General features: G+C 68.3%; 54 protein-coding genes (1 of these 54 only partly in view). 28 read left to right on the top strand and 26 right to left on the bottom strand.

Annotated features, from left to right (window positions below; genetic code table 11):
* The 6 genes from ACFXIV_RS09955 to ACFXIV_RS09930 form a co-directional block, all read left to right on the top strand.
* Positions 1 to 244, top strand: the 3' portion of a protein-coding gene (locus ACFXIV_RS09955; protein WP_379387401.1) for a GyrI-like domain-containing protein. Its footprint begins 200 nt before the window's first position; the window shows 244 of its 444 coding nt (coding positions 201-444); its start codon lies beyond the left edge, outside the window; it ends in the stop codon at positions 242 to 244.
* Positions 241 to 675, top strand: coding sequence for an effector binding domain-containing protein (locus tag ACFXIV_RS09950; protein WP_379387402.1), 435 nt, complete (start codon positions 241 to 243; stop codon positions 673 to 675). The genes ACFXIV_RS09955 and ACFXIV_RS09950 overlap by 4 nt, the downstream gene beginning before the upstream one ends.
* Positions 676 to 923: 248 nt before the next feature.
* Positions 924 to 1,673, top strand: coding sequence for a hypothetical protein (locus ACFXIV_RS09945; RefSeq protein ID WP_379397461.1), 750 nt, complete (start codon positions 924 to 926; stop codon positions 1,671 to 1,673).
* 2 nt (positions 1,674 to 1,675) lie between these two features.
* Complete coding sequence (locus tag ACFXIV_RS09940) at positions 1,676 to 3,820, top strand: Rv1355c family protein (protein WP_379397463.1); 2,145 nt, start codon at positions 1,676 to 1,678, stop codon at positions 3,818 to 3,820.
* A gap of 64 nt (positions 3,821 to 3,884) precedes the next feature.
* Positions 3,885 to 5,708 (top strand): putative bifunctional diguanylate cyclase/phosphodiesterase, encoded by a 1,824-nt coding sequence (locus tag ACFXIV_RS09935; protein ID WP_379397741.1) that lies wholly within the window; start codon positions 3,885 to 3,887, stop codon positions 5,706 to 5,708.
* Between the two features lie 208 nt (positions 5,709 to 5,916).
* Positions 5,917 to 6,765, top strand: a complete 849-nt coding sequence (locus tag ACFXIV_RS09930) for an SDR family oxidoreductase (protein ID WP_379397465.1) — start codon at positions 5,917 to 5,919, stop codon at positions 6,763 to 6,765.
* Here the strand turns inward: ACFXIV_RS09930 and soxR are convergent, their stop codons facing one another.
* Positions 6,766 to 7,272 carry a redox-sensitive transcriptional activator SoxR gene (soxR, locus tag ACFXIV_RS09925; RefSeq protein ID WP_379397467.1) on the bottom strand — a complete coding sequence of 169 codons (507 nt, stop codon included), beginning with the start codon at positions 7,270 to 7,272 and terminating at the stop codon, positions 6,766 to 6,768.
* A gap of 111 nt (positions 7,273 to 7,383) precedes the next feature.
* On the opposite strand from soxR, the gene arcA reads away from it, so the two are divergent.
* Positions 7,384 to 8,613: an arginine deiminase gene (gene arcA / locus ACFXIV_RS09920; RefSeq protein WP_379397469.1), complete on the top strand. Its 1,230-nt coding sequence runs from the start codon at positions 7,384 to 7,386 to the stop codon at positions 8,611 to 8,613.
* Between the two features lie 7 nt (positions 8,614 to 8,620).
* Positions 8,621 to 8,995, top strand: a complete 375-nt coding sequence (locus tag ACFXIV_RS09915) for a GntR family transcriptional regulator (RefSeq protein ID WP_379397471.1) — start codon at positions 8,621 to 8,623, stop codon at positions 8,993 to 8,995.
* A gap of 12 nt (positions 8,996 to 9,007) precedes the next feature.
* On the opposite strand, the gene ACFXIV_RS09910 is transcribed toward ACFXIV_RS09915, so the two are convergent.
* Positions 9,008 to 10,615: a dolichyl-phosphate-mannose--protein mannosyltransferase gene (locus ACFXIV_RS09910; RefSeq protein ID WP_379397473.1), complete on the bottom strand. Its 1,608-nt coding sequence runs from the start codon at positions 10,613 to 10,615 to the stop codon at positions 9,008 to 9,010.
* 127 nt (positions 10,616 to 10,742) lie between these two features.
* Here ACFXIV_RS09910 and rsmI point away from each other — a divergent pair, with 127 nt between their 5' ends.
* The 4 genes from rsmI to ACFXIV_RS09890 all read left to right on the top strand — a co-directional run bounded on the left by rsmI (position 10,743) and on the right by ACFXIV_RS09890 (position 13,816).
* The gene (gene rsmI / locus ACFXIV_RS09905; RefSeq protein WP_354836128.1) at positions 10,743 to 11,597 is read left to right on the top strand and encodes a 16S rRNA (cytidine(1402)-2'-O)-methyltransferase; all 855 of its coding nucleotides are present in this window, start codon (positions 10,743 to 10,745) and stop codon (positions 11,595 to 11,597) included.
* 100 nt (positions 11,598 to 11,697) lie between these two features.
* Positions 11,698 to 11,985, top strand: coding sequence for a hypothetical protein (locus tag ACFXIV_RS09900; RefSeq protein WP_379397475.1), 288 nt, complete (start codon positions 11,698 to 11,700; stop codon positions 11,983 to 11,985).
* Complete coding sequence (locus ACFXIV_RS09895) at positions 11,964 to 12,470, top strand: CPBP family intramembrane glutamic endopeptidase (RefSeq protein ID WP_379397477.1); 507 nt, start codon at positions 11,964 to 11,966, stop codon at positions 12,468 to 12,470. The genes ACFXIV_RS09900 and ACFXIV_RS09895 overlap by 22 nt, the downstream gene beginning before the upstream one ends.
* A gap of 101 nt (positions 12,471 to 12,571) precedes the next feature.
* A complete protein-coding gene (locus tag ACFXIV_RS09890; RefSeq protein ID WP_379397479.1) occupies positions 12,572 to 13,816 on the top strand; it encodes a cytochrome P450 in 1,245 nt (414 codons plus the stop codon).
* Positions 13,817 to 13,930: 114 nt separating this feature from the next.
* On the opposite strand, the gene ACFXIV_RS09885 is transcribed toward ACFXIV_RS09890, so the two are convergent.
* Positions 13,931 to 15,079 carry an alpha/beta hydrolase fold domain-containing protein gene (locus ACFXIV_RS09885; protein ID WP_379397481.1) on the bottom strand — a complete coding sequence of 383 codons (1,149 nt, stop codon included), beginning with the start codon at positions 15,077 to 15,079 and terminating at the stop codon, positions 13,931 to 13,933.
* 99 nt (positions 15,080 to 15,178) lie between these two features.
* Between ACFXIV_RS09885 and ACFXIV_RS09880 the strand changes: the two genes are divergently transcribed.
* The 3 genes from ACFXIV_RS09880 to ACFXIV_RS09870 are packed head-to-tail and all read left to right on the top strand — an operon-like array spanning position 15,179 to position 17,114.
* Complete coding sequence (locus ACFXIV_RS09880) at positions 15,179 to 15,763, top strand: dihydrofolate reductase family protein (RefSeq protein ID WP_379397483.1); 585 nt, start codon at positions 15,179 to 15,181, stop codon at positions 15,761 to 15,763.
* Positions 15,760 to 16,305 (top strand): dihydrofolate reductase family protein, encoded by a 546-nt coding sequence (locus ACFXIV_RS09875; RefSeq protein ID WP_379397485.1) that lies wholly within the window; start codon positions 15,760 to 15,762, stop codon positions 16,303 to 16,305. Before ACFXIV_RS09880 ends, ACFXIV_RS09875 begins: the two co-directional genes overlap by 4 nt.
* Positions 16,305 to 17,114, top strand: coding sequence for an alpha/beta fold hydrolase (locus tag ACFXIV_RS09870; protein ID WP_379397487.1), 810 nt, complete (start codon positions 16,305 to 16,307; stop codon positions 17,112 to 17,114). The genes ACFXIV_RS09875 and ACFXIV_RS09870 overlap by 1 nt, the downstream gene beginning before the upstream one ends.
* Here ACFXIV_RS09870 and ACFXIV_RS09865 read toward each other — a convergent pair.
* The 8 genes from ACFXIV_RS09865 to ACFXIV_RS09830 form a co-directional block, all read right to left on the bottom strand.
* Positions 17,060 to 19,198, bottom strand: a complete 2,139-nt coding sequence (locus ACFXIV_RS09865) for an MMPL family transporter (protein ID WP_379397743.1) — start codon at positions 19,196 to 19,198, stop codon at positions 17,060 to 17,062. The two genes, ACFXIV_RS09870 and ACFXIV_RS09865, sit on opposite strands and share 55 nt — an antisense overlap.
* Positions 19,199 to 19,320: 122 nt before the next feature.
* A complete protein-coding gene (locus tag ACFXIV_RS09860) occupies positions 19,321 to 20,526 on the bottom strand; it encodes a peptide synthetase (RefSeq protein WP_379397489.1) in 1,206 nt (401 codons plus the stop codon).
* A gap of 14 nt (positions 20,527 to 20,540) precedes the next feature.
* Positions 20,541 to 21,581, bottom strand: coding sequence for an NAD-dependent epimerase/dehydratase family protein (locus ACFXIV_RS09855; protein ID WP_379397491.1), 1,041 nt, complete (start codon positions 21,579 to 21,581; stop codon positions 20,541 to 20,543).
* Between the two features lie 88 nt (positions 21,582 to 21,669).
* The gene (locus ACFXIV_RS09850; protein ID WP_379397493.1) at positions 21,670 to 21,939 is read right to left on the bottom strand and encodes a hypothetical protein; all 270 of its coding nucleotides are present in this window, start codon (positions 21,937 to 21,939) and stop codon (positions 21,670 to 21,672) included.
* Positions 21,936 to 23,756, bottom strand: coding sequence for a fatty acid CoA ligase family protein (locus ACFXIV_RS09845; RefSeq protein ID WP_379397495.1), 1,821 nt, complete (start codon positions 23,754 to 23,756; stop codon positions 21,936 to 21,938). Before ACFXIV_RS09845 ends, ACFXIV_RS09850 begins: the two co-directional genes overlap by 4 nt.
* Positions 23,753 to 24,664, bottom strand: coding sequence for a hypothetical protein (locus ACFXIV_RS09840; RefSeq protein WP_379397496.1), 912 nt, complete (start codon positions 24,662 to 24,664; stop codon positions 23,753 to 23,755). The genes ACFXIV_RS09845 and ACFXIV_RS09840 overlap by 4 nt, the downstream gene beginning before the upstream one ends.
* 9 nt (positions 24,665 to 24,673) lie before the next feature.
* The gene (locus ACFXIV_RS09835; RefSeq protein WP_354836108.1) at positions 24,674 to 25,726 is read right to left on the bottom strand and encodes a 3-oxoacyl-[acyl-carrier-protein] synthase III C-terminal domain-containing protein; all 1,053 of its coding nucleotides are present in this window, start codon (positions 25,724 to 25,726) and stop codon (positions 24,674 to 24,676) included.
* A gap of 417 nt (positions 25,727 to 26,143) precedes the next feature.
* A complete protein-coding gene (locus tag ACFXIV_RS09830) occupies positions 26,144 to 26,833 on the bottom strand; it encodes a TetR/AcrR family transcriptional regulator (RefSeq protein ID WP_379397497.1) in 690 nt (229 codons plus the stop codon).
* Between the two features lie 88 nt (positions 26,834 to 26,921).
* Here ACFXIV_RS09830 and ACFXIV_RS09825 point away from each other — a divergent pair, with 88 nt between their 5' ends.
* Both ACFXIV_RS09825 and ACFXIV_RS09820 read left to right on the top strand, forming a co-directional pair.
* Positions 26,922 to 27,353, top strand: a complete 432-nt coding sequence (locus ACFXIV_RS09825; RefSeq protein WP_379397499.1) for a hypothetical protein — start codon at positions 26,922 to 26,924, stop codon at positions 27,351 to 27,353.
* Positions 27,354 to 27,361: 8 nt separating this feature from the next.
* Entirely contained in the window at positions 27,362 to 28,168 is an 807-nt protein-coding gene (locus tag ACFXIV_RS09820; protein WP_379397501.1) for a helix-turn-helix domain-containing protein, read from the top strand.
* 265 nt (positions 28,169 to 28,433) lie between these two features.
* Here ACFXIV_RS09820 and metG read toward each other — a convergent pair whose 3' ends face one another.
* On the bottom strand, positions 28,434 to 29,990 hold the full coding sequence (gene metG / locus ACFXIV_RS09815; protein ID WP_379397503.1) for a methionine--tRNA ligase: 1,557 nt from the start codon (positions 29,988 to 29,990) through the stop codon (positions 28,434 to 28,436).
* 88 nt (positions 29,991 to 30,078) lie between these two features.
* On the opposite strand from metG, the gene ACFXIV_RS09810 reads away from it, so the two are divergent.
* On the top strand, positions 30,079 to 30,906 hold the full coding sequence (locus ACFXIV_RS09810) for a TatD family hydrolase (RefSeq protein ID WP_379397505.1): 828 nt from the start codon (positions 30,079 to 30,081) through the stop codon (positions 30,904 to 30,906).
* A 325-nt stretch (positions 30,907 to 31,231) separates the two neighbouring features.
* Positions 31,232 to 32,359 carry a transglycosylase family protein gene (locus ACFXIV_RS09805; protein ID WP_379397507.1) on the top strand — a complete coding sequence of 376 codons (1,128 nt, stop codon included), beginning with the start codon at positions 31,232 to 31,234 and terminating at the stop codon, positions 32,357 to 32,359.
* Here the strand turns inward: ACFXIV_RS09805 and ACFXIV_RS09800 are convergent.
* The 4 genes from ACFXIV_RS09800 to ACFXIV_RS09785 all read right to left on the bottom strand — a co-directional run bounded on the left by ACFXIV_RS09800 (position 32,356) and on the right by ACFXIV_RS09785 (position 36,386).
* Positions 32,356 to 32,496, bottom strand: a complete 141-nt coding sequence (locus tag ACFXIV_RS09800) for a hypothetical protein (RefSeq protein WP_354836094.1) — start codon at positions 32,494 to 32,496, stop codon at positions 32,356 to 32,358. The genes ACFXIV_RS09805 and ACFXIV_RS09800 overlap by 4 nt on opposite strands.
* Before the next feature lie 120 nt (positions 32,497 to 32,616).
* Positions 32,617 to 34,236 (bottom strand): FAD-dependent monooxygenase, encoded by a 1,620-nt coding sequence (locus tag ACFXIV_RS09795; RefSeq protein WP_379397509.1) that lies wholly within the window; start codon positions 34,234 to 34,236, stop codon positions 32,617 to 32,619.
* Complete coding sequence (locus ACFXIV_RS09790; protein ID WP_379397511.1) at positions 34,218 to 35,492, bottom strand: serine hydrolase domain-containing protein; 1,275 nt, start codon at positions 35,490 to 35,492, stop codon at positions 34,218 to 34,220. The genes ACFXIV_RS09795 and ACFXIV_RS09790 overlap by 19 nt, the downstream gene beginning before the upstream one ends.
* Positions 35,493 to 35,618: 126 nt before the next feature.
* The gene (locus ACFXIV_RS09785; protein WP_379397513.1) at positions 35,619 to 36,386 is read right to left on the bottom strand and encodes an SDR family NAD(P)-dependent oxidoreductase; all 768 of its coding nucleotides are present in this window, start codon (positions 36,384 to 36,386) and stop codon (positions 35,619 to 35,621) included.
* A gap of 158 nt (positions 36,387 to 36,544) precedes the next feature.
* On the opposite strand from ACFXIV_RS09785, the gene ACFXIV_RS09780 reads away from it, so the two are divergent.
* Complete coding sequence (locus ACFXIV_RS09780) at positions 36,545 to 37,705, top strand: alpha/beta fold hydrolase (protein ID WP_379397515.1); 1,161 nt, start codon at positions 36,545 to 36,547, stop codon at positions 37,703 to 37,705.
* 24 nt (positions 37,706 to 37,729) lie between these two features.
* Here ACFXIV_RS09780 and ACFXIV_RS09775 read toward each other — a convergent pair whose 3' ends face one another.
* Positions 37,730 to 39,238 (bottom strand): alpha/beta fold hydrolase, encoded by a 1,509-nt coding sequence (locus ACFXIV_RS09775; protein ID WP_379397517.1) that lies wholly within the window; start codon positions 39,236 to 39,238, stop codon positions 37,730 to 37,732.
* A 221-nt stretch (positions 39,239 to 39,459) separates the two neighbouring features.
* Between ACFXIV_RS09775 and rsmA the strand changes: the two genes are divergently transcribed.
* Positions 39,460 to 40,365 carry a 16S rRNA (adenine(1518)-N(6)/adenine(1519)-N(6))-dimethyltransferase RsmA gene (rsmA, locus tag ACFXIV_RS09770; protein WP_379397519.1) on the top strand — a complete coding sequence of 302 codons (906 nt, stop codon included), beginning with the start codon at positions 39,460 to 39,462 and terminating at the stop codon, positions 40,363 to 40,365.
* A 200-nt stretch (positions 40,366 to 40,565) separates the two neighbouring features.
* On the opposite strand, the gene ACFXIV_RS09765 is transcribed toward rsmA, so the two are convergent.
* Positions 40,566 to 40,949 (bottom strand): hypothetical protein, encoded by a 384-nt coding sequence (locus tag ACFXIV_RS09765; protein ID WP_379397521.1) that lies wholly within the window; start codon positions 40,947 to 40,949, stop codon positions 40,566 to 40,568.
* 212 nt (positions 40,950 to 41,161) lie between these two features.
* Between ACFXIV_RS09765 and ACFXIV_RS09760 the strand changes: the two genes are divergently transcribed.
* Complete coding sequence (locus tag ACFXIV_RS09760; RefSeq protein ID WP_379397523.1) at positions 41,162 to 41,761, top strand: DUF4126 domain-containing protein; 600 nt, start codon at positions 41,162 to 41,164, stop codon at positions 41,759 to 41,761.
* Between the two features lie 8 nt (positions 41,762 to 41,769).
* Here the strand turns inward: ACFXIV_RS09760 and ACFXIV_RS09755 are convergent, their stop codons facing one another.
* From ACFXIV_RS09755 to ACFXIV_RS09740, 4 genes are all read right to left on the bottom strand, one after another.
* The gene (locus tag ACFXIV_RS09755) at positions 41,770 to 42,270 is read right to left on the bottom strand and encodes an LpqN/LpqT family lipoprotein (RefSeq protein ID WP_379397525.1); all 501 of its coding nucleotides are present in this window, start codon (positions 42,268 to 42,270) and stop codon (positions 41,770 to 41,772) included.
* 121 nt (positions 42,271 to 42,391) lie between these two features.
* The gene (locus ACFXIV_RS09750; RefSeq protein ID WP_379397527.1) at positions 42,392 to 44,635 is read right to left on the bottom strand and encodes a heavy metal translocating P-type ATPase; all 2,244 of its coding nucleotides are present in this window, start codon (positions 44,633 to 44,635) and stop codon (positions 42,392 to 42,394) included.
* Entirely contained in the window at positions 44,632 to 45,531 is a 900-nt protein-coding gene (locus ACFXIV_RS09745; protein ID WP_379397529.1) for a hypothetical protein, read from the bottom strand. The genes ACFXIV_RS09750 and ACFXIV_RS09745 overlap by 4 nt, the downstream gene beginning before the upstream one ends.
* Positions 45,528 to 45,734, bottom strand: a complete 207-nt coding sequence (locus ACFXIV_RS09740) for a heavy-metal-associated domain-containing protein (protein ID WP_379397531.1) — start codon at positions 45,732 to 45,734, stop codon at positions 45,528 to 45,530. Before ACFXIV_RS09740 ends, ACFXIV_RS09745 begins: the two co-directional genes overlap by 4 nt.
* A gap of 121 nt (positions 45,735 to 45,855) precedes the next feature.
* Here ACFXIV_RS09740 and ACFXIV_RS09735 point away from each other — a divergent pair, with 121 nt between their 5' ends.
* Together ACFXIV_RS09735 and ACFXIV_RS09730 are read left to right on the top strand one after the other, a co-directional pair.
* A complete protein-coding gene (locus ACFXIV_RS09735; RefSeq protein WP_379397533.1) occupies positions 45,856 to 46,779 on the top strand; it encodes a 4-(cytidine 5'-diphospho)-2-C-methyl-D-erythritol kinase in 924 nt (307 codons plus the stop codon).
* A 126-nt stretch (positions 46,780 to 46,905) separates the two neighbouring features.
* Positions 46,906 to 48,714: an ABC-F family ATP-binding cassette domain-containing protein gene (locus tag ACFXIV_RS09730; RefSeq protein WP_379397535.1), complete on the top strand. Its 1,809-nt coding sequence runs from the start codon at positions 46,906 to 46,908 to the stop codon at positions 48,712 to 48,714.
* A gap of 206 nt (positions 48,715 to 48,920) precedes the next feature.
* On the opposite strand, the gene ACFXIV_RS09725 is transcribed toward ACFXIV_RS09730, so the two are convergent.
* Positions 48,921 to 49,823, bottom strand: coding sequence for an Abi-alpha family protein (locus ACFXIV_RS09725; protein ID WP_379397537.1), 903 nt, complete (start codon positions 49,821 to 49,823; stop codon positions 48,921 to 48,923).
* Positions 49,814 to 51,325 carry a hypothetical protein gene (locus ACFXIV_RS09720; RefSeq protein WP_379397539.1) on the bottom strand — a complete coding sequence of 504 codons (1,512 nt, stop codon included), beginning with the start codon at positions 51,323 to 51,325 and terminating at the stop codon, positions 49,814 to 49,816. Before ACFXIV_RS09720 ends, ACFXIV_RS09725 begins: the two co-directional genes overlap by 10 nt.
* Positions 51,326 to 51,482: 157 nt before the next feature.
* Here ACFXIV_RS09720 and ACFXIV_RS09715 point away from each other — a divergent pair, with 157 nt between their 5' ends.
* Positions 51,483 to 52,364: a DUF4393 domain-containing protein gene (locus ACFXIV_RS09715; RefSeq protein ID WP_379397541.1), complete on the top strand. Its 882-nt coding sequence runs from the start codon at positions 51,483 to 51,485 to the stop codon at positions 52,362 to 52,364.
* 83 nt (positions 52,365 to 52,447) lie between these two features.
* Entirely contained in the window at positions 52,448 to 52,969 is a 522-nt protein-coding gene (locus ACFXIV_RS09710) for a nuclear transport factor 2 family protein (protein WP_379397543.1), read from the top strand.
* Positions 52,970 to 53,036: 67 nt separating this feature from the next.
* Here ACFXIV_RS09710 and pth read toward each other — a convergent pair whose 3' ends face one another.
* Both pth and ACFXIV_RS09700 read right to left on the bottom strand, forming a co-directional pair.
* Positions 53,037 to 53,618: an aminoacyl-tRNA hydrolase gene (gene pth / locus ACFXIV_RS09705; protein WP_354836056.1), complete on the bottom strand. Its 582-nt coding sequence runs from the start codon at positions 53,616 to 53,618 to the stop codon at positions 53,037 to 53,039.
* Positions 53,619 to 53,643: 25 nt separating this feature from the next.
* On the bottom strand, positions 53,644 to 54,243 hold the full coding sequence (locus ACFXIV_RS09700; protein ID WP_379397545.1) for a 50S ribosomal protein L25/general stress protein Ctc: 600 nt from the start codon (positions 54,241 to 54,243) through the stop codon (positions 53,644 to 53,646).
* Between the two features lie 426 nt (positions 54,244 to 54,669).
* On the opposite strand from ACFXIV_RS09700, the gene ACFXIV_RS09695 reads away from it, so the two are divergent.
* Both ACFXIV_RS09695 and ACFXIV_RS09690 read left to right on the top strand, forming a co-directional pair.
* Positions 54,670 to 54,921: a hypothetical protein gene (locus tag ACFXIV_RS09695; RefSeq protein ID WP_379387449.1), complete on the top strand. Its 252-nt coding sequence runs from the start codon at positions 54,670 to 54,672 to the stop codon at positions 54,919 to 54,921.
* A 179-nt stretch (positions 54,922 to 55,100) separates the two neighbouring features.
* Positions 55,101 to 55,598, top strand: a complete 498-nt coding sequence (locus tag ACFXIV_RS09690) for a hypothetical protein (protein WP_379397547.1) — start codon at positions 55,101 to 55,103, stop codon at positions 55,596 to 55,598.
* The last annotated feature ends 55 nt before the right edge of the window (positions 55,599 to 55,653 follow it).

The following is a 55,653-nucleotide window of genomic DNA, read 5'->3' as shown; positions in this document are numbered from 1 at the left end:
CGTCGGCTACCAGTGCGGCTCGCTCGACGAGGTGACCCGCGGCCACGTGGTGGCCCGCCTGCCGCGCGGCACCTACGCCCGCTTCTCCTCGGTCGGCAACTTCCCCCAGGTGATGACCGATCTGTGGACGCAGATCGCCTACGCGGAGGAACACAAGCAGATCAAGCGCATTCACACCGGTGACTTCGAGACCTACCCGCACGCGTACAAGATCGATTTGTACCTGGCGGTCGAGCCGTCATGACCTATTCGATCGTGGTCCGGCCCGGTGGGGTCTACGGCGGCCTGGTGGTTCCGCGGGTGCGCCCCAGTTTCAAGGTCTCCAACAGCGAGCTCATCGAGTTCCTGCGCGACCGCCTGCGTGACCGGGAGGGCGCCGAGCGCCCGCTGGCCACCGTCTACGTTCCCGACCCCGCCGGCAACTACAACGTGCTGGTCTCCTACGAGTACAAGGGCCCCGACGACGTCCCGGTGGGCGACGTCCTCATCCGCGTCCCCAAGGGGGTCTACGCCCGCTTCCGGCCCAATGGCGATTATCACGATCCGGCCGAGGACGTCTGGGCTCAGGTCGACGACGCGACCGCTTCCGCCGAGATCACCCGCGCCTACCGCGAGGAGATCGAGATCTGGCACGGCACCGCCGAACTGGAACTTTTCATCTCCATCCTGGTGTGATTGCTAACTGTTAACCCGATGAGTACCAACCGGTCTTGTCGTTGTATTTCATGACTGATAGCAATGGTTTGACCGGCAGGATTACTGGAGCAACGTTTGGGTTTCGGAGCATTTGCCGGTTGCCTGGACAATTTCAGTTGGCTGACGGATACTCCCCTAGGCGCCCACGTCCGACGGCGGTTGATGCATGACTGTATCGGGCGAAGGCGCAGCAGTCGCGCGGGTCGTTTTTAGTGGAGTGGAACTGTATGGCAGTCGAACCGATCGAGCGCGTCCCGGCGCAAGGCCCTGGTCACGGCATGCTCCGATTTCGGGAGCCGAAAACGGGATACACCATCCTGGTGGGTCCTCCGGAGGCCGATCCGGGCATGTGGCGCCAGAACATGGATGGTGCGCTCGAGGCATATCGGCGGTTCGGCGCCGAGGAGGCGCTCGAGTACGACAAGGTGATCGACGGCCTCTCCACCTCCCTCTTCCTCGTGGCGCTGGATGCCGGCGGCCGGGTGGTCGCCGGGGTCCGGGCAGAGGGGCCGCACAAGCAGGTCGACGAGATGCGCGCGGTCGCGAGCTGGGCAGGGTTGGAGGGCGGCCCGGCCTTCCGGCGCCTGGTGGCCGACCAGATCCCTGACGGTGTGATCGAGTGCAAGGCCGGTTGGGCCGCTCGCGACTCCCCGCACCGCCATGCGCTGGCCGACTGGATGGCCAGGGCGTGCGTTCATGCCGCGTTGCTGCTGGGGGTCCGCTACACGAGTGCGCATTCGCCCGAGCATGCGCTGAATCTCTATCGTGGCAGCGGGGCGAATGTGGCCTGGTGGATTCCGCCGTCATCCTATCCGGACGATCGTTATCGTACGTTCGCGATCTGGTGGGATATGGAGACTTACGATTCGGTGGCCACCGAATCGCAGGCTCGGTTGCTCGATCTCGAATTGTCCCAATTGACGCAGAATGGCTTTTTGCCACGCGTTGCCTGGACTTCAGCCCAGGGCTCGGCCTGAACATGATCGAAATTGGAGTATCGGGCGAGTCTTATCGGCCGGTGCTGCTCGATGAATCCGATTCCGGGCAGGCCGCGCGACTTGCTGAACTGCTGGCGAATCCGGCCATCGAGTCTCGGGACTTGCGAGACGGACTGCGGGCCGAGTTCGCGAGCCTGGTGGCTCCGCCCGAATTGTCCGAAACATCGGAATCGGATCGCTGGGTTCATTACCCGTGGCGGCGGGCCGTAATCGCGCTGCCCGGCCCGCAACTGCTCCGCGCTGTCCGGCTCGACCGGAATCGCAACAACCTGACGCGCGCGGAGCAGCAGACCCTCGGCGCCCAGGCGATCGGGGTGGTCGGGCAGAGCGTCGGTCACGCCGTGGCTCATGTGCTGGCCATGGAGGGCACCTGCGGTCTGCTGCGGCTGGCGGACTTCGACACCGTCGAGCTCTCGAACCTGAACCGCCTCCCGGGCACCCTGTTCGACATCGGCGCCAACAAGGCAGTCGTCGCGGCCCGCCGAATCGCGGAATTGGACCCGTATCTGCCCGTGGAGATCCTCCCGGCCGGGCTCGACGACGAGAACATGGACGCCTTTCTCACCGGCCTGGATATCGTTGTGGAGGAGTGCGATTCGTTCGATATCAAGCTCGCCGTGCGCGAAGGCGCCCGTCGGCTCCGGCTTCCGCTGGTGATGCATTCCAGCGACCGCGGTCTGCTCGATGTCGAGCGCTTCGATCTGGAACCGGAGCGTGAGCCCTTCCACGGTTTGCTCGGCGGTGTCACCACCGCTGAGCTGCGCGGGCTGTCCACCCGCGACAAAACACCCCTCATGGTTCGAGTTCTGGACGGTCGCAATCTCTCTGCGACGCTCGCGGCGAGCATGGTGGAGATCGGCCAGACCCTCAACAGCTGGCCGCAATTGGCGTCCGACGTGCAACTCGGTGGTTCCAATGTCGCCGCCGCGGTGCGCAGGATCGGACTCGGGCAGCCGCTGCGGTCGGGACGCACGCGCGTCGATATCGAGAAGAGCCTGGACGAGATCACCGAGCCCGAAGTGCGCAAGGAACTGGTGTGGCCGGACGAACCGGACGACCCTCGGCCGGAATCCGGCATCGCGGCGGTGCTCGAGTGTGCGCAGCGGGCGCCCTCGGGTGGTAACGCGCAGCCCTGGACCCTGCGCGCCGATTGGGCCGAGGTGACGATCACCCTTGCGCCCCAACACTCTTCGATGATGGACATCGGGTACCGGGGCAGCGCACTGGCGGTCGGTGCGGCGCTGTTCAACGCCCGTGTCGCGGCCGCCGCGCACGGTCTGCTCGGTGAGAGCGAACTGCGCACCGGCGATTCGGAACTGCTCACCGCCGTGCTGCGGTTGGGGTCGGGCACTGATCCCGAGCTGTCCGATAGCTACCCGGCGCTGCTCGCCAGGCACACCAATCGGGGCGGTGGGACCGGCGTGCCGATACCGGACGAGATATTGGACGGACTTCGCGAGGCCGTGACCCGGGCCGGCGCGACGCTCCACATGGTCACGGATCGGCGGCGAATCGACTCCGCCGCGCGGATCCTCGCCGAGTCCGAGCGGACCCGCTACCTGACGCCGGACATGCACCTTGAGATGACCTCCGAGCTGCGCTGGCCCGGTGATGATCTACGGACCGGGATGGATCTGCGCACGCTCGATCTCCAACCCGACGAGCTGGCCAAGCTCGAGATCGCCGTTCGTGCGGACGTGATGGCCCAGCTGCGGTCGTGGTCGGGTGGCACGGCGCTGGTGGAAGACGCGCTGGCGAAGGTGCAGACCAGTTCGGCCGTGGCAGCCCTGACCTTTCCGAAGCCGCCACTGGACCCGTCGGAACTCGCCGCGTACGCGCGTGCCGGCGAGGCGCTCCAGCGTCTCTGGATCGCCGCGGAACAGTACGGCCTCGCTGTTCAACCGGTTTCACCGGTGTTTCTTTATGCACGACGCCCCGAGGAACTACATACGGTTTCCCCGGAGTTCGCCGATACACTAACGTCACTTCAAGGCAGCTTCCTGGAGCTGTTGGAAGTGCCTGGGCACGAAACGATGGCGTTGGTACTGCGTCTCGGGTATGCGTCGGAGCCCGCGGTCCGCAGCAGGCGACGTCCAATACCGGGCGCTACCACGCGCGGCAAGTGAGATCGGAGAAGAAGTGCCTCGGCGAACGCTCGACTCATTGGTGACCCAGGTCGCCTCGGAGTTGATGGCGGTCGATGCGTCTACGATGGCGGCCGCGAGTGAACGGGTGCTGGCCTGGCTGGTGGAGCACTTCGATGTCGATTTCAGTTTTCTGCGCTTCACCGATGAGGCTCGGCTGGCATCGGTGCTCATTGCGGAGTGGCCGCATCGGGCGGTTCCGGAGACCGACGATCCACTGCAGGTGGCCAACCTCGACGACCCCACCGCGGCGCTGACCCGGTTCGGCGATACCACCGAACCGATCATCATCAGGCCCATCCCGGAATTCGCCGACTATCAGCGTCTGATCCAGCAGGCGGCCGGTATCGAAGCCGTCTCCGCCGCCGCGGTGCCGCTGGTGTCACGCGGCCAGGCGACGGGGCTGCTCGGCTTCATCAAAGAGGGCGACCGCGAGTGGAGCACTCGCGAACTCAATGTCCTCAAGGCGATCGCCGCGCTGTTCGCACAGTTGCAGGCGCGCGTGGTGGCCGAGGAACGGCTCAGATATATCGCCATGCACGACGATCTGACCGGACTGGCGAATCGGCGGGCGCTGCTCGAGCACATGGAGGAGCGGCTCAGACCTGGACGGCCGGGGCCGGTGGCGGCGTTCTTCCTGGATCTGGATCGGCTGAAGGCGCTCAACGACTTTCTCGGGCACACGGCCGGGGACAATTTCATCCGCACGCTCGCCAAGCGGTTGCGCGAGAATCTGGATCCGGGTGACGTGATCGCCCGGCTGGGTGGCGACGAGTTCGTGATCGTGCCGGCCAAGCCGATGGACGCGGCGGCGGCCGAGCGGGAGGCGAGCCGGATTCAGCAGCTCATCGCGCGGCGGGTGACGGTCGGCGAGGAGACGGTGAGCCGGGGCGCCAGCGTCGGCGTGGCGCTCGGTATTCCGGGCGAGACCACGGTCGCCGATGTGCTGCGGCGTGCGGATCACGCGCTGCTGTCGGCCAAGTCGAGCGGCGGCAACGGGGTCGCGGTGTTCACCGATGCCATGCGCGCGCAGTTCGAGCTGCAGGACGACGTGGAGCTGAATCTGCGCGGCGCGGTCGCGGACGGTTCGCTGGTGCTGCACTATCAGCCCGAGGTGGATCTGCGCACCGGCCGGGTGGTCGCGCTGGAGGCGCTGGTGCGCTGGCAGCATCCGACGCGCGGGCTGCTGCCGCCCGGTGCGTTCGTGGGTGTCGCGGAGGCCACCAATCTGGCGGGGGAGCTGGGTCGCTGGGTGATTCGCACGGCCGCCGAGCAGTTCGCGCAGTGGCGGCGGCGGGGGCTGGCGTCGAATGTGGTGATCCGGATCAATGTGTCTCCGGTGCAGCTGGTTTCGCTGGATTTCGTGGAGACCATCGAGGGGATCCTGCGGCGGTACGGCATCGACGGGTCGTCGGTGTGCCTGGAGATCACCGAACATGTTGTGGTGCAGGATCTTGCGCGCACGCAGGTGACCCTGCGCGGGTTGAAGCGGATGGGCGTGCAGATCGCCATCGACGACTTCGGGACGGGGTATTCCTCGCTGTCGCACCTGAAGGCGCTGCCGGTGGACGCGGTGAAGATCGACCGGGGTTTCGTGCAGCGGCTGGGCGCCAGCGCCGATGATCTGGCGATCGTGAAATCGATTGTGGGGCTGGCGGGTTCGTTCGGTCTCGGGGTGGTCGGCGAGGGTGTCGAGACCACCGTGGCGGCGCGCACCCTGGTGGCGCTGGGCTGCTACCGCGCGCAGGGCTTCCTGATCGCGCGGCCCATGCCGGGCGGGGAGGTCGAGGAGCATCTGGCGGCGGGGCGGATCGCGCTGGATCTGGACCTGCCCGGGACCAGCCGGTCGGTGCTGCCGGGGCCGTCCTGACTCACGGTCCGGCGATCCGGGGTCACGGTCCGGCGGTCCGGATGGGCACGACTCCCTAACGTCCCCGTACCGCGCGCGGAATCCCGGGCCGGGGTGCGTGCGCCCAGGAAAATAGGGGCGTAACGGGTACTCGCCCGACTCGCGAACAGGATTGTTCGCGTAGTAGCGTGCGGTCTGACAGGGCTGTCGAAGTGAGGGATGGATCGACGTGCGTGATCGTAGCCTGAGGGGCAAGAAGACTTTGATTACCGGCGCGGCGAGCGGCATCGGCCGGGCGACGGCACTGGCGGCGGCCCGCAGGGGCGCGCGGCTGGTGCTCACCGACGTCAATGCCGAGGGGCTGGACGCGACCGTCGAAACCATCCGTTCCACCGGCGGCATCGTCGAGGTCGCCACCGCCCTCGACATCAGCGACTACGACGCCGTCACCGCCTTCGCGGAGAAGGTGCACGAGGAGCTCGGCTCGCTGGACGTGGTGATGAACATCGCCGGTATCTCCACCTGGGGGACGGTGGAGAACCTCGAGCACCGCCACTGGAAACGCCTGGTCGATGTGAACCTCATGGGTCCCATCCATGTCATCGAGAACTTCGTGCCGCCCATGATCGAGGCGAAACGCGGTGGTGCGCTGGTCAATGTGTCCTCGGCCGCCGGTCTGATGGCCTTCCCCTGGCATGCCGCCTACAGCGCCAGCAAGTTCGGCCTGCGCGGCGTGTCGGAGGTGCTGCGCTTCGATCTGGCGCGCCACGACATCGACGTCCACCTGGTGGTGCCCGGCGCGGTCGACACGCCGCTGGTGCAGACCGTGGACATCGTCGGCGTGGATCGCGACGACCCGCGAATCCAGGCCTGGATCAAGCGCTTCCGCCACCACGCCAAGTCGCCCGACCAGGTGGCCGAGGCGATCCTGCGCGGTGTCGAGAAGGGCACCTACCTGATCCACACCCAGTTCGACATCCGGTTCGGCTACTGGTGGTCCCGCAAGTTCGCCTGGCCCTACGAGTTCGCCATGCGCCGCGCCAACGACCTGTTCACCTCGTTCCTGCCGCGCAAGTAGTCACGCCTGGTCGGGAGTGGGGGCGCAGACGGCCTTGGTGCAGTTCTCGGCGGCGTGGGTGTCCAGCACGCGCGCGCCGGGGCCCTCGTCGCCGAGGTGGTCGTGGGCATTGAAGATCTTGCAGACGCCCAGCGAGAGGCAGCCGCAGCCGATACAGCCGGTGAGGTTGTCGCGCAGCCGGATCAGCTGTTCGATGCGGTCGTCGAGGTCGGCGCGCCAGGTGGTGGAGAGGGTCTCCCAGTCGCGGCGGGTGGGGTTGCGGCCGTCGGGGAGGTTGTCGAGGGCGTGCCGGATCTCCGCCAGCGGAATGCCGACCCGCTGTGAGATGCGGATGAAGGCCACCCGGCGCAGGGTTTCCCGGGGGTAGCGGCGCTGATTCCCGCTGGTGCGGCGGGCCGTGATCAGGCCCTCTCGTTCGTAGAAATGCAAGGCGGACACCGAAACTCCGGCTCGCTGGGCGAGCTGACCGGGGGTCAGCTCCTTCGCCTGCCACGACGCGGTCTGCATACCTGAACATTACTCCAGGTTTTTCGCCGGTGCGACTCCAGGGTTCTCCCAGGGTGCGACTCGAGTCGCGAATTCCATGCCATCCGTGCCGTGGGGAACTACCGTCGTGTCATGGGAACAAAGGCCGCACCCACGGCGCGACCGTTTTCCGTGACCTCGGAGGTCGGCGCGCTGCGCACGGTGCTGTTACACCGGCCGGGCGACGAGCTGCGCCGGCTCACCCCGCGCAACAACGACCAGTTGCTCTTCGACGCCATTCCCTGGGTCGAGCGCGCCCAGCAGGAACACGACACCTTCGCCGAGGTGTTGCGCGGGCGTGGCGTGGAGGTGCTGCTGCTGGCCGATGTGTTGACCGAGACCATCCAGGTCAGCGGCGCCGCGCGGATACAGGGCATCTCGGGTGCGGTGGACGCGCGGCGGCTCGGGCACCTGCTCGCCGACGAGCTGGCCGCCCACCTGCGCGGGGTGCCCGCGCCGGAACTGGCGCAGATCCTCATGTCCGGCATGACATTCGACGAGCTGCCGTTCGGGGCGGATGCCACCTCACTGGTGCGGCGCATGCACCACGGGCACGACTTCGTCATCGACCCGCTGCCCAATCTGCTGTTCACCCGGGACTCCTCCTTCTGGATCGGGCCGCGGGTGGCCATCACCTCGCTGGCGCTGCCGGCCCGCGCCCGCGAAACCTCGCTCACCGACCTGATTTACGCGTTCCACCCCCGCTTCCTGGGCGTGCGGCGGGCCTACGAATCGCACACCGCGCCGATCGAGGGCGGCGACGTGCTGTTGCTCGCGCCGGGCGTGGTGGCGGTCGGGGTGGGGGAGCGCACCACGGCGGCGGGCGCGGAAGCCTTGGCGCGCAGCCTGTTCGAGGACGATCTGGCGCGCACCGTGCTCGTGGTGCCGATCGCCCAGACCCGGGCGACCATGCATCTCGACACCGTCTGCACCATGGTGGACGTCGACGCGGTGGTCATGTACCCGGCCATCCAGGATGAGTTGTGCGCCTTCACCATTCGCAAGCAGGAGGGGCACGGGGTGAGCATCTCCGGCCCGGATCCCTTCCTGCGCGTCGCGGCCGAGGCCATGGGCATCGGCAAGCTGCGGGTGGTCGACACCGGCCTGGACGGCGTCACCGCCGAGCGGGAGCAGTGGGACGACGGCAACAACACCCTCGCCCTGGCCCCCGGCGTGGTGGTCGCCTACGAGCGCAACGAGAACACCAATGCGCGGCTCGAAGACGCCGGAATCGAGGTGCTGCGCATCCCCGGCTCCGAGTTGGGTTCCGGCCGTGGCGGTCCGCGCTGCCTGTCCTGCCCGCTGTCGCGTGACGAGGTGTGATGAAGCCATGCTGGACATCCCGGTCGACCACCACTCGACGGTCCCGCCCTACGAGCAGCTGCGCCAGGGCATCATCGCCCGGGTCCGCTCCGGCGAACTGGCCGCCGGGACCAAGATTCCCACGGTCCGGGCGCTGGCGGCGACGCTGAAGCTGGCCCCGAACACCGTGGCCCGCGCCTACCGGGAGCTCGAGCAGGACGGCGTCCTCGAAACCCGCGGCCGCCTGGGCTCTTTCATCGCCTCCTCCGGCGACCCCACCCGCGACCTGGCCGGCCGCGCCGCCACCGAATACGTCGCGGTGATCCGCCGACTCGGCCTCGACGACGCGTCAGCCGTCCGCTATCTGCATGCGGCGCTCGGTGAAACTCCCACGGTCGGTTGACCCTTCGGGCTTTCAGCGCCAGCTCGGGAGCCAGAGGTGGTCGTGCCAGTTGCCCGGGGTGATGGCCTGTGCGGTCAGGATCGGCCAGAGCCAGATGAAATTGGCGATGACCAGGGCCAGGTAGAGGCTGACCAGTAGCAGACCCAGGCCTTGTCGCTCACTGAGCGGCGTGAAGTGTTGCCAGCCGGGGGCTCCCGACAGCCGTCGCCCGATGGGTGGGGCGTGGCCGAGGACGTCGCCGAGCGCCAGCGCCACACCCATGGCCAGGAACGGGGCCAGCGGCACCGCGTAGAAGTAGTACATCTGGCGGTCGAGGTCCAGGAACCAGGGCAGGATGCCCGCGCTGTAGCCGACCAGGACCGCCGCGTAGCGCCAGTCGCGGCGCACCGCGCTGCGCCACAGCGCCCACGCCAGCACGGGGAAGGCCACCCACCACAGCGCGGGGGTGCCGATCGCCATCACGGCCTTCACACAGGTGGGCTGGCCGCAGCCGGTCACATTGGTGTCGGCGTAGTAGTAGAGCATCGGCCGCAGGCCCATGGGCCAGGTCCACGGCTTGGATTCCCAGGGATGGTGATTGCCGGCGGAATTGGTGAGCTGCGAGTGGAAGGTGAGCACTTCGCCGCCGTAGTACCAGAGCCCGCGCAGTGCGCTCGGTACCCAGGAGAAGTCGCCGCCGCGTCCGACCTTCACCCCGACCGCGTACCGGTCGTAGCTGGTCTCGTTGGCGAACCAGCCCCAGAAGGAGGCCAGGTACACGAACACCGGGATGACGGCGAGCGCGTAGACGGTGGGCCCGAGATCCCGTCTGGCCACACCCCACCACGGCCGCTGCACCCGGTAGCCGCGGCGGGCCGAGAGATCGAAGGCCAGGGACAGCGCGGCGAAACCGATGATCCAGTACGCGCCGGACCATTTGGTGCCGCAGGCCAGCCCGAGCAGGACGCCCGCCCCGAAGCGCCACCAGCGCACCCCGAATCGCGGCCCGTACGGGCTGTCGTCGATGCGGCCCTGCGCGGCCACCAGCGCGATGCGCGCCCGGATGTCGTCGCGGTCCACCACCAGGCAGCCGAAAGCCGCTGTCACGAACAGGGCTTGGAAGATGTCGAGCATCCCGATGCGGGAGGACACGAAGGTGAGCCCGTCGCAGATGATCAGAATGCCCGCGAACGCGCCGATCAGCGTGGACCGGGTCATCCGCCGGACGATGCGGATCACCAGCAGCACGATCAGCGTTCCGGAGACGGCCGCGGTGAACCGCCATCCCCAGGGGGAGTAGCCGAAGATGGCCTCGCCCAGCGCGATCATCTGCTTGCCCACCGGCGGGTGCACCACCAGCCCGTAGCCCGGGTTGTCCTCCACGCCGCCGCCGGTGAGCACCTGCCAGCCCTGCGGCGCGTAGTGCTTCTCGTCGAAGACGGGCGTGTGCAGATCGGTCGGATAGTTCAGGAACAGGAACCGGGTGATGGCGGCGATGGCTGTGAGGAACAGCGTGACCACCCACCCCCGAGCCCAGTCCGTGGGCCCGAAATCGGGTGAGGGCACCAGCGGAGCCGGACTCGACAGCGCCGCCGTCTCCGCCCCCACCGCTGCCGGTCGCACGTCTGTCACCTGGGTCACGCCGTCGATCGTAAGCGGTACCCGCCCCCGAGTCCCGCCGCGGTGAGGATGGAGGTTGGCGGTGCCGGTCGATCGCATCGATAGAGTCGGGGGCGAGTTGGCGGACCTTGCGAGGAATAGGAGCACCATGAGCGCGGAGCCGAGTGCCGGCGGACGGCTGGTCTTGGCGGCCACTCCCATGGGCGATATCGGGGATGCCTCGCAGCGGCTGCGGGACGCGCTGGCGACCGCCGAGGTGGTGGCCGCCGAGGACACGCGCCGGACCCGGTCACTGGCCAAGGCCCTGGACATCGAGATCACCGGCCGGGTGGTGAGCTTCTACGACCACGTGGAGACCGCGCGGATCCCGATGCTGCTCGAGGAGATCGAGTCCGGTCGTACCGTGCTGCTCGTCACCGATGCCGGGATGCCGTCGGTGAGCGATCCGGGCTATCGGATGGTGGCGGCCTGCGTGGAGCGCGGCCTCCCGATCACCTGCCTGCCGGGCCCGTCCGCGGTGACCACCGCGCTCGCGCTGTCCGGCCTCCCGGTCGAGCGGTTCTGTTTCGACGGCTTCCCGCCCCGCAAGTCCGGTCAGCGCAAGGAGTGGCTGCGGACCCTCACCGCGGAGCCGCGGGCCGTTGTGTTCTTCGAGGCCCCGCACCGTCTTGCGGACTGCCTGGCCGATGCCGTCGAGGTGCTCGGCCCGGAGCGCCGCGCGGCGGTGTGCCGCGAGCTCACCAAGACCTACGAGGAGGTCGTGCGCGGCACGCTGGCCGAGCTGGCCGCGTGGGCGGTCGAGGGCGCGCGGGGGGAGATCACCGTGGTTCTCGAGGGCGCGCAACCGGTTTCCGCCGAGCCCGCCGACCTGGTGGGCCAGGTGGAGGCGCTGATCGGCTCCGGGCTGCGGCTCAAGGACGCATGCGCCGAGGTCTCCGCGGCCACGGGGGCCTCGCGCCGCGAACTCTACGACGCGGTGCTCGCCGCCCGGGCCGCCGAGTAGCCGGGTAAGACTCGGGACTGGCTCTCGAGTCTGATATTGCGGTGCGGGAATCACTCTCGGGTGTGAGGACCGTCGAGAATCGCGGTGCGACCATCGCGGGGTGATCTCGAATGAGGTGCGGCGGTCGGGAAGTATCGGCGCGATGGTCGGCACCTACGTGTTGCTGGCGTTTCTGGCGTCCGGAGTTCTGCTTGTGGTGCAGGCGAATTCGGGGATCGACCCGGCGGCGCTGTCGTTGACGCAATTCGGGCCCGCGGTGGCGGTGGGGGTGGTGGCCCTGGTGTGGCGGCAGCGCCTGGCCGCCCTGCTGCCCGCGCCGGCGTCGTGGGACGTGGTGCGCGGACATGGTGTGGCGGTGGTGGTTTCGTGTGCGGCCACCGCCTGTTGACCGCCGCGATGGCCTCCGACTCGATGAACCTGCGCGGTCCGGTGGCGGTGGGTGGGGTGCCCTTCGCGGTGTTCGTGCTGCTCCAGCTGGTCGGTGCGGCGGGGGAGGAGGCGGGCTGGCGCGGATTCCTGCAGCCGGTGCTGGAGTCGCGGTATGCCCGGCCGGTGGCGATCGGGATCACCGGGGTGGTCTGGGCGGTGTGGCATGTGCAGGCGTTCGCGGCGGGACCGGCGGTGGCCGCGGCGTTTCTGGCGGCTGTCCTCGGATTCGCCTGTGTGCTGGGGTTTCTCGCGGTCGGCAGTTACCCGCAGCGGGTGCTGATCGGCACCGTCGGGCACTGGCTGATCAATGTGGCGCTGTACTTGGTGATGGGTGACGACACGCTGGGCCTGCCGCAGCTGTACTACTACGCTGCGGCGGCACTGATCGTCGGTGCGGCCGTGTGGATTTCGCGCCGGGGAGCGAGTGTCCGCGCGGCCGGATGATCGGCGGGCGCGGCCGAGGTTTGTGCACTCCGAGTGCATGCAGCGGCTGGGGTGGCCGATGGCGGGACCCGTCAACCCGGCCGCTGTTAGAGTCCCCGATCATGGTGCACGAAACCGATGTCCCGGCAGGCGAATTGGCGATCGAGCCGTTCGTGCTGACCGATGACTTCTATCAGCACCCGCACGCCGCATACGACCTGCTGCGTGCGCGCGGGCCCGCGCATTTCGTGCGTTTCCCGGACGGCGGCACCGGCTGGCTGATCACCGACTACGAGGCGGCCAAGGCGGCTTTCCTGGACCCGGCCATCAGCAAGGCCCTCAAATCCGAGGGCGCGCGCACGGCCCTGGCGGGTGATGGCGCGGGCGCCCAGGCGGCCGGCGCCATGTTCGGCGACATGATGCTCTTCTACGACCCGCCGGAGCACACCCGCTTGCGCACCCTGGTGAACCGGGCCTTCAGCGGCCGTGCCGTGCGCGAATTGACCCCGCGCATCACCGAATTGGCCGACGCCCTGCTCGCCGACCTGGCCGCCGACGCCGCCGTCGATCAGGATCTGCTGGACCGCTACGCCTTCCCGCTGCCCATGCTGGTCATCTGCGAACTGCTGGGTGTGCCCCACGCGGATCGCGACGACTTCCGCGCCTGGTCCACCACCCTGGTCTCCAATGACGAGACCGTCGAGGCCCGCGGGGCCGCGGTGCAGCGGTTCCTCGCCTACATCGATCAGCTCATCAACGCCAAGCGCGACGAGCCCGCCGATGACCTGCTCTCCGAACTCATCTCGGCCGGCGAGGACGGCGACCGGCTCTCGCACCGCGAGCTGATCAGCATGGTGTTCCTGCTGCTGGTCGCGGGTTTCGAGACCACCGTGAACCTCATCTCGAACGCGGTCGCGATCCTGCTGACGGACAAGGACGTCCGGACCGCACTGGCCGAAACCCCGGATCGGGTACCAGATTTCGTGGAGGAGGTGCTGCGCTACGAGTCGCCGGCGAGTGAGGCCACCTTCCGCTACACCACCGTCGCGGTCACCCTGGGCGGCGTCGAAATCCCCGCCGGACAGCGCCTGCTGGTGTCCATGGCCGCCGCCGACCGCGACCCGGCCCGCTTCGCCGATCCGCACCGCGTGGACCTGGACCGCGCCGACAAGAACCACCTCGCCTTCGGCCACGGCGTCCACCGCTGTGTCGGTGCGCCCCTGGCGCGCATGGAGGGCGGGATCGCGCTGAGCCGATTGCTGGCGGCCTACCCGGATCTGGAATTGGCCGCCGGGGCGGAACTGACCTGGCGCAAATCCCTGATCGTGCGAGGTCTCACCGCCCTGCCGGTGCGGCTCCGCCCCTGAACCGGGCGTCGGCCCGTCGAGATGTGCGCACGACGAAGGGGGTTGTGCGCCCATCTCCGCGGGCAGACGCGCGCCGGCCGAATCGGTTTCCGCCGGTGGCGGGTCCGGCCCGGTTCACGGGGCCGGTTTCTGGAGGAAGTCGCCGACCTGCCCGACGGCCTCGGCCGCTTCCGGATGGAAGGACCAGTAGATCTGGAAGGCGTGCCCGTCGACCGGGTAGCTGTCGTGCCGGACCGCGACATCGGCAGCTCGCAGCCGCTCGACGAGCGCATTCGTATTCCGCCCGAGGCTGTCGAACTCACCGGATTGCACCAGGGTCGGCGGTAGGCCGGTGAGATCGGCGCACATGGGGTTGGCCTCCGGATCGCTCACCGGGCGGCCCGCCAGGTAGGCGGTCTGGAAGCGCAGGTGCTGTTCGACATCGGCGGGCGGGTTGTCGGCGGGGGCGTAGAAGTCGACGGCAGGGCACAGCAGCACGGTCGCCCGCGGCATGGGCAGGCCGCAGTCGCGGGCGTGCAGCAGCGCCGACAGGATCAGCATGGCCCCGGTCGAATCACCCACCAGCGCAATACTTTCCGGTGGCTTACCGCACTCCAGCAGCCAGCGGTAGGCGGTGCACACATCGTCGCGGGCGGCCGGGAAGGGGTGTTCCGGGGCGAGCCGGTATTCGGGCACGAGTACCCGGGTGCGCCCGGCCTCGGCGACCGCGCCCGCCATGCCGCGATACCCGTAGGCCGAGCCCATCATGAAGCCGCCGCCGTGCGCGTAGACGGCGACGGTCTCGGAGTCCTCGGGGCGCGCGAGCTGGATGCCGGGCACCCCGCCGGCGTTCACCGGCTCCAGCAGCACGCCCTCCGGGATGGGGAACTGTGCGTGCATGAGTTCGAAGGCCGACCGCATGGGCGCCAGGTCGCCGTTGAAGGTCTCCTCCACCGGACTCCACAGCCGGTCCATACGGGCCGAGAGCTCGCCGCCCGCCGCGCGGGCCGCCGTCAGGGCGCTGTCCAGGCCGGCGAGCACGTCACGGGTTCGATCCAGCAGCGCCGTGCCCGCGGGAGTGAGGCCCACGCTGCGGGTATTGCGATGGAAGAGGTCGCAGCCCACCAGCTTTTCCAGTGACCGGATGGTCCGGCTGAGCGCGGGCTGGGTGACGTAGAGCCGCTGCGCCGCGCGGCCGAAGTTCAATTCCTCGGCGACCGCGACGAAGGCGCGCAGGTGCCGGAGTTCCACGCCCTCGGGGGTCCGAGGCAGCGGCTCGACCATGCGCTCGAGTATGCCCGCCCCGCATTCATTCCGCTGCGGCATCGCTGTCTTGCGAACCCGGCAATTCCTTGGGCTTTCCGAAACTGCGACCGTGGACGCATGGGAAAAATTGTTGCAGGGCAGTACCTTTCACTGGACGGCGTGACCGAGAGCGGCTGGACCGGTCTCGCCCCGTCGATCTCACCGACCGATCCGCACACCGGGCCGTATTTCAACGACGCCGAGGTGCAGCAGGCCGTGGGCGCCATCATGGCGGGCAATGACGCCATGCTCCTGGGCCGCACCACCTACGAGGGCCTGAAACCCTTCTTCACCAGCCAGTCCGGCCCGTACTTCGACGCCGTCAACGCCATGTCCAAGTACGTGGTGTCCACGACGCTGGAGTCCACCGACTGGGCCAACACCACCATCCTGCGCGACAACCTGGCCAAGGAGATCGGCGCGCTCAAGGACCGGCATCAGCACATCGGCATCGGCGGCAGCGGCACCCTGGTGCGCTACCTGATCGCCGAGAACCTCCTCGATGAGCTGCACCTGCTGGTGTTTCCGCTGATCCTGGGCGGCCCGGGCGCGCGATTCTTCACCCCGGACCAGATGCCGGCCACCTTCACGCTCACCGACTGCCGTCCCCTGGACTGCGGTGTGGTGAACCTGGTCTACAGCCGGCAGGAGGCCGCGGCATGAGCCGCCGCATCACCGCCAACGTCTACCTCTCCCTCGACGGCGTGGTGGAAGCTCCGGAGAACTGGCACTTTCCGTACCACGACGACGCGACCCAGGAAGCGGTGATGGCGGGCCTGCGCGCCGCCGACACCCTGCTGCTGGGCCGCAAGACCTACGACATCTTCGCCGCCGCGTGGCCGGACCGGGAAGGCGAGATGGCCGACTGGTTCAACCTGACGCCGAGACTCGTGGTGTCGTCGACGCTTCGGGATCCGGGGTGGAAGTACACCACCGTGCTCGCCCCCGACCGGCTCGTCGAGGAGCTCACCGAGCTCAAGGAACAGCCGGGCCTCGCAATCGCCGTGCACGGCAGCATCACCCTGGTGCGGACGCTGCTCGAGCACGGGCTGCTGGACGACCTCGTCGTCATGCTGCACCCCATCGTCGTGGGCTCGGGCGAACGGATGTTCCCCGGCAACGGCCCCCGGCTCCCGTTACGACTCACCGCCGCGACCACTTTCGGCAGCGGCATCCAGGCCCTCACCTACACCAAGGACAACTGATGGAACCCACCAAAGGCTTCGTGGACTCCAAGGACGGCACCCGCATCGCCTACACCCGATACGGTTCGGGCCCGGCGGTCGTGCTCATCGACGGCGCGCTCGCCGCCCAGGAGTTCGGCCCCAACAAGTCACTCGCCGAGGCGCTTTCGAGCCGCTACACCGTCTACACCTACGACCGGCGCGGCCGGGGCGAGAGCGGCGACAACCTGCCGGTCGACATCGAGCGCGAATTCGAGGATCTCGACGCGGTCATCGACCTGGCCGGGGGACCGGTGATGCTGTATGCCATCTCGTCGGGCGGCGGCCTGGTCCTGGACTACCTGCGCAGCGGCCGCACGGTGCGCAAGGTCGCCCTCTACGAGGTGCCGTTCGTGGTCGACGACAACACCCGCCCGCCGGCCCCGGCCGACTATGTCGAGCACCTGACTTCCCTGCTGGCCCAGGGCAAGAACGGTGATGCGGTCAAATACTTCATGCGAGCGGGAGTGCATCTGCCCGCCCTCATGGTGGCCGCGTTCCCGCTCTTCCCGGGCTGGAGTCACCTCAAGACGGTGGCTCCGACCATGGCCTACGACATCCAGTACGTCCAAGCGTTCCAACGGGGCCGCAAGCTTCCGGCCGATCGCTGGGCCGGGCTCGATCTGCCGGTCACCGTGATCGCGGGCAGCAAGAGCCCCGCCTGGATGCGCAATGCCAATGCCGCGCTGGCCCAGGCGATTCCGGGTGCCTCGCACCGGGTTCTGCCCGGCCAGACTCACCTGGTCAAGGCGCCCGTGCTGGCACCCGCGCTGATCGAATTCTTCGGCTGAACCTTTCTCCGATTACCCGGGGCCCACCAGTTGGCGGGCCCCATCAGCTTGACCAGGGCCGGAACCAGCAGCATGCGCACCAGGGTGGCGTCGATGACGAGCGCGATCACCATGCCCAGACCGAGGAAACGCATGGGCGTGAGCGGAGAGAGCGTGAACGCCCCGGTGATGAGCACGAGCAGCGTTGCGGCGGCGGTGATCACGCGGGCGGTCTGGACGGTGCCGATGCGGACCGATTCCTCGGTGTCGGCACCGGCGTTGTGGGCCTCCACCATTCGCGAGAGCAGGAACACCTCGTAGTCGGTGGACAGCCCGAAGACCACGGCGATGATGAGCACCATCATGCCCGCCGACAGTGGCCCGACGCTGATGTGCAGTGCACCCGCCAGGTGGCCCTGATCGAAGATCCAGGTCAGCACCCCGAAGGTGGCCGTCAGGCTCAGGAACGCCATGAGCACTGCCTTGAGCGGCAACACAATCGAGCGGAAGGCCAGTGCCAGCATGAGCAGGGTCACCGCCACCATGACCACGATCATGAGCGGCAACCGGTCCAGGACGGCGGCGATGCTGTCGACGGTGCTGGCGCTCTCGCCGCCGACCCGCAGGTCGAGTCCGTCCAGGCGCAGGTCACGCAGGTCGCGCACGACGTCCTGGGCCCGCGGCGAGCGGTCCGGAGCGGCCAGCGCCGCGTGGATGACGGTGGTGTTGTCGCGGGTGTCCAGCGCGGTCGCCTGGCGCACGCCCTGGACGCCGCTGATCTCTCGCAGGGCGGTGCTGATGGCGGTCGGAGTGGGTGCGCTGCCGTCGGTTTCGCGCAGCAGGATGGTCGCGCCACTGTTGGCGGCCGGGAAATGCGCGCTCAATTCCTCCACGGCGGCGCGGGTTTCATTACCGGCGGGCAGTGCGGTGTGGTCGACATCGCCGAGTCGGACGCCGGACAGCGGTGCGGCGAGGACCAGCAGGATCGCACCGACCGCGATGGCGACCGTGCCCGGCCGGCGCATGACGGCGGTGACGACCCGTCCCCAGAATCGTTGCGCCCGTTCCTCCGAGCGCTCGAAGGCGTCCGCGCGCCAGCTCCACTTGCCGATGCGCGAGCCCAGCAGGGTGAGGATCGCAGGCAGCGCGGTCACCGACAGCAGCGCGGCCAGCCCGACCGCGGCGATGGCCCCGATGCCGAGTGAGCGCAGCACGGCCAGCGGGAACACGAAGGTGCCCGCGAACGCGCACATGAGCAGCAGCGCCGAGAACAGCACGGTGCGCCCGGCGGTCCGCAGGGTGCGGGTCACCGCCTCCTCGGTCGAGCGCCCCTGCCCCAGCTCCTCGCGGAACCGTCCGACGATGAAAAGCCCGTAGTCGATGGCCAATCCGAGCCCCAGCAGCGACACCACATTCATGGCGAACACGCTGACCTCGGTCATCCGCGCGATGATCCCGACCGCGCCCAGCGCCCCCACCACCGCCAGCGTGCCGATGAGTACCGGCAGCGCGGCGGCCACCACCCCGCCGAATACCAGCACCAGCACGATCGCGGTCAGCGGGATCGAAATCGATTCGGCCAGTACCAGATCGTGCCGCGACTGATCGCTGATGGTGTCGGCGAGCGCGCTGTATCCGGTCAGCTTGGTGTCGATTCCCGGAATACGCAGTGCGGCGGCAATTTTCGGATACTCCGCGACCCGCTGATTGTCGTTCCCCGCGGAGAACACGACCGCTACCGCCTGCCGTCCATCGGACGATCGGAGGTACTGCGATCGCGGACTGTTCCAATAACTTTCGACCGGCCGATCCAACAGCGCCGGATCGATCTTGCCGATCGCCTCGGTCACTCTCGGCCCGATATCGGCCAGCGACTGCCCCTCGGGCGCGGTGTAGATCGCGATGACATCCGGGTTCTGCGGCCCCAGGCGTTCGGTCACCCAGGCATCCACCGCCGCGGATTCACCATCGGGCACCACGAATCCCGCCGAGCTCACCCGCTGCTGCAGCCCGGCCGCGAACAGCCCGCAGGCCAGTGCGAACAGCACCGCGACCACCAGCACGGTCTTGGGCCGCGCCACCACGACCCGAGCCCAGGCGGCCATGAGGCCATCTGATTCCGCGGTCTCGGTGACCTCGGCGGGACTGTCGACGACGGTCATGGGGCGCTCCGATCCTTGTGTGCGAGTGGCCTATTGCCGCGGCCGGGCTCGGGTCGAGAGGAGAGTCAGGCGGTCGCGTCCGAATTCGTGGGCGTCAGTTCGCTTTCCAGCGTGCGGACGATGCGGTCCAGCAGGGCGTCCAGGCGTTCCGGAATGCCGCGTCCGTTGCGGACGGAGACGGTCAGCTCGGTGCGTCCGCCGCATTCGGTCATGCCCATGAGCAGCGGCATGGCGACGCTGTGCTGCGGCATGACCTTGATGGCGGTGGGGGCGAATCCGGGGACCGCGAGTGCGTCGAGGTCGTAGCGGCCCATGTGGGAGACGGTGGCGGAGGCCAGGTTCCGGCCGGTACGCGAGCCGAGCAGGTTCAGCGTGCGCAGCAGCCCGCGCCCCGCCGCCTGCGGCAGGTATTTCAGCCCGCCGTTGTCCATCTGGTTGAGCTCGCGGTTCTCCTTCAGGCCCGCGCGCTTGATCTCGTTGAACTGCTTCCAGTCCATGCCCGGCCGCACGTCCAGGAACAGCGGCAGCGCGAGGTTCGCGGTGGACCGCAGTTCCGGGTCGTGGCGGCGGATGTCGACCGGAATCATGATGCGCGAGATCGGCCCGCCCTCCTCGGCGAGCAGCGCCGCCACCCGCATGAGCGCGCCCGGCCCGGTCGCGTGAATGGTGCGGGTACGCAACAGATGCCGGGGTTCGCCCGGGTCCTGCCGCCCGTGCCCGACCGCCGAGCGGAAGCGCGGCAGCATGAGCGTGGGCCGCCCGGGCGCGCCGATCTTGCGCACCAGTTCGGCGTCGGCGATCGGATCGGGCGCACCGACGGGTTCCTCACCGCGCAGCACCCGCAGCACATCGGTGGCCCACATGACCATGCCCATGCCGTCCATGACGCCGTGGAAGACCCGGAACACCAGGGTGGTCGGCCCCTGCTCGCCCTCGGGTAGGTCGGCCGTGAGCAGCAGTACCTCCACGGTGGCGTCCGGTGTCGGACCGATCGGGCTGGTGAGCACCGGATCCGCCTCCAGCGCCGGATATTCCAGCACGTGGTCCACCACCCGCACGCTCGGCGCGACCCCGCTGTCCACCCACTGCTTGCCGTCGCGGACCAGCCGCGCACCGGGATTGGCGTCGGCGGCGGTGGCGACCGCGCGCCGCAGCGCCTCCGGATCGATGCTGCCCTGGCCCTCCACCACCAGCTGCATCAGGAACGGCGGCGCGAGATCCCGCATAGGGAAGTAGATGAGCTCGGTGGGGGAGATGGGACGGCGGAACATGTGTGTACCCCTGCCTAGATCTTCTCGGTCAATGCCACGATGCCGCCCTGGGTTTCGAGCCAGGCCAGGAACTCGGTCAGCCCGGTCTCGCGGTCCACGATCGGCTGGTAGCCGAAATCCCGGGTGGCGGCCGAGGTGTCGTAGGTGGCGGTGCGGGTCATCAGCGCCACCACGTACCGCGTCAGCGGCGGCGACCACCGGGTGGCGACGAACGGCAGGCGCCAGACGGTTTCGATGGCGGCCACCGCGGCGGTGAGCACCCGCGGATTCGGCTGCCGGGTCGGCTTCGGATAGCCGAGGCCGGTGGCCACCTCGCCGAGGAAGCCCCACACGTCGGTCTGCTCGGCGTCGGCGATGAAATACGCCTTGCCGCCGACCTGCTCGGAGCGGGCCGCCAGAACGGCCGCCTCCGCGATGTTCTCCACATGGCACAGCGAGGCCATCACCTGCTTGCCGTAGGACAGGTCCGGCAGCGTGCCCGCGGCCGCCCGCCCGAGCAGCCGCACGATCGGCCCGGACCGGTCGCCGGCGCCCCAGATGGCGCGGGGCCGCAGTGCGCAGGCCGTGAATTCGGCGGTGTTGGCAGCCAATACGGCTCGTTCGGCCGCGGCCTTGGTCTCCGAGTACACGTTCAGGTAGCGGCTCGGGTACGGCACCGATTCGTCGATGTCCACCTGATCGCCGCCGTCGCGGTCCATGAGTGCGCTGGGGCTGGAGATGAACACGAACCGCGAGGCCCCATTGCGCTTGGCGGCGCGCAGCAGATTCTCGGTGGCCGTGACGTTCTCGGCCACGAACTGCGCCCGGGTGCCGCGGTCGTCGACCCGCGCCGCGCTGTGGAACACCACGTCCACGCCCTTGGTGGCGCGTTCGAGCGACACCTGATCGGTGAGATCGCCGGTGATGATCTCGATCTCGTCGATGACCTCGTACAGGTCACGCAGATTGCTGGTGGGCCGGGCCAGGATGGCCACCTCGAAGCCGCCGTCCCGGAGGAGGCGGCGCACGATCGCCCCGCCCAGGAACCCGGATGCCCCGGTTACCAGTGCCTTCACGCTCTATCCTCTCCGCATGATCGGGGGCGCTGCGTGCTTACGCAGGCAAGCGCTGGGTGGTGGAGCGGCTCCTCCGCGCCTGACCCGTTCATGCGGCCTCCTGTGTCTTCCACCAGGTGATTCCGAAGATCTGGGTCATGGCCGCCGTCTTGACCGGCGAGTGCTCGGTACCCGCGGTCGCCTTCAGCGCGGCCGGGATCTGGGCCGCGTGCACCACGATGCTGAGGAAGGCGTCGATCCAGAACACCGCCCGCAGCAGCCGGCTGGCGGGGGCGCGATCGCCCGCCGCCAGCAGCAGCCCGAGGGCCAGGTAGAGCCATCCCAGTACCGGAATCGCCCGCAGCACAGTCACCTTCATCGTCCGTCGTCCCTTCCGAGCTGCTCCGCCGCCCAGACCGCGAGTTGTTCGCGGCCGATCTTGGCATTGTGTCGGATATCGACCGGGAACTTCGGATGGAACAGGAACGTGGAAACCGGTGCGGTGACATCGAATTCGCCGGCCCGCTGCCGCAACTGCGCCGTCAGCGCCGCGGTGTCCGTGCCGGGCGCGGCCTCCACGCAGAGCACCGGCAGCTGCGCGCCGCGGGTGCCCACGCCGACCAGCGCGGTGCGGACCACCCCGGGCAGTATGTTGAAGACCTGCTCCACCTGCACGGAGAACATGGGTCCGGCGGCGGTGTGCACGCGCTGACTCTTGCGGCCGCAGAACCAGATCCGGCCCTCGCCGTCGATCCAGGCCAGGTCGCCGGTGCGATGCCACACCGTGTCGTCCTCGTGGATCTTGCCCGCCAGATTCGCCGACTCCGGCCAGTAGTAGCGGGTGCTCACGTTCGGTCCCGACACCACCAGCTCGCCGATGCCACGGGTGGCGACCAGCTCGGATTCGCGGGCCTCGGCCTGCGCCCAGGTCGGGATGGGATCGTCGGTGATGGCGACCAGCCGGGCCCGCACACCCTCGGCGGGCCGCCCGACACAGGTGCCGTCGCCCAGGTGCGCGCGCTCCGCCAGACCGCCCAGCAGTTCCCGGGATTCGATGGTGGACATGGGCAGCGCCTCGGTGGAGCCGTACCCGGCGTACACCTCGGCGTCCTCGGCCAGCACCTGCCGCAGCCCAGCGATGCACCAGTCCGGGACGGGCGCGCCGCCGGAATAGATGCTGTGCAGGGTCGGCACCGGCGTCTTGTGCGTCTCCAGGTGCCGCAGCAGCGGAATCAGCACGGCCGGGGAGGCGAACATGGTCTTCACGCCGAACCGGTTGAGGGCGTCGACCACGTGCGCCGGATCGGTGGAGCCGACCTTGCTCGGCACCAGCGGCAGTAGTACGCACCGTGATCCGAGCAGCATGTCGAGAATGCCCACCAGCGGCAGCGTGATCAGCGAGGTGCCCGGTTCCACCCGGCCGCGCGCGGCGTGCACCTGCTCGACCATGGCGCTGAGATTGCCGTGCGTCATCTCCACGGCCTTGGCGGGCCCGGTGCTGCCGGTGGTGTAGGCGATGAGCAGCACCTCGTCCGCCGGCGCCGGCACCCGCTCGCGCAGGGTGAAGGCGTCGAACGGGGCCCGGTGCTCGCCGGCGGTCCGCCGCTCGGCGCGGGCGGCCAGCAGTTCCTCCAGTCGCGCCGCGACTTTCGCGCCGACCGGACCGGCCGCGCCGTCGGCGCGGAACCTGTTGCCGAGCCGGCCCGCGGTCACCGGCGCGCCCCAGCTGCGCAGGGTCGGCCCGCTCCAGAACCACCGCGGGCCGACGGTGAGAGTCACCCGCACGTCCCGGAAGTATTTGCCGAACAGCACTCGTGCCGCGTGCGCCTGCGGAATGCCGATGAACGCCTCGGCATTCGCGGCGCGCAGGCAGTTGAGCATCTTGCGCAGGCCCATGCCCGGATCGATGACCACCGGGATGGCGCCGATCTTCAACAGCCCCAGCATGATCGCGTACAGCTCCGGGCTGGGCAGCACCAGCACGATGGTGCGGGTGCCGCGGCCCACACCCGCCGCGGCCAGGTGCAGGCCGATGGTGTCGGACCACTCGTCGAGCTCACGGTAGGTGAGGTGGCGGTAGTCCGGGAGGCCGGAGGCGGTCTTCCCCGCGGGGTAGATCACCGCCTCACGGTCCGGATCGGCGGCCACCACCGCTCGGAAGCGGTCGATGGCCTGCCAATAGGTCGCGGTGGTCACGCCGCGGCTCCGGCGAGGGCCGGGAGCCGGTAGACGACCGCGGCGGCCGAGGGGCCCGCACCGGCCGCCACGAACAGCACATCACGGTAGCCGGCCAGCGAATCCGCCTGGGCGGCCGCGTGATACGCCAGGGTGAGCGCGGCCGTGTGCGGGTCACCGTCGGTCAGGTCCGGGGTGAACACCGCGTCCGCGGCGATGCCGAGTTCGGCGGCCAGCCGGGCCGGGAAGTCGGCGCTCGGGGTGGCGGCGATGAGCGCCGTGGTGGTCTCGTCGACCGCACTGTCCGACAGCGCGGCGCGCGCGGCCTCGGCGGCGGTGGCCAGCAGCCGGTCCAGGTAGTCGGGTTCGCGCTCGACCGTCATGATGCCGCGGCCGCGATCGCCCATGGTCTCGGTGTCCACGTAGGACTCCAGGCCCGGAGCGCCCGCGGCGGCACGGGTGTGCACCCGGCCGAAGCCCTCGGGCTCGCCGGTCTGCTCCAGCAGCAGCGCCGCACCCGCGGTGGCGTAGGGGAATTCGTCGTCGGCGGCGGAGCGCGTCAGCGACGGGTGGGTGTCACCCGACACCACCAGCACGTGCTCGGCGCTGCCGGTGGCCAGCACCGCCTGCGCCACCTGCACGGCATTGAGCACGCCGGTGCCGGCGTTCATGAGGTCGAAGGAGAACGACCGCGGGTCCTCCTTCACGTAGTCGAGCCCGATGCCCGCGGCCTTCTGGATCAAGGCCGACACGGCCGGCTCGACGGTATTGCTGTCGCGGAAGATACCCGCGTTGATCATGACCCCGACCTGCCCGGGCTCGATGCCCGCGCTCTCCATGGCCCGCCGCGCGGCCCGGCCGCTGAGTTCGACGATGCTGAAAGTGTCGGTGTCCCGGCTGATTCCGGTGGACTTGATGCGCACACCCATGGCAGTACCTCAGACCTTCAGCGACGAGATGGTGGTGGACAGGAAGCCGCCGACGACGCCGGAGGCCGCCGGAATCATCAGGATCTTCGACCCGGCCGCCAGGTTCTGCTGGCTGAGCTGATCGTGCAGCACGATGAAATGCGAAGTGCTGGAGGTGTTTCCGTACTTCTCGATGACATTCAGGTCCGGCGGCATGGGGTGGCCGAACTCGCGCTCGGCGATCGCGTTCATGAACGGGATCGCGGCCGCGCCGAACTGGTGGTGGATGATGTAGTCGAAACCCTCGTCGGCGAAGGTGATCCCGTTCGCCTCCATGAAGTTGCGCTGGGTGTCGGTCCACAGCAGGAACCGCGCCTCGTTGTGCATCTTCCGGTTGTCGGTATAGAGCGCCACGCCATTGGACTTGTCGCTGGGCATGCCCAGGCACAGGTGCGAGAACTCCGAGGCGGTGGTGAGCTCGATGTAGTGGATCTTGTCGTTGTCGTCCACGGCCTCGTCGAGCACCACGGCCGCACCGGAATCGCCGACGGTCAGCGATGCGAATTGCAGATCGTATTTACTGGAAATCTCGTTCACGGCCGTTTCGGCAATAGGCGTAATGGCCTCGCCGCTGACCACGATGCCGCGTTTCACGGCGCCACTGCGAATCATTCGATCGAGAATGTAGACGCCACTCATCATGCCCGCGCAGGCATTCGAGAGATCGAAGGCGATGACATCCTCGCGAGCGCCGATGGCGCGGCCGATGGCACCGGCGAAGGACGGCTCCATGTACATCTTGGTGCCCTCCTTACTGCGCGTGATGGAGGTCGAGATGATGATGTCGAGATCGCCTGCGGCATAGGATGACCTGGACAGACAGTCCTCGACGGCCTTCATGGCCAGGGCGAAGGAGTCCTCGAGCGTCTCCGGGCGGGTGTCGCGGAAACGGCGTTCCTTGACGCCCGTGATTCGTTCGAGATCGAACTCCGGGACCTCCTTCAATTGTGAGAGCAGTTCGGCTGTGGTAACACGCTTCTCGGGCAGATAGGCGCCGATGGACTCGAATCGAGATTGCGGCACAGGGGACTCCTGAAACTGGGAGGCTCAAACCTCGTGGAAGAGAGTGAAATGTGTGTTCGTCAAGCTCGGATGAACTGAGGCTACCCGAGAGTAACTAGCTTGGGGAACTGAAGCGTTCCGTGTGGCTGTCTGAGACGAAACGTGAACGTACGCTTAGTGTTACGTGCGGTGCCGCAAAACTTCCGCACCCAGCCTGGCCGCCCGCGGCCTGGCTGAAGTGGGGGTTCACCGAAAGCTGGGCGCTGTGGTCACCGCCTGGCAATCCTCCGTTATGTGTCATCGGTATGGCCCGAGGATGACGAACCGAGCTTCTCGCTGTGAGTGAGTTCACCCGGCCACGTCACACCCGCGCGCTCTGGTGCCCCCGACCCGAAAACTGTCTGAGCGACAGTGGATTTCGCGACGGGGCGTAGCGATTCAGGTCTGTGCGGGCAGGCCCAGTACCGCGACCACGAATTCCACGAACAGCGGCGCCAGTTCGGGCACCCGGTGCGCCCCCTCGGCCACGATGACCCGGCGGGTGCGTTCGCCGATGGCATCCGGAATCAGCGCGAACAGCTCGTCGGCGATGACCGGCAGGCTCGGATCGGTCGCGCGCGCCTGGGCGTAGAAGACCCGGTACAGATCCGCGAACCGATCCACCGACAGATCCCGCAGCGCCACCGACTCCTGATCCACCTTGAACGCCTCGACCAGCATCAGCCGCGCGAAATCCGGTTCGGAGGCCACGGTTTCGCAGAAGGTGACCACGATGGACTCGATGCGCTCGTACGCGCCGGCGTCGGTGGGCAGCTGGGCCAACTCGTCGGCGATGCGGGTCGCGATGATGTCGGAGGCGGTGCGCACCGCCTCGATGAAGCAGTGCTCCTTATTGCTGAAGTGCTCGTAGAAGGTGCTGCGTGAGACCCGGGCGCGCGCCACGATATCGGTGAGTGTGGTGGCGTGGTAGCCCCTGGCCTCGACGCATTCCACCATGGCCTCGAGCAGCCGGCCGCGCTGCGAGGTGAGGACGGCGTCCCGGGCGGCACGGTGCCGTTCGTCGAAGTTGGTGCGCTGCAACGTCCCCTGTGGTGCGCGAGCCGTCATGTGGACCTGCCTGTCGCGCATCCATTCCCTCTCTCACTGAACCGCGTTCGCTTCAGATGGTCATTATCGGTGGGTGCCCGGATCGATGGCGTCCCGGGATTGCGGTCGGGTGACCTCAGTTGCCGCCGGGTACCTCGAGCGCTACGGCCGCGGCAGCCGCAACACCGCGAAGGTGAAGGCGCGCAAATCCGGAATCCGTTGCGGCAGTGGAGAAATCTCCCCACGCTCGATCAACCGCCGGGTGCGCTCGGCAATGGCGTCGACGATCGCTGCCCGCGCTGCGAGATCAGCAGCGCTTCCCGATCGGCCCGATGTCGATCGGAATGCCCGTTTCGGCGCGACGAAAGATCATTCCTCGTGTCGTTGGGCCGCATATGCACATCGTTGCATCGGCGGATCGGCCTTCGCCATCCGCGTGGATCTCTGCCCAGGTCCGGGGTCGCTGTCGGGTGCCGCGGTCCGTACGCTGGCTGGACCGGAAAACTGGATCCTCACCGGCTACTTCGGTAGATATTCAGCTGAAGGATTGCTGTATGGATAGGCGGACAGATGCTCGACGCGCTCACACCGATTCCGGAGCAGCCGCTGCTCGGAATGTACCTGCGGCACCGCCGGGAGAATCAGGGCCTCACGCAGGAGGAGACCGCTCGGCGGATGTTCGTCAGCGTCTCGCTCTACCGGAAGCTGGAGAGCGGGGAGCGCGCGGTCTCGGCGGACCGGCTCGAGGACTGGTGTGCGGCCATGGACGTACCGATGTGGATGCTCGAGAAGGTGGTCTCACTGGCCCTGCCCAGGGTGTCCACCTTCGCGCGCGGCACCTGGCCGCCCCGGCTGCGCCAAGAGGACCTCGACCATCTCGAGGCCCTGCCCTATCCGGCGTACTTCCACCGCTTCCCCGAATACGAGGTGCTCGCGGCCAATCGGCCTGCCAGCGGGGCGTTTCCGTGGTTGGCCCCCGCGGCGCCCGACGCCGACCGCCCGGTCAATGTCATCGAGCAGTTCCTGACCATCCCGGAAGCTCGCGAGTTGCTGGTCAACTGGGACACCATCGTGCACCGCCTGGTTTTCGGCCTGCGCGTCCTCTCGCCCGGCGTGGTCGCCCCCGAGCGCCTGGCCCAGATCATCGAAACCTGCAGCGTCAACCCGGAATTCGCGCGCATGTGGAACACCCCGATGGAAGAGGACCTGTTCAATGACTCGCTCGTGCAGGTCCGCAACCCGGCCACCGGCGAGATCATGAGCCTGACCATGCGTTCCTACAACGCCTTTCACCCGCAGAACTGCTCCTACCAGCTGTTCATGCTCACCCCGCGGTCGCCCGGGACCACCACCATCGACCCGTGCGCGGTCCGCTGACCGGGCTCCGGCTGATCCGCCTGCTGGTCAGCGCGGGTGCCCCAAATCGTGCTACTGCCCCAGGTTGACCAGTGCGGTAAGCGGACCGGATGCTGGAACGGCGAGATCAGCCGCTGCCCGATCCGATTCCGCGGATCGGGCAGCGGCATGTTCGGCGCCGCATTCCCGTTCCGGCGATGGTGGAGTTCGGAGGGGAATCTCCACCCGCGGTCGGCGGGTGTGACTCGGTGCCCGCCCGCCGAAGGGCGGCGGGCGGCACCGGTTCTTACTTCGGTTCGACGTACTTCGGGAAGACCACGGCCGGTTCCGGCAGGGCGGTGCCCGGGCGGAGCGGGGTGGCGAGGTCCGCGAAGTTGCGGTCGGTGACGCCGAGCAGGTCCAGGATCTTCCCGGCCGAGCCGGGGATCATCGGCTGGACCAGGATCGAGACGATGCGCAGCACCTCCATGGTCACGTAGAGGATGGTGCCCTCGCGGGCGGTATCCTCCGGGGTGCCGGCCTTGGCCAGGGTCCAGGGCGCCTGGGCGGAGAAGTAGCGGTTGGTCTCACCGAGGGTGAGCCACAGCTGCTCCAGACCCAGATGGATCTGCTGCTGGTCGAACTCGGCCCGGACCTTCTCCAGCAGGTCGCCCGCGCGCTCCAGCAGGGCCTTGTCGTCCTCGGTGAACTCGCCCGGGGTCGGGACGACGCCGCCGAAGTCGCGGGCCACCATCTTCAGGCAGCGCTGGGCCAGGTTGCCGTACTCGTTGGCCAGATCGGCATTGATGCGGCCGACGATGGCCTCGTGGCTGTAGGAGCCGTCCTGGCCGTAGGAGATCTCACGCAGCAGGAAGAAGCGCACGGCGTCCAGGCCGAAGGTGTCGACCAGGTCCATGGGATCGACCACATTGCCGACCGACTTGGACATCTTCTCGCCCTTGTAGTTGACGAAGCCGTGCACGAAAACCCGCTTCGGGAGCGCGATTCCGGCGCTCATCAGGAAGGCGGGCCAGTACACGGTGTGGAACCGCGAGATGTCCTTGCCGATGATGTGCAGGTCCGCGGGCCAATACCGCTGGAACGACGCCGAATCGGTGTCGGGGAAGCCCGCGCCGGTCAGGTAGTTGGTGAGCGCGTCCACCCAGACGTACATGACGTGCTCGGGGTGACCCGGCACCGGCACACCCCAGTCGAAGGTGGTGCGGGAGATGGACAGATCCTTCAGGCCCGCCTTCACATACGAGACGATCTCGTTGCGCCGGGTCGCCGGCGCGATGAATTCCGGCCGGGTCTCGTACAGTTCGAGCAGCTTGTCCTGATAGTTGGACAGGCGGAAGAAGTAGTTCGACTCCTCGGTCCACTCCACCGGGGTCTTGGTGTCGGTGGAGATGCGGGTGCCGTCCTCGAGGAGGGTGGTCTCATCCTCGGTGTAGAACGCCTCGTCGCGCACCGAGTACCAGCCGGCGTAGGTGTCGAGGTAGATGTCCCCGGCCTCGACCATGCGCTCCCAGATCGCGACCGACGCGGCCAGATGGTCCTCGTCGGTGGTGCGGATGAAGCGGTCGAAGGAGATGTCGAGCGCCTTGTCCATGTTCTCGAAGACGTCGGAGTTGCGCGAGGCGTACTCCTGCTCCGCGAGACCGGCGGCCTTGGCGGCCTGCTGCACCTTCTGGCCGTGCTCGTCGGTGCCGGTCATGTAGAACACATCGAAGCCGTCCAGCCGTTTGAAGCGGGCCAGGGCATCGGACGAGATGTACTCGTAGGCGTGCCCGATGTGCGGTGCGCCGTTCGGGTACGCGATGGCCGTGGTGACGTAAAAGGCGGGGCGATCGGATGCGCTCATGGTGTGTCTACTCTATCTGCGTGTCATACGTCGCTCGCGTGAATATCCCCATGGCAGGTGCCGCCCGACTTTCTTTCGGGGGATGGGCATGACCAGTCGCCGACCTGCGCCCGAGCCGCCCGAGCCGCTGTCGCCGCTCATCGACGCGCACACCCACATCGATGCCTGCGGGGCCACCGATCCGGAATCGGTTGCGGCCCTGGTGGAGCGGGCTCGCGCGGCGGGTGTGCGGGAGCTGGTGACGGTCGCCGACGACCTCGAGGCCGCGCGCTTCGCGGTCCGCGCCGCGCACTGGGACGACCGGGTCCACGCCGCGGTCGCGCTGCACCCGACCCGCGCCAACCACCTCGACGACGCCGCCAAGGCCGAGCTCGAGCAGCTGGCCGCCGACCCGCGGGTGGTCGCGGTGGGGGAGACCGGCCTGGACTACTACTGGCCCGGCAAGCTGGACGGCTGCGCCGAGATCGAGGATCAGGTCGAGGGCTTCCGCTGGCACATCGACCTGGCCAAGCGGCTGGGCAAGCCGCTCATGATCCACAACCGGGAGGCCGATCACGACCTGCTGGCGGTGCTGCTGGACGAGGGCGCGCCGGAAACCGTGATCTTCCACTGCTTCTCCTCCGACGCGAACATGGCGACGGCCTGTGTCGAGGAGGGCTATGTGCTCAGTTTCTCGGGCACGGTCAGTTTCAAGAACGCGCACGAATTGCGCGAGGCCGCGAAACTCGTTCCGGACGAACTGATTCTGGTCGAAACGGACGCGCCGTTCCTGACTCCGCATCCGTTCCGGGGTGCGCAGAACGAGTCGTACATGCTGCCGTACACGCTGCGCGCGCTGGCCGAACTGCGCGAACAGGATCCGGTGCAGCTGGCCAAGATCACCACCGCCAATGCCCGCCGGGTCTACGGAATCTGAGCTACTGTTCCGCCTCTCCGGGACTTCAGCGCCCGGCTCGGGTGCCGTCGCGGGTACCGCACGCGTGCCGGCGGTCGGGTGGCGAACCTATTTCGGGCGTACCCGGCGAGTTACCCTCAGCGCTGCGAAATCAGTTGTCACTGTCGGGGATCGGACACCGGGCTTTGGGTCGTCATATGTGTCGCAGCTCACTATGATCTAGCGCGATCTTGATTTACCTGCGGTTCGATATCGGGTCGTAATTTTCGTCTCCGCAGTTCCGTCGGGAGTGGTTGTCAATCCCGGACCCCCTCGTTATCGTACTGTGACCATGCCGGGATTTCCGATGCACGCATTGACGAAGATCAACTCGTCGCGTTCCCCGATGCTGTACGGGGCTATCGCGGCGATGCTCGTCACGCTCATCTTCGGCGCCGGCATTGCCATCATGAGCAAGAAGCAGATCACCTTCGTCATCGATGGCAAGCAGTTCGCCGAATCCACCATGCGTGGGGACGTCCGCGGCGCGCTCAAGGACGCCGGGTACGCGATCACCAACCGTGATGACGTATCCCCTTCCGCCGGAGCGCATATCAGCGACGGATCCACCATCACGCTGAACCGGGCCCGTGAGGTCTCGCTCATCGTCGACGGCACGCCCTCCAAGGCATGGACCACCGCGCTCACCGTGGCCGAGGCGGTCACCAAGCTGAACCTGCCCGGCGACGTCTTCACCTCGCCCGCGCGCCCGACCCCGCTGCCGCTCGAGGGCGCGCAACTGCTCATCACCAATCCGCGCACGGTCGAACTCAGTGACAACGGCGCGCCCGCGTCGCTGGTCCGCCTCGCCGCCCCGACCATCGGGGAATTGCTCCAGGCGCAGGGCCGCCCACTGGTCGATCAGGACTCCGTGGAACCGGTCGCGAGCACCCCGCTCACCGACGGCATGAAGATCACCGTCACCCGCAAGATCGTGGAGAACCGCACCGAGCGGGTGCCGCTGGATCCGCCGGAGAACATCATCGAGGATCAGACGCTCAATATGAGCCGCACGATCGTCGAGAATCCGGGCGTACCCGGTACGCAGGACGTGACTTTCGCGGTCTCCATCGTGAACGGCCATGAGGCGGGCAAGGATCCGATCAAGTCCACCGTGATCGTGCCCGCGCAGCCCAAGACCGTGCGCAAGGGCGCCAAGCCCGGCACCGAGGTCCCGGACGTGCAGAACGGCACCACCTGGGATGCCCTGGCCAAATGCGAATCCGGCGGCAACTGGGCCATCAATACGGGCAACGGCTTCTTCGGCGGCATCCAGTTCGACCAGAACACCTGGGAACGCCAGGGCGGCACCCGCTACGCCCCGCGCGCCGACCTCGCGACCCGCGAGGAACAGATCGCCATCGCCGAAGTGACGCGCGCCCGCCAGGGTTGGGGCGCGTGGCCGGCCTGTACCTCGCGGCTCGGCATCGGTTAGAAGGGCTGTCCCGACAGCGTGGACAGCAGCTGGAACGGCATGCTGAGGAACATCAACCCGACATAGAGCGGGTAGCGGATCGGATCACCGTTGAGGTAGCCCTCGGCCAGCCAGCTCATCAGGTCTGCGGAACCCATGTCGCATCTCCCTTGCGTAGTGGTTACTGCCACCGGGCATGTCGGCAACGCGAGTCCTGTTGTTACCGAACGGAAGTATCGGCTGCCCGGGCGATCCGCGCTCGACGCGAACGCGCAGGGTCACCGGAAAGTGGATTCGAGGTAGTCGACGAGGTCGGGGGTGGTGGCCGTGCGGCGGGCGAAGCCCAGATAGCCGTCGGGACGGATGACGAAGGCCGATCCGTGGCCCGCGCGGTAGGCCCGGGCGAATTCGCCTGCGGTGTCGCGGATCAGCGGGAGGCTGGTCGCGGCCGCGCCGGCCCGGGGCGCGGCGATCAGGTAGGCGTCCAGGTGGCCGTGGGCCGTGGCGGTCGCGGTCACGGCCAGCTGCTCCAGGTCGCGCAGGTCGTGATCGGTGGTGGTGTCGTCCGCGTAGAGCAGCAGGGTGTGAGCGGTGCCGTCGATGAGGGGCAGCAGCCGGAAGTCGAAGGCGACGGCGTCGCGGGTCAGGCCGCGGGCGTCGGGGGCGCGAGCGCCCGCCGGCGGGGCGGGCTCGCCGGGCGGGGACGGCGCGACGATCGGGCTGCCGGCGTAGTCGATGAGCAGCTGGGCCTCCCGGCGCAGGACGTAGCCGGGGTCGGTGGAGTCCGCCCCGATGCCCTCGCGGGCGCTGCGGACCGTGCGGCCGACGACCTCCTCGCCCACCGGGCGGCGTTCGGTGTCGTAGGAGTCGAGCAGGGTGGGGGAGGCATCGCCGGTGAGCGTCAGGGCCAGTTTCCAGGCCAGATTGTGGGCGTCCTGGATGCCGGTGTTCATGCCCTGGGCGCCGGTGGGCGGGTGGATATGGGCGGCGTCGCCCGCCACGAAAACCCTTCCGCGGCTGTAGGAATCGACAATACGGTGGCTGATCCGGAAGACCGAGGACCAGCGCAGGTTCGACACCTGCGCCGGCTCGGGGGAGAGGCGGTCGACGACCTCTTGCAGATCGGGTAGATCGGGCGTCCACCCGGTGGTGAAGCCGTGCTCGACGCCGTCGTCGCCGGTCTCCTGGTCATGTGTCCGGCCGTCGGGGAGGAGCATGGAGATCCGGTACCGGTGCCGGCCGGGGAGCGGGATACAGACCAGCAGATCATCGGTGACGCCGTCGGTCTGGTGGCTCGCGCGGATGTTGTAGCCGCGCGGCATCGACCAGCTCAGTTCCACGTCCCCGAGCATGTAGTGCTCGGTGAAGGCCGCGCCCTCGAAGGAGAGACCCAGCGCCTTGCGGATCGTGCTGTGCGCGCCGTCGCAGCCGACGAGATAGCTTGCCCGCGTGGTCTTCTCACCCGTTTCGCTCGCGAGTGTCACGGTGACCCCGTCGGCGTCCTGCTCGAAAGCCGCGACCCGCGTACCGCGTTCGACGGCGCCGCCCAGCGCGGCGAGCCGGTCCCGCAGAATTCGCTCGGTCTCGTACTGCGGCAGGCCGACGAATCCGAACGGCACGTCCGGCGGCAGCGTCAGCTCGATGCGCGGGCCCGGCTCGCCATTGACGAAGGCCAGCTGCCCGTGCAGTTGGATCGCCGCGTCCAGGATCCGGCGCAGCACCCCCATCTGCTCGAACACTTCCAGCGCACGCGGTTGGATGCCAACGGCTTTCGCGTACTGCGGCGGTTTCAGCAGCGGGTCGACGATCCGGCACGGCACGCCGCGGCGGCGCAGTTCGATCGCCGCGGTCAGGCCGACAGGTCCGGCGCCGGCGACGATTACCGCGGTGTCGTCCATGGGGTCGAACCTGTCGGTGATACGGACGCCGCGGGGTTGTTCGTGGCCGAATTACGTTGTGCCGGATCGTGTCCGGGCACCGCGCCGGCGCCGTAGAAGGTGGGCAGCATGCCCTTCACCAGTACCAGCGCCGACCCCTCGCCGGAGGGGACGGCCGCCAGGTTGGTGGCGACCACGATGGTGAGGCCGGAGTCCGGGTCCGACGCCATGTAGGTCATGTAGCCCGGGATCTGGCCGTCGTGCCCGAACTGATGCTCACCGAATCGCACGAGGCCCAGGCCGTACCCGGCCATGGCCGGATTCGCCGGATCGATCGGCTGGATACTGTCCATCCGCATCTTCTGGAACTTGGCGTCGAGCAGTTTGCCGTCGACGAGCGCCTTCGTATACGTGGTCATATCGTCGACCGTCGAGATCGCCGCACCCGCGGTCCAGGTCCACGACGGGCTCGAGGTCGTCTGGTTGCCCGGTTTCAGCGTGCCCGCCAGCGCCGCGGCCTGCTGATCCGGCGGCAGTGCGAAGGTGTCGATGGTGGAGACCATGGTGCCGAAGGCGTAGCCCTGCGGATGCGGATCCGGCATCGAGGAGTTCGGCGGCGCGGGGAACGACGTGTGCTTCAACCCGAGCGGTTCGAAGATGCGCTGCCGGAAGTTGTCGGCCACAGGCATATTCGTGACCTTCTCGATGACCAGCCCCAGCAGGATGGTGTTGGTGTTGCAGTACTCGAACTTCTCGCCCGGCTGGAAATCGACCGGGTGCGCGAACGCGATGGCCAGTAATTCCTCCGGGGTCCACACCTTCTGCGGATCCTTGTCGATCGCGGCGCTGAAGTCGTAGTCGAAGGTGTAGTTGTAGAGGCCGCTGCGCATTTCGGCGAGCTGGGCGAGGGTGATGCGGTCCCCGTTCGGCACGCCCGGCCAGTACTTGCCGATCGGATCGTCGAGGGAGACCCAGCCCTCCTGGGCGAGCTGCATGAGGACCGTCACCGTCATGGTCTTGGTATTGCTGCCGATCCGGAAGTGGTCGTCCACCGTCATCGGATCGTCCTTGCCGATGGTCCCGGTCCCGAAGGTGGCGGTCCAGTCGCCGTCCTGGGGCGACTTGACCACCACCACCGCTCCCGGAATGGCGTTGTCCTTCATCAGTTCGGTGATGATGGGCCGCAACGTCGCGGCGTATCCGGGCTCCTTGGACCCCGTATCGTTCGACGACCCGCATCCTGCCGCGACCGTCAACGCCACGGCTGCGATGAGCACGCCGAAACTCCGCCGGTATCCCATAACTCTCCGTCCGGGTCCGCTGGAACGTGGTTATGAAGCTGCTGAAGCGTTTGTCAGCCTAACTCCGTACCAACCGGTCGCGAATGGAAATGGGTGGTGTCGCTACATCAGTGCGCCACCGTCGACGCGGAGCTCGGTGCCGGTCATGTAGCGGCCGTCATCGGAGGCGGCCATGGCGACGACACCCGCGATGTCCTCGGGCTTGCCGAGCGCACCGCCCTCGATCCACCCGGGCAGCCGCGCCATTAGCGTCCAGTCGGCGTCGGCGGGCAGTTCCAGGCCGGAGGTGATGCCGGTGCTGATGCCGCCGGGCACGATATTGACCGCGCGCAGGCCCTTTTTCACGTATTCCAGCGCGATGGAGTGGGTGAGCGCGTTGACGCCCGCCTTCGACGCGGAGTACGCGGCCATATAGGGATTGGACCCGAAGGCCGAGGTGGAGGAGAAGTTCACGATCACGCCGTGCCCGGATTCGATGAGCGCGGGTAGCGCGGCCTGGATCATGAGGAAGGTGCCGGTCAGGTTGACCGAGATGACCCTGTTCCAGTCCTCGAGGGGCATGTCGTGGGTGTGCGCGGCGCGCAGGATGCCCGCGGCGTTCACCAGAACGTCGAGGCCGCCGAGGAATTCGAGGGCCTCGGCGGTGACGGCGCGGACCGCCACCGGGTCGGAGATGTCGAGGGTGAGGGTGCGCAGGCGCTCGCGCTGATCGGCGGGGACGGCGTCGACGGTGGCGGCCAGTCCGGCCTCGTTCACATCGGCGGCGACCAGGTGGGCTCCCTCTTCGAGCAGTCGCAGGGCCACGCCCTGTCCGATGCCCGATCCCGCTCCGGTGACAAGTACTCGGCGGCCTTCGTATCTGCGCGACATGGCGAGAAATTAGAACAAGTTTCAAGGCGCGTCAATGGGCCGGCGCCCAACCGGGCGTAGCTGGTTGCCAGAGTCTTCTCATACTGGTCCTCCGTTCAAATCGATAAACTCGGGCCCCGAACAGGAATGGTCATCGGGTCGGGACTGATGGAGGATTCATGCGGTCGGTTGGTTGGCGTACACGGATTTTCACCGCGGCCATAGCATCGGCGGGCACGTTGCTGGTCCTGCCGGCAACCGCGGCCCACGCCGAAACGGCCGGCACCGCCTTCGCCACCACCGCGCTACCGGACGGCTTCCGCGGCCTGCCGAACGGCACCATCATCGACTACTGGACCACCCGCTCCAATGGCGAACCGGTGAAAGCCAGTGGCGCGCTGTTCGTTCCGTCCGGTCCCGCGCCCGCGGGCGGCTGGCCGATCATGGCCTACGACCACGGGACCTCCGGCATGGGCCCGGGCTGCGGCGGGCAGACCGACACCTCGAAGGTGAGCCGGGCCAAGGAAGACCAGGTGCTGCAGTACTTCGTGAACAAGGGCTTCGCCGTGGTCGCGCCGGACTACCTGGGCCTGGGCCGCTTCGACACCGGCCCGCACCCGTACCTGGAGATCAGCACCGAGGCCGGTGCCACCATCGACCTGGTCAAGGCGGCCCGCGCCACGAATCCGGAGCTCTCGCGCACCTGGGCGGTGACCGGCTTCTCGCAGGGCGGTCAGGCGGCGCTGGGCACCGCGCACCTGCAGGTGTCGCAGACCCCCGACCTCGACTTCCGCGGCACCATCGCGGTCGACCCGGAATCGGATCTGGAGAAGATCGCCCCGTTCGTCGGCCCCTGGGCGCCGGAGATCCCCGGTCAGGCCGGGACCGCGGTCAACGGTTTCGTGGTCAGCATGCTGGCCGGGCTGCGTGCCACCCACCCCGAGGTCGATGTCGACAGCTACCTGACCCCGCGCGGCAAGCAGGCCGTGGACGCCTCGGAGAGCCTGTGCTTCGCGGACATCATGAAGGTGGTCGACGGCATGGGCATCGGCGACATGCTGTCGCGGCCGCTCGACACCCCGGAATTCCAGGCCGCCATGAGCGAGTACATGGCAGTGCCGGTCAACGGCTACAACGCGCCGATCCTGCTGCTGCTCAACACCAATGACACCACCGTGCCGTCCCCGCTGCACGCGGCGCTGGCCGCGCAGCTCGCCACCGCCGGCGCGGACTTCCAGACGGTGATCGGCACCGGCACCCACACCCAGTTGAACCCGCAGATGTGGAATGCCATCGGCGCGTTCAGCGATCGGATCCTGGCCACACCCACCGTGCCGTGACGATGGTCGCGTGATCCCAACGACCTACTGCGGGAACCAGCTGAAATCCGGTTCGCAGGTGACGTCCTGGTCCGGGCGGACACCGGTGGCGAAGTAGGTGTTCACGATGTTGTTCAGGCACGGGCTCAGGTCCGGCCGGAACGCGCCGTGAATCCTGGTGTCCGCCAGCGTCACCAGGCGTGATCCGGTCATATCCGCGTGCAGCGCAAGCCCTTCCGAGTATGCGGTGCGGGTGTCGTGGACATTGGCCACGATCAGCACCGGGGTCGCATTGTGGATCTCGGTGGGCGGTTCCACCGGATCCGGCCAGAAGGCGCAGGCGGTGATGTTGTTGGCGAATGCCCCGAACACCGGCTGCGTCGGCCGCGCGGCCTCGACATTGCCGTAGTACCAGGCGGGATCGCGCGGCGCGGCCTTGTCACCGCACATGATGGCGGCCATGCCGGCGGCGTCGAGCGGCACCACGGAGACGATCTTGGCCTTCAGCGCGTCCATGTCGATGGGGCCGCCCGCCACGCCCGACGCCACCATGGTGAGCACTTCGGCGAGGTTGGGGTTCAGCTGCGGGTTCGGCAGCAGCGCCAGCAGCATCATGGGAATGGTGTGCTCGTCGACCAGGTAGCCGCTGCCGTAGATCTCGTGACCCGCGGACCGCCGGATGAGGTCCTCGACCCAGGCGCGCACCGCCTCCGGGGTGCTGCCGAAGTGGTACTGATCGTCGTGGCGGGCCGCCCATTTCGCCCAGTCGTCGAGGGCGTACTCGTTGATCGCGCCCATGTCCTGGTAGAGCCCGACGTAGTAGCGGTCCGGGTCGACGGCACTGTCGAAGACCATGCGGTCGGCGTGGTCGCCGAACATCTGGGTGTAGACCGCGCCCAGGTAGGTGCCGTAGGACGCGCCGAAGTAGTTGAGCTTCTTCTCGCCGAGCAGGCTTCGGATGAGGTCCATGTCGCGCGCGGTGTTGCGTGTCGTGATCTTGCGGGCCTTCTCCGGGTCGGTGCCCACGCACGCGGTGGCCAGCGCCGCGGCCACGGCGGTGTCGCGGGCATAGCCGAACACGTCGAATCCCGCGGAGAAGAGCATGGTGGGCACCGGAATCGTGCAATTGACGGCGTCGGAGCGGCCGACGCCGCGCGGGTCCATGCCGATCAGGTCGTACTGCGCGCGGACGTCCGCGGTCATGGCCTTCTGGGTGTTGACCGTCATCGCCAGGCCGGCGCCGCCCGGACCGCCCGGATTGGTGACCAGGATGCCGCGGCGGCGCGCCGGGTCGGTGGCGGGGATGCGGGAGATCGCGACGGTGAGCGTGCGACCGTCCGGGTTGTTGTAGTCGAGCGGTACCAGGACGCCCGCGCACCGCGCGCCGGCGGCGTCGAGGGCTGCGTTGTCGCACGGCTTCCACTCCAGTGTCTGGTGGGAGAAGCGGTCCAGTCCCGGGGCCGTGTCCGCATTCGCCGGTCCCGCGGGCAGCGTGACCGCCGCGGTCAGCAGCGTCGCGCCCAGGACGAGCCGTCGAATCCGCCGAGCGGGCATGCACTCTCCTTCACGGTTGTGTTCCCAAGGGGCGACGCTACTCGGATACCTGGTGAAAGACCGTGCGACATGGCGGATTTGGTCCGGCGCGCGCGGCCGCCACGCCCGCACGAGTGAGCTGGCAAATGCATAGCTAACTTCAGTGTTAGACTCCGCGCGCCATCGCGCTCGCGGTGTGACCGGGTGCCGGGTGATTCACCCAGCTTGATAGGTTTTCCAGAATGTCCGAACCCGAAGTCGCCGGTCGTGGAAAAGCCGCCCTGCTGGGGCCCGCCGAAGTGCGTGAGCTGGCCGAGCGTTTCGGCGTCCGCCCGACCAAGCAGCTCGGGCAGAATTTCGTCCACGACGCCAACACCATGCGCCGCATCGTCGCCACCGCGGGCGTCCACCGCGACGACACCGTGCTCGAGGTCGGTCCCGGCCTTGGCTCGCTGACCCTGGCGCTGCTCGACGTGGTCGACCGGGTCATCGCCGTCGAGATCGACCCGACCCTCGCGGCCCACCTGCCGCAGACCGCCGCCGCCCGCGCCCCCGAGCTCGCCGATCGGCTGACCGTCGTCCCCATGGACGCCATGAAGGTCACCCACGCCGACCTGCCCGCCGCGCCGACCGCGCTGGTGGCCAACCTCCCCTACAACGTGGCCGTGCCGGTGCTGCTGCACCTGCTGGCCGAATTCCCCAGCATCCGAACCACTCTCGTCATGGTGCAGCTGGAAGTGGCCGACCGCCTCGCCGCCACCCCCGGTGGCCGCATCTACGGCGTGCCCAGCGTCAAGGCGGGCTTCTTCGGGACGGTCCGCCGCGCCGGAACCGTTGGCCGCCAGATCTTCTGGCCCGTACCCCAGGTCGAATCGGGACTGGTGCGCATCGACCGCTTCCCCGAATCCCCCTGGCCCCAGGACGAATCCTTCCGGCGGCGCGTCTACGCCGTCATCGACGCCGCCTTCGCCCAGCGCCGCAAGACCCTCCGCGCCGCCCTCGCCGGCTGGGCCGGTTCCGCCGCCGAAGCCGAAAAGCGCCTCACCGCAGCCGGAATCGCGCCCACCGCCCGCGGTGAAACCCTCGACACCTCCGCCTACGTCCGCCTCGCCCAGCAGGATTGCGCCGAAGACTCGGGTGATCAGTAGGGGACCAGGTCACCGGAGCGGGCATGGACACCCTCGTCCGTCGGCGCGGTCGAGCGCATTTCCGTCACATGTCCAGGTGTGACCGCGCCGGCCGGAGGGGTCGACGCGGTCACGCGGAAGATCGACGTGCGGGATGCTTCGCGGTTTGCCGGCAGTGCGCCGTTATGGCACCCGGTCTGTCCGGGTGTGCTGGGTCGTGATCAGATCGCTGCGGGGACGTCGATGGTCAGCTGGGATGGGCTGGGGTTCGTGCTCACCTGGGCGGAAACCTGGCCCGAGCCTTCGAGGGTGAAGAAGGCGGCGTGCCAGCCGTAATGGCTGTCGTACTCGGTGGTTTTCGTCTCGGTCCTGCTCGTGCCGTTGTCCAGGTTCTGCATGGTGACAGTGGTGGAGATTTCGCAGCTTCCGGGCGCTGCCAGCAACGAGTCGAGGGTATTGGTGTCGGGGGTGAAGTTCACCGTCACCGTGGCCCAGCTGTCGACGAAGTTATCGCCCGTTTGACCCTGATTGGCCGACAGCTGGGCATCGGTCGTGCCCGAGCACCCCGGCGTGGAGCCGGTGACCTGAGCCGAATCGAAATTCATGGGGTCCGCAGTTGCTGGACCGGCCGGTACCAAGAATGCCAACATCGGGAGGATCGGTACTGCCGCGATCTTCAGTGCGCCTCGCTTCATGACTCTCGTCCTTCCTCACGCATACCGCGGGGATAAGGCAACTGGTCGGCAAACCGCCACCCCACGCTACTCGTCGACCGCGGCATCCGACTGTCCGGGGCTTCGGCGCTCACACTGGGGGCATGGAGATCACGTCGGCTGTAGGGGCGGTTCTCGGGGCCTTCGGGCTCTCGGGGGCGGCGGGATTGAATGCTTGGCTGCCGCTGCTGGTGGTGGGGGTCGCGGATCGGGTCGGGTGGATCGATCTGGGGAGCTCGTACGGGTGGTTGTCGTCGACTCCCGCGTTGATCGGTATCGCGGTGCTGTTGGTGCTCGATCTCGTGGGGGACAAGATCCCGGCCTTGGATTCGGTGCTGCACGGCATCGGGACGCTCGTGGCTCCGGTGTCGGGGGCGATCCTGTTCACGGCCGAGGCCAGTCTGTCCTCGCATCTGCCGCCCGCGGTCGCCGCGGTCCTGGGCGCCGTCACCGCGGGCAGCGTGCATGCCGGTCGGACGGTGGCGCGACCGTTGGTCACGGGAACGACTGCGGGCGTGGGGAATCCAGTGGTTTCCACCGCCGAGGACGGAGTCTCACTGGCTCTCACGATTCTGGCGCTGGTAGTCCCGGTGGTCGCCTTCATCGTGCTGCTGATCGTGCTGATCGGGCTGGGCCGGTTGGCATTCCGGGCGGTTCGACGGCTGCGCGGCAGGCGCGGCTCGAGCAAGCTCGAGCCGCGCTAGGCGGCGGGTCAGGCCGAGATGGACAGGCCCTGGAGCAAGGTGGTGGGGCCGGCGCCGTCGCTGTCGCTGCGGGTGGTGATGGTGAGCTGGACCAGGTACTGGCCGTTGTCGGACTCGACGATGATGTAGCGGTTGTAGGCCCAGAGGGTGAGCTGCTCGACGTTGTAGGTGCCGGTGATGCCGGCGGACGGCCAGCCCTCGAAGTCGGTGGTGTCGGTTTCGAGGTCCTCCCAGCCGGGGAGCCGGCGGGCGTCGTCGAAGGCGTGGGTGAGCAGCTCGCGGGCATCGACGGGCGGGGTGAAGGTGGCGACCAGCACTACGGCGTTGTCGGCCCAGCCGTTTACGGGGGTCTGGGTCCAGACGCCGTAGGAGCCGGGGAACATGCTCGGCGGAACCTGCTGCCAGCCTTCGGGAATGCCGACGGCGACCTTGGGGGCGCCGGGAGCTGCGGGGTCGACCGGGGCGGCCTCGATCTGGGCGGCGGCCAGGTATTCGGCGATGGTGGTCAACGGGGCTCCTCGCGAGGGGACGGCGGTGGTCACCCGCCATTCAACACGATGCAGCAGGGCCGCCCGGATCCGGTGATCGGGGCGGCTCTGCCGGTATCGCGGGACGAGCGATCGGTGTCGCTCATCCGCGAAAGCGGCGCAGTCGCAGGCTGTTGCTGACCACGAACACGCTGGACAGCGCCATGGCGGCACCGGCGAGCATCGGGTTCAGCAGGCCGGCGGCAGCCAGCGGGATGGCGGCCACGTTGTAACCGAAGGCCCAGAACAGATTTCCCTTGATCGTCCGCAGCGTCGCCCGCGAAAGCTTGATCGAGGTCGGCACCGCGCGCAGGTCGTCACGCACCAGGGTGAGATCGGCGGCCTGGATGGCGACGTCGGTCCCGGTGCCCATGGCCAGGCCCAGATCGGCCTGGGCCAGGGCGGCCGCGTCATTGACGCCGTCGCCGACCATGGCGACCACCTTGCCCTCGTCCTGCAGCTGCTTGACCACGTCCAGCTTGTCGCTGGGCAGCACCTCGGCGATGACCTGCTCGATGCCCACCTGATCCGCGACCGTCCGGGCGGTGGCCGCATTGTCGCCGGTCAGCAGCACCGGGGTGAGGCCGAGCGCCTTCATCTCCGAGATCGCCTGGGCACTGGTGGGTTTCACCGCATCGGCGATGACCAGCACGCCGCGCGCCTGCCCGTCCCAGGCCACCACGATGGCCGTCTTGCCCGCCCGCTCGGCCCGGATCTTGGCGTCCGCCAAGGACTGCGGCAGCGCGATGGACCAGTCCTCGAGCAGCTCGACGCGTCCGATGACCACTGCCCGCTCGCCGACCAGACCCTGCACACCCTTGCCGCCGTGGCTGACGAACTGCTCCACCTTCTCGGTGTCGAGTCCGCGCTCGGCCGCACCGGCGACCACGGCCCTGGCGACCGGGTGCTCGGAGCCGTGCTCGACGGCCGCGGCCACCGACAGCAGCTCGTCGGCATCCACGCCGGCGCCCGGAATCGCCTCGGCGAGCGTCATCTTGCCGGTGGTGACGGTGCCGGTCTTGTCCAGCACCACGGTGTCGATGCGTCGCGTCGACTCCAGCACCTGTGGGCCCTTGATCAGGATGCCCAGCTGCGCGCCGCGTCCGGTGCCCACGAGCAGAGCCGTGGGCGTGGCCAAGCCGAGGGCGCACGGGCAGGCGATGATCAGCACCGCCACGGCCGCGCCGAAGGCGGTCGCCACGGCCGCGCCGGTGCCGAGCCAGAAGCCGAGCGCCGCCACCGCGATCGCGATGACGATCGGCACGAACACGCCCGCCACCTGATCGGCCAGCCGCTGCACGGGAGCCTTGCCGTTCTGCGCCTCCTCCACCAGCGCGGCCATCTGCGCCAGCTGGGTGTCCGCGCCGACCCGGGTGGCGCGCACGGTCAGCAGGCCGCCCGCGTTCACGGTCGCGCCCACCACCTGATCGCCGGGACCCACCTCGACCGGCACCGATTCGCCGGTCAGCATGCTCATGTCGAGCGCCGAACTGCCGCTCACCACCGCACCGTCGGTGGCGACCTTCTCACCGGGACGGACCAGGAACTCCTCGCCGACCCGCAGATCGCCGATGGGGATGCGGGTTTCGACGCCGGCCCGCAGCACCGACACGTCTTTCGCGCCCAGCTCCAGCAGCGCCCGCAGCGCGGATCCCGCCTTCTCCTTGGACCGGGTCTCGAAGTAGCGGCCCGCCAGAATCGCGGTGATCAGCGTCGCCGCCACCTCGAAGTACAGCGCCGACGACGAGTCGCCGCGCTCGATGGCCAGGCTGAACGGGTGCTTCATGCCGGGCATGCCGGCCGTGCCCCAGAACAGCGCGTACACCGACCAGCCGAAGGCGGCCAGCGTGCCCAGCGAGATCAGCGTGTCCATGGTGGCCGCGCCGTGCTTGGCGTTCACCCACGCCGCCCGGTGGAACTGCGACCCGCCCCACACCACGATCGGCGCGGTCAGGGTCAGCGACAGCCACTGCCAGTTGGTGAACTGCAGCAGCGGGAACATGCCCATGGCGACCACGGGCACGGCCAGCGCCAGCGTCACCAACAGCCGGTGCCGCAGCTGATCCGCCGCCGCCGACGGGGCCGAATCGGATTCGGCCGCCTCGGTTTTCACCGGTTCGGTGTGGTGCACGGCGGCGGTGTAGCCGGTGTCGACGACCTTGGCGATCAGGTCATCGGTCGTCACCGACTCCGGGAAGCTGACCTTAGCCTTCTCGGTCGCGTAGTTCACGGACGCGGTGACGCCGTCCATGCGGTTGAGCTTCTTCTCGATCCGGGCCGCGCAGGAGGCGCAGGTCATCCCACCGATATCGAGTTCGATCGAACGCTCGGGCGCCGGGGCGCTCATGAGTGACCTCCTCCGTGGTGGGCGGGCGCATCCGAATCGGATGCGGCAGTGGATGCTTCGTCGGTGAATTCCGCGGTGTGCACCGCGCCGCCGTGCTGGAAGTCCAGGTACAGGCGGTAGTTGCCGTCACTCGGCGCTTGCGCGTGGAAGACGACATCGGGGCCGGGTGCGGTCCTGCCGACCTCGCCCTCGGGGTGGACGTGCAGGTAGGCCAGGTCCGTGGCCCGCAGCGCCACCAGGTGAGCGTACGCGCCCAGGTAGGGCTGCAGATCGGTCACCGGCTTGCCGTCGCGGGTGACGGTGAAGGTGACTTCGCTGCCCGCGGTGGTCAGGTCGCCGTCGAGGGTGACGCGGTAGCCGTCCACCTCGGCGGTCTTCGCGACCGGTGGCAGTGGCTTGCCAGTCACGTTCCCCGCGACCGCGATGGTGCGGCTGAGCACCAGTTCGCCGGGCCCGCCGGCGGGGGAGAAGTCGGCGAACACGCGGTAGCTGCCGGGTTCGGCCCACTTCCAGTCGATGGACCAGGTGCCGTCGGCGGCCCGGGTCGGATGCACGTGCCGGAACTGGCTCGCGTCCGAGCGGACCACGATCAGGTGCAGGTCCTTCTCGTGGAGGTCGTTGTAGCGGGTGACGGCGCCCTGCGGTCCGGTGATCCGGAATTGCAGTGCGCCTTGCTGATCGGGGGCGGCGGGAGCGCTGATATCGCTGAGGGTGTAGCCGGAGAGGCTGTCCTGCAGGCCCGTCGCCGCGGCGGCTTCGTGCCGACTGTGGTCGGGGGCGGCCTCGGCCGGGGCCGCGCCGGACCGGTCGCCCACCAGGGCGCCGATGCCGAGCGCGGCTCCGAACAAGACGACCAGTCCGCCGCCGAAGGCGGCGAACTTCAGCCGATCGTTCACACCGCCACCTCGTAACCCGCTTCATCGACGGCGGCGACCACATCGGCGTCGGTGACCGGGGCGGCGGACTCAACCTTGACCAGGCCGGTCGCGAGATCCACATCCACGCTGGTGACACCGTCGATCTTGCCGATCTCCTTCTGCACCGAACCGACGCAGTGGCCGCAGGTCATGCCGGTGACGGTGTAGGTGCTGGTGGCCATGGTGGTCTCCTTCGCTCGCTGTTCATACGGTGAGGGGGTATCCCCGACACCCAGAAACATACCCCCCATGGGTACCTGACGCAAGTACTCGAACGGGAAATCTGTCGACTAGGCTGTGCGCGTGCTCTCAGTTGTGCCCAGCCCCCTCGTTGTGCGCGCGCCCGCGAAGGTGAACCTGCACCTCGGGGTGGGCGACCTGCGCGAGGACGGCTACCACGACCTCACCACGGTGTTCCAGGCGTTATCGCTCAGCGACGACGTGCAGATCTCGCCGTCCTCGGCGCTACGCGTAAAGGTTGTCGGCGAGGGAGCCGACGAGGTTCCCACCGATCGCGGCAATCTGGTCTGGCAGGCCGCCGTCAAGCTGGCCGATATGGCCGGACGCGCTCCGCTGGTGGAATTCGCCATCACCAAGGGCATTCCGGTGGCGGGCGGCATGGCCGGCGGTAGCGCCGACGCCGCCGCCGCCCTGGTCGGCCTGAACGACCTGTGGGAACTCGGCCTCGGGCGCACCGAATTGTCCGATATCGCAGCCGAACTCGGCAGCGACGTCCCCTTCTCCCTGCACGGCGGCACCGCCCTCGGCCGCGGCCGCGGCGAGGAACTGCTGCCGGTGTTGTCCCGCAACACCTTTCACTGGGTGCTGGCCCTGGCCAAGGACGGCCTGTCCACCCCGGCCGTCTTCCGCGAACTCGACCGCCTGCGCGAAGTCGGCGACCCACCGCGACTCGGGAGCCCGGAGGAACTGTTGCAGGCGCTGGCCTCCGGCGAGGCCAAACAGCTCGCCCCGCTGCTCGGCAACGACCTCCAGGCCGCGGCGCTCTCGCTGAAACCCGAACTGCGCCGCACCCTCCGCGCGGGCGTCACCGCCGGAGCCCTCGCGGGCATCGTCTCCGGCTCCGGCCCGACCTGCGCCTTCCTGTGCGAGAGCGAGGAGGCCGCGGTCACCGTCGCCGCCGAACTCGCGGGCGCCGGAGTCAGCCGCAGCGTCCGCACCGCCCACGGCCCGGTCCCGGGCGCCCGCCGCATCGCAGGCGACAACTGATTTCGTAAGGTTCCGGGTAACTCGTCGGGTACGGGCTAAGTCTCCCCGTACGCGACCGCCGGTCCGCAACGTGAGGTGAGTAGGCTCTTTCGGTTCGGCGAAAGGCGCGGAGAGGCGGAATTGTTCATGGCCAACCTGATCAATCTGGAAGCGGTCTCCAAGAGCTTCGGTATCAAGCCGCTGCTCGACAACATCTCCCTCGGGGTTCAGGAGGGGGACCGGATCGGTGTCGTCGGTCTCAACGGCGGTGGCAAGACCACGCTGCTGGAAGTGCTGACCGGAATCGAGGAGCCCGACTCGGGGCGCGTCAGCCGTCGCGGTGATCTGCGCATGGCCGTCGTCACCCAGCGCGGCGTGCTGCCCGAGGGCGCGACCGTCGGCGAGGTCGTGCTCGCGGGCCTGGCCGAGGACCAGCGCACGGACGGTGTCGCCGAACACGAATGGGCGTCCAATCCGCGCATCCGGTCCGTGGTCGAGGGCATCGGTATCGCCGACCTCGGCATGGACACCCCCGTGGCCAACCTCTCCGGCGGCGAGCGCCGCCGCACCGCCCTGGCCGCCGCCCTGGTCCGCGACCTCGACCTGCTGGTCCTCGACGAGCCCACCAACCACCTCGACGTCGAGGGCGTGCAGTGGCTCGCCGAGCACCTGCTGAACCGCCGCAGCGCGCTGGTGGTCGTCACCCACGACCGCTGGTTCCTCGACACCGTCGCCACCCGCACCTGGGAGGTGCAGGGCGGCCGGGTCGAGACCTACGAGGGCGGCTACAACGACTGGATCTTCGCCCGTGCCGAACGCGTCCGCCAGGCCGACGCCAGCGAGGCCCGCCGCCAGAACCTGGCCCGCAAGGAACTCGCGTGGCTGCGCCGCGGCGCGCCCGCCCGGACCTCCAAGCCGCGCTACCGCATCGAGGCCGCCGAGGCCCTGATCGCGAATGTGCCGCCGCCGCGCGACACCGTCGAGCTGGCCTCCTTCGCGCGAAAGCGCCTGGGCCGCGTGGTGATCGAGCTCGAGGACGCCACCCTCGCCACCCCGGACGGCCGGGAACTGGTGACCGACCTGACCTGGCGGCTCGCCCCGGGCGAGCGCGTCGGCCTGGTCGGCGTGAACGGGTCGGGCAAGACCACACTGCTGCGCGCGCTCGCCGGTGACGCGGACCCGAAGTCCGGCAAGCGGATCCAGGGCCAGACCGTCAAGATCGGCTGGCTGCGTCAGGAACTCGACGACCTGCCGCTGAACATGCGGGTGCTGGAGGCGGTCCAGGACGTGGCACAGCGCATGATGCTGGGCGACAAGGAGGTCAGCGCCGGCCAGCTGGCCGAGCGGCTCGGCTTCACCCCGGCCAAGCAGCGCACCCCGGTCGGCGACCTGTCCGGTGGCGAACGCCGCCGCCTGCAGCTGACCCGCATCCTCATGGCCGAGCCCAATGTGCTGCTGCTCGACGAGCCCACCAACGACCTCGACATCGACACCCTCCAGCAGCTCGAGGACATGCTCGACGGCTGGGCGGGCACCCTGGTGGTGATCTCCCACGACCGCTACCTGATCGAGCGCATCTGCGACTCCACCTGGGCGCTGTTCGGCGACGGCAAGCTCACCAACCTGCCCGGCGGCATCGAGGAGTACCTGCGCAAGCGCGCCGGCCTCACCGCGGCCAAGACGGCCGCTCCGGTCAAGGCCGCGGCCCCCGCCGGCGCGAATTCCGCCGCCCCGGCGACGGATTCGGCCACCTACCGCGCGGCCCGCAAGGAGCTGGCCAAGCTGGAACGCGCCCTGGAAAAACTCACCGACCGCGAGGACAAGCTGCACGCAGCCCTGGCCGAGGCGGCCACCGAGCCGGACAAGCTGGTCACGCTCGGCGCGGAACTCAAGCAGGTACAAGCGGAAAAGGAAGCCACAGAAGAGCGCTGGCTCGAACTAGCCGACAACGCCTGAGCCAGGGTCACACAGGTACGGCCAAACCGTCACGCTCGCCGTGGTTCTTGCGTATGCCAAGGCGACAACTGATTTCGTAACGGTCGGGGTAACTCGCCGGGTACGTCCAAAATCGGTTAGGCACCTGACCGCAGCACGGATGCATGGCGTTTTACGGCTCCTCAGCCGTCCGCTGAAGTCCCGGGGAGGCGGGGGAGCATGGCGTTTTACGGCTCCCCAGCCGCCCGCTGAAGTCCCGGGGAGGGGGAGTCCAGGGACGGCACTGGCAGGCAGGTGCGGGTGAATCCCGCGCCGAACGAGGTCAATTCGATGGTCCGGTACATCACCTTGGTGCCGAAGCTGGCTCGCTTGAGCAGTCGGCGTACCTCCGGCATGGCTTCGAGCAACTGGTAGCGGTTCGGATTGCCCAGTGCCTCGCGGGTGATGTCGATCAGGCCCAGCCGGTCCAGATTCGTCAGATATTCGTCGATCCGGTTCGGATACCGCAGCGCCGCATCCTCGCCCAGCAGGTTGAAAACGCCGCGGTAGGCGGTCCGCCCGGTCTTCACCTCCACCGCGGGCTGCGGCCCGTCCAGGTACAGGTGCCGCACCACACGCGCCTCGTCGGGCGCGAGCTCGCCCAGGATGCGGGCGTACGCGGTGTGATGGTGGTTGTCGTCCTCGGTGTGGAAATCGGCGGAGCGGCGCAGCAATTCGGCGCCGCGGGCGCGCAGCACGCCGGCGGGACTGGACTCGGGGGCGATCTCGGCGGCCTCGGGCGCGGTCACGCCCAGCGCCTGCCGGACCGAATGCCGCACCTGCGCGCCGGCATCAGAGAGGATCTCGCGCGGCGGCTGCCCGGCCATGCTGCCGCGCAGCACCACCGAGGTCACGCCCAGCGCGGTCTGCAGGCTCCAGAAGCTCGCCTCGACCGCGGCCGACATCGCCACTCGCACCACCCCGGTGGCGGCGCGCACCGGCCCGGCCGCGCCCCGGCGCTCGGTCGTGTCGACCGGCACCGGCAGCGGCGCGGCCTGGCGAACAGCGATATCGGTGCCGGTATCGGCGGGATCGTCCTCGCCCGAACCTGATTCGGCGCGCCCACCGGTGGACGAGTCGGTCATATCCATGAGGTGGCAACTCCTGTTCCGAAGATCAGGAGGTGAGCGTAACCGGCGAACAGGCCCAGCGCGCCGCCATGGACGAACAAAAGCCATTCGTCCTGTTTGATGGCCGAACGCAGCATGTCCACGAACTCCGGCGGGGCCAGCGCCGACATTTGTTTGGCGATGTACTCCTGCACCTGCTTGCCCTGCTGCACATTGAAGGCCGGGTCGGCGAAGGCGATCGGCGCGATGGTCATCGCCTCGGAGGTGAAGGTGTCCTGCAGCGAGTCGTACTCACGGCTGCCCAGCGCGAACTTGACCACCGACCGGGCCGGGCCGAGCGCCCGGTCGGCCGCCGGCTTGAGGGTGTCCTGGAGCATCTGCATGGTGCGGTCTGCGCGCGGCCCGTTGAGCAGCTCGTCGCCGATATTGGCGACCGTCATGATCTCGCTGGCCACCAGGGCCGCGTACCCCTCGGTGATCTCCGGCTGCCGCTTGATGAGCAGGCCCTGCCGCCACGGGCACCACCACTTCGGGTAGGCCGGTTCGAAGATCAGGTTGATGCCGATCCAGTTCACCACCCAGCCGATGATCACCCCGCCGACCGGCAGCACCACCGGCGACGACCAGCCGGTGAAGTGCAGGATGGCGACCAGCACCAGACCCATGGGCGCACCGAAGTAGAAGCCGAAGTTCTGCATGAATCGCAGTTCCTTGGCGCCCAGCACCTGGAACACCGAGTTCAGCATCTGCGGCCGCGCCTGGAAGTAGCGAATGGTCATCGACTTGACGTCCAGCAGCTGATCGATGTTCTTGCCGAGTTCATCGGTGAGTTCCCGGAGAATATCGGGCAACTGTTCGCGCACCCGGCTGTGCACCATCTCACGCAGACCGGTCGGCAGGTTGTACCAGAACTGCGGATGTTCGCGCTTCAGGATGTCCTCGACAATGTCGCGAATCTGAAGGTCCGCAATTTCAACAAAATGTTCAGCGAGCTTGTCGGGTTCCAGTTCCCGATAGAAATCCGCGACGCTGCCGAGTTTCGCCAGCCCTTTGTCCACCGCGATGCTGGCCATCTTGTCCGCTCGCGACGGCACGATCCCCTGCCAGCCGATCCGGCCGTCGTACTGCAGCAATGGCAGCACCTGAATGCGCTTGGGCAGCAATGGAAACAACGCCGCCAGGCCCGGCAGCCGAAACCCGTGGAACCGGATCGGCTTGAACAGCATGAGCACACCGGTCCAGTTGGTGATATAGCCGATCACGCCCGTGAACAACGGGATGGTGATCAATTCCAAGAGGATGGTCGGACGCACCCCAAAAACACTTTCCAGCACGACACCCTCCTGCCGACCCGCAACGCACCGCCGTTGGCGTTGACAACCCCTCGGCGGTTCGGACCTTACTGGTTCTTTAGGAATCGAGTCCAGCGGGGAGTGTCTGAGTCGGAGATCTCGGTCACACTGGCCGGGCTCGATGTTCCTCTCTCTCGATAGGAACACGAGAATGGCACGGACCACATCCATATCGCGCCCTGTGCGGTCGTGTTGGGGGTCATGTGCGTCGTTCTGCGGCGGACGTGGACTGGGGTAACCTTCGTCTGGCTCGCGGGTTCAACGTGCCCGAAGGTCCGTCGGGGGCAATAATCTGTGGACGATTGTGTTCACCTGGCGATATTCGGAGATGGACGTGGCGGAAGACAGGATCCCGGGGCAGGACGTGGCCCGTCCGGGACCCCGTGCCGTGGAACGCAGTTCGGATGTGGAGAAGCGGCAGATCAGCAATGAGGCCCGGCTGATCCGCGGCGCCTTCCGGGCCGCCGGCCTGGCGGTCGGCACCGCGGTGCGAGGGACCGAGTGGGCGGTCGGCACCAGCTTCGAGATCACCAAACAGCTGACCCAGGCCGCGCTGGACGGCGAGTCGTCGGCCGATATCGCCGAGCGCACGGGGGCGGCGTTGCGGTCCATCGCGCGCAGTGCGCTCGGCGTCACCGAGGGTTCGGTGCGCGAGATCGTCAGTTACGTACCGACTCCCATGGGTGCGCCGCAGCCGGCCATCACCAACGGCCTGGTGCGCTCGGTCACCAACGAGGACCTACGCCGGCGCGGCGACGCGCTGCTGGCCCGGTCTGCCGACGTCTATTTCACCGAGGACGTGCACCCGGCCTACGACCGGATCCTCGATCAGCTCGCCCCCGACGAGGCCCGCATCCTGCGCTTCATGGCGCTGCAGGGTCCGCAGCCGTCGGTGGACGTCCGCACCAACCGGCCGTTGGGCATCGGTTCCGAGCTGGTCGCCGGGGACCTGACCTCGGTTCCGGAGCAGTCCGGCGTCCGCTACCCGGACCGGGCCCGGCACTACCTGATCAATCTGAACCGCCTCGGCCTCACCATGACCTCGGAAGATCCGGTCGTTTTGTCGCGATACATGGTGCTCGAGGTGCAGCCCGTCGTGGAGCAGGCGCTGAAAAAGGCCGGTCGCGTGCCCAAGATCGTGCGAAAGAGTCTGCGACTGACCGAGTTCGGCGAGGATTTCTGCAATACCTGCTTCAGCATCAACGGCTGAGTCGGTATCCGGCTGATAGCGATCCGGTACAAATCTGTGCCGATCCCTGAAGGTTTCCTACACCTGATGGGATGGTTGAAGGTATGGATTCCGATGCCGTCGCGGCGATCAGCCGGCTGAAGTTCCGTTACCTGCGCGCGCTCGACACGAAGGCGTGGGACGAGTTCGCCGACACGATGATTCCGGAGGCCACCGCCACCTACAGCGAGTACCTCCAGTTCGAATCGCGCGACGCCTTCCTGGCCTTCATGCGCAACACCCTGGGCCCGCACGTCATCACCGAACACCGCTGCGACCACCCGGAAATCGACGTCCACGGCGACGAGGCGACCGGCACCTGGTACCTGGCCGACACCGTCCTCATCCCGGGGCACAACATGCTGCTTCGCGGTGCGGCGTTCTATTCGGACCGCTACGTCCGCTGTGACGACGGGCAGTGGCGCATCGCGCACACCGGATACGAGCGCACCTATGAGGTGGTGCTGTCCCTGTCGGATCTGCCCAGCCTGCGCCTGACCTCGAGCCGCTGGGGGCTGATCGCCCGCGAACCCGCCGAGGCGCCGCGCGTCGAACCCAGCTCGGACGGGACGGGCACAGTCGGCTGACGCCACCGGGCCGCGCGCTCACCGCGCCGAACCTGTCGTTATCGCTGGGTGCCGAATGCGTTGCGCGTCAGTGCAGCTGGTTCTGCGCGGTTTCCAAGCCCACGCGCAGCAGCAGTTCGACCGCGTCGGCGGTCTGCTCGACGATCACCGGAACCTCTTTGCGTTCCGGCGCGGAGAAGGGCTTGAGGACGTAGTCCGCGGGATCCTGGCGCCCCGGCGGGCGGCCGATGCCGAAGCGGACGCGCAGATAGTCCTTGGTGGTGAGGGCCTGCGAGATGGAGCGCAGCCCATTGTGCCCGCCCTCGCCGCCGCCGCGCTTGAGGCGGATGGCGCCGAAGGGGAGGTCGAGCTCGTCGTGGACGACGATCACCTCGGTGGCGGGCACGGAGAAGAATTTGGCCAGCGCCGCGACGGGCCGCCCGGACAGGTTCATGTAGGTGCGCGGCTTGGCCAGCAGCACCTTGCGCCCGTCCAGGCGGGCCTCGAGCAGATCCGCGCCGGACTTCTTGTGCACGGTGAAACGGCCGCCGACGCGCTCCGCGAGCACATCGGCGACCAGGAAACCGACATTGTGCCGGGTGCGCTCGTATTCGGATCCGGGATTACCCAGACCGACCACCAGCGCGGGCCCGGCCGTTGCCTCGGTCATCGAGAACCGTTGTGGGAGTAGGGAGTTACTCCGCGGCTTCCTCGGAAGCGGCGGCCTCGGCCTCTGCCTCGGCGGCGGCGGCCGGGGCGGCGATGATGTTGACGATCAGGGCCTCGGCGTCACCGGCCAGGGCGACACCCTTCGGCAGCTCGATCTGGCCGGCGGTGATCTGGGTGCCGGCCTCGACGCCCTCGATCGAGACCTCGATGGACTCGGGGATGTTCAGAGCCTCGGCCTCGATGGACAGGGTGGTGGCGTCCTGGGTGACCAGGGTGCCGGCGGCGGCTTCGCCGACCAGGGCGACGAGCACGTCGGCGGTGACCTTCTCGCCGCGGCGCACGATCAGCAGGTCGGCGTGCTCGATGTAGCGGCGGATCGGGTGGACGACGACCGACTTGGTCAGCGCGAGCTGCTTCTTGCCGTTGATGTCGAGGTTCAGGACGGCGTTGGTGCCGTGCTCACGCAGGATGGCAGCGAACGCCTGGGCGTTCACCGACAGGTGCTGCGGCTCCTCGTTGTGGCCGTAGAGCACGGCCGGGACATTGCCGTCGCGGCGGGTACGGCGGGCAGCGCCCTTACCGAACTCGGTGCGTACGGTGGCTTCGAGAAGGTTGGCGTCGGACATGACTGTCTACTCCCTACGGCTCGTCCGGCTGTAATGTCAGCGTGTCGCCAGGCGACGTGGGCCGCCCTGGCTGAGGTTGGTCTGCTCGTCGGCGAAGACCAACATGGACGGCCGAATAGGCCGAGCCGCGTCGATCACGGTGGGCAGTTGGGTGCCGCACCCTCGCCGAGACAACCTGACGACTCTAACACGCGGCCGGAACGGCTCTGCGCCACCCCCTGGGTGGCCGGGTGCGGGGCGTGCGTTCCCAGGAATTGCACAGGAATATTTTCACTCTTGTTTCCGGCAATCTGACACACTACCATTTCGCATCACTCCGCCTCGCGGGGAATGCTTTGCGCCATAGGGAAATGCGCCCCCATTTCCGGTGCCGGGCAATTCGAACGACACGCTGAGTAGCTTGTCTTCCGAGTAAGGATCAGTTTGATGAAGAACATCCGCCGGTTCGGTCTGAGTGCCGTGGGCATCGCCGCCGTCTCCGCCACCGTCGCCCTCACCGCCCCGGTCGCCGCGGCCGATTCGAATGCCAACTGCCCCCCGTCCAACTCGGGCGGAACCAGCACCGGCAGCAGCTCGACCACCCTGGGCCCGCTCATCAACAACATTCTGAGCAGCCTGGGCGCCCTGAGCGGCCACGGTACTTCGACGTCCAGCGGCAACGCTTCCTCGGTCGGCTGACGAAAACTGGGCTGCGACCGGCGGTCGGTTATCTGTTTGCCTCGCTGTCGTGACCGGTTCGGGTGGTCGTCACCGTTTTCCGCGGTAATACCGCTTCGGGTAGCGGTGACGCCACTCCGGTGCTAGGCAATTTGATCGGCACGCTGAGTAGCTTGTCTTCGAAGTAAGGAAACAGATTCATGAAGAACATCCGCCGGTTCGGTCTGGGCGCCGCGGGCATCGCCGCCATCTCCGCCACCGTCGCCCTCGCCGCCCCGTTCGCCGCCGCGGACACCTCCAACAACGGTATGACCGTGGTCGGCAGCAACTTCCAGACCGGCACGGCGTACACCATCAACATCATCACCGGCGTTCCCGGCGTCACCGCCAACGTGTACGACACCAACGCCTCCAACACCACGGTGTCGGTCGGCTCGGCGACCTCCTCGGGCTCCACCCAGGCGTCCGTGCAATGGACCCCGGCCACCTCGGGCTCGCATCACCTGTGGGTGGTGCTGAGCGGCGGCTCCCAGTCGGTGCCGACCTCCGGCCCGGTGGATGTCACCGTCTCCGACCCCTCGACGACCACCACCACGACGGGAACCGGTAGCGCGGGCTCGCTGATCCCGCTGATCAGCAACCTGCTGAGCAGCCTCGGCGCCTCGACCTCGAACGGCGCCTCCTCCCAGGTGGGCTGACGTTCCGGCTGACGGCCGGTTGCCCGGAACCCGCGCGGGGGTCCGAGCAACCGGC

This window comes from Nocardia sp. NPDC059236, assembly GCF_042754085.1.
GTDB lineage: Bacteria > Actinomycetota > Actinomycetes > Mycobacteriales > Mycobacteriaceae > Nocardia.
This window is presented reverse-complemented; position numbering and strand designations above follow the sequence as displayed.

Coding starts and splice junctions, on each gene's coding strand:
- ACFXIV_RS09800 (WP_354836094.1), bottom strand. CDS start 32,496: ATGGGTTCCGCAGACCTGATGAGCTGGCTGGCCGAGGGCTACCTCAAC.
- ACFXIV_RS09715 (WP_379397541.1), top strand. CDS start 51,483: ATGGACGTGGCGGAAGACAGGATCCCGGGGCAGGACGTGGCCCGTCCG.
- ACFXIV_RS09775 (WP_379397517.1), bottom strand. CDS start 39,238: ATGCCCGCTCGGCGGATTCGACGGCTCGTCCTGGGCGCGACGCTGCTG.
- ACFXIV_RS09730 (WP_379397535.1), top strand. CDS start 46,906: ATGGCCAACCTGATCAATCTGGAAGCGGTCTCCAAGAGCTTCGGTATC.
- ACFXIV_RS09760 (WP_379397523.1), top strand. CDS start 41,162: ATGGAGATCACGTCGGCTGTAGGGGCGGTTCTCGGGGCCTTCGGGCTC.
- ACFXIV_RS09850 (WP_379397493.1), bottom strand. CDS start 21,939: ATGAAGGTGACTGTGCTGCGGGCGATTCCGGTACTGGGATGGCTCTAC.
- ACFXIV_RS09915 (WP_379397471.1), top strand. CDS start 8,621: ATGCTGGACATCCCGGTCGACCACCACTCGACGGTCCCGCCCTACGAG.
- ACFXIV_RS09840 (WP_379397496.1), bottom strand. CDS start 24,664: ATGGGTGTGCGCATCAAGTCCACCGGAATCAGCCGGGACACCGACACT.
- ACFXIV_RS09785 (WP_379397513.1), bottom strand. CDS start 36,386: ATGTCGCGCAGATACGAAGGCCGCCGAGTACTTGTCACCGGAGCGGGA.
- ACFXIV_RS09750 (WP_379397527.1), bottom strand. CDS start 44,635: ATGAGCGCCCCGGCGCCCGAGCGTTCGATCGAACTCGATATCGGTGGG.
- metG (WP_379397503.1), bottom strand. CDS start 29,990: ATGAGCGCATCCGATCGCCCCGCCTTTTACGTCACCACGGCCATCGCG.
- ACFXIV_RS09865 (WP_379397743.1), bottom strand. CDS start 19,198: ATGGCCGCCTGGGCTCGGGTCGTGGTGGCGCGGCCCAAGACCGTGCTG.
- ACFXIV_RS09720 (WP_379397539.1), bottom strand. CDS start 51,325: ATGGATGTGGTCCGTGCCATTCTCGTGTTCCTATCGAGAGAGAGGAAC.
- ACFXIV_RS09780 (WP_379397515.1), top strand. CDS start 36,545: ATGCGGTCGGTTGGTTGGCGTACACGGATTTTCACCGCGGCCATAGCA.
- ACFXIV_RS09880 (WP_379397483.1), top strand. CDS start 15,179: ATGGGAAAAATTGTTGCAGGGCAGTACCTTTCACTGGACGGCGTGACC.
- rsmA (WP_379397519.1), top strand. CDS start 39,460: ATGTCCGAACCCGAAGTCGCCGGTCGTGGAAAAGCCGCCCTGCTGGGG.
- ACFXIV_RS09710 (WP_379397543.1), top strand. CDS start 52,448: ATGGATTCCGATGCCGTCGCGGCGATCAGCCGGCTGAAGTTCCGTTAC.
- ACFXIV_RS09940 (WP_379397463.1), top strand. CDS start 1,676: ATGATCGAAATTGGAGTATCGGGCGAGTCTTATCGGCCGGTGCTGCTC.
- ACFXIV_RS09875 (WP_379397485.1), top strand. CDS start 15,760: ATGAGCCGCCGCATCACCGCCAACGTCTACCTCTCCCTCGACGGCGTG.
- ACFXIV_RS09860 (WP_379397489.1), bottom strand. CDS start 20,526: ATGTTCCGCCGTCCCATCTCCCCCACCGAGCTCATCTACTTCCCTATG.
- ACFXIV_RS09740 (WP_379397531.1), bottom strand. CDS start 45,734: ATGGCCACCAGCACCTACACCGTCACCGGCATGACCTGCGGCCACTGC.
- ACFXIV_RS09795 (WP_379397509.1), bottom strand. CDS start 34,236: ATGGACGACACCGCGGTAATCGTCGCCGGCGCCGGACCTGTCGGCCTG.
- ACFXIV_RS09725 (WP_379397537.1), bottom strand. CDS start 49,823: ATGGATATGACCGACTCGTCCACCGGTGGGCGCGCCGAATCAGGTTCG.
- rsmI (WP_354836128.1), top strand. CDS start 10,743: ATGAGCGCGGAGCCGAGTGCCGGCGGACGGCTGGTCTTGGCGGCCACT.
- ACFXIV_RS09695 (WP_379387449.1), top strand. CDS start 54,670: ATGAAGAACATCCGCCGGTTCGGTCTGAGTGCCGTGGGCATCGCCGCC.
- ACFXIV_RS09810 (WP_379397505.1), top strand. CDS start 30,079: ATGACCAGTCGCCGACCTGCGCCCGAGCCGCCCGAGCCGCTGTCGCCG.
- ACFXIV_RS09935 (WP_379397741.1), top strand. CDS start 3,885: ATGGCGGTCGATGCGTCTACGATGGCGGCCGCGAGTGAACGGGTGCTG.
- ACFXIV_RS09805 (WP_379397507.1), top strand. CDS start 31,232: ATGCACGCATTGACGAAGATCAACTCGTCGCGTTCCCCGATGCTGTAC.
- ACFXIV_RS09885 (WP_379397481.1), bottom strand. CDS start 15,079: ATGGTCGAGCCGCTGCCTCGGACCCCCGAGGGCGTGGAACTCCGGCAC.
- ACFXIV_RS09950 (WP_379387402.1), top strand. CDS start 241: ATGACCTATTCGATCGTGGTCCGGCCCGGTGGGGTCTACGGCGGCCTG.
- ACFXIV_RS09870 (WP_379397487.1), top strand. CDS start 16,305: ATGGAACCCACCAAAGGCTTCGTGGACTCCAAGGACGGCACCCGCATC.
- ACFXIV_RS09830 (WP_379397497.1), bottom strand. CDS start 26,833: ATGCGCGACAGGCAGGTCCACATGACGGCTCGCGCACCACAGGGGACG.
- ACFXIV_RS09890 (WP_379397479.1), top strand. CDS start 12,572: ATGGTGCACGAAACCGATGTCCCGGCAGGCGAATTGGCGATCGAGCCG.
- ACFXIV_RS09945 (WP_379397461.1), top strand. CDS start 924: ATGGCAGTCGAACCGATCGAGCGCGTCCCGGCGCAAGGCCCTGGTCAC.
- ACFXIV_RS09820 (WP_379397501.1), top strand. CDS start 27,362: ATGCTCGACGCGCTCACACCGATTCCGGAGCAGCCGCTGCTCGGAATG.
- ACFXIV_RS09765 (WP_379397521.1), bottom strand. CDS start 40,949: ATGAATTTCGATTCGGCTCAGGTCACCGGCTCCACGCCGGGGTGCTCG.
- ACFXIV_RS09700 (WP_379397545.1), bottom strand. CDS start 54,243: ATGTCCGACGCCAACCTTCTCGAAGCCACCGTACGCACCGAGTTCGGT.
- pth (WP_354836056.1), bottom strand. CDS start 53,618: ATGACCGAGGCAACGGCCGGGCCCGCGCTGGTGGTCGGTCTGGGTAAT.
- arcA (WP_379397469.1), top strand. CDS start 7,384: ATGGGAACAAAGGCCGCACCCACGGCGCGACCGTTTTCCGTGACCTCG.
- ACFXIV_RS09690 (WP_379397547.1), top strand. CDS start 55,101: ATGAAGAACATCCGCCGGTTCGGTCTGGGCGCCGCGGGCATCGCCGCC.
- soxR (WP_379397467.1), bottom strand. CDS start 7,272: ATGCAGACCGCGTCGTGGCAGGCGAAGGAGCTGACCCCCGGTCAGCTC.